The organism is Cupriavidus sp. 291-E7 (assembly GCF_057798835.1).
Window position 1 is genome coordinate 115,209 of sequence record NZ_JBYOJV010000009.1, and the last position, 57,091, is coordinate 172,299.

General features: G+C 63.9%; 51 protein-coding genes and 1 pseudogene (2 of these 52 only partly in view). 38 read left to right on the forward strand and 14 right to left on the reverse strand.

The genetic code is table 11. The features are described from left to right. The 6 genes from AC3FLX_RS17285 to AC3FLX_RS17310 form a co-directional block, all read left to right on the forward strand. A protein-coding gene (locus tag AC3FLX_RS17285; RefSeq protein WP_488698528.1) for a thiolase domain-containing protein crosses the window boundary here: on the forward strand, positions 1-83 show its 3' portion. The gene continues 1,084 nt to the left of window position 1, outside the view; only the last 83 of its 1,167 coding nucleotides appear in the window; its start codon lies beyond the left edge, outside the window; the stop codon is at positions 81-83. A 20-nt stretch (positions 84-103) separates the two neighbouring features. Further along, positions 104-511 (forward strand): Zn-ribbon domain-containing OB-fold protein, encoded by a 408-nt coding sequence (locus AC3FLX_RS17290; protein ID WP_488698529.1) that lies wholly within the window; start codon positions 104-106, stop codon positions 509-511. 12 nt (positions 512-523) lie between these two features. Continuing rightward, a complete protein-coding gene (locus AC3FLX_RS17295) occupies positions 524-1,417 on the forward strand; it encodes a MaoC/PaaZ C-terminal domain-containing protein (RefSeq protein WP_488698530.1) in 894 nt (297 codons plus the stop codon). 10 nt (positions 1,418-1,427) lie between these two features. Continuing rightward, positions 1,428-2,720 carry a CaiB/BaiF CoA transferase family protein gene (locus AC3FLX_RS17300; protein ID WP_488698531.1) on the forward strand — a complete coding sequence of 431 codons (1,293 nt, stop codon included), beginning with the start codon at positions 1,428-1,430 and terminating at the stop codon, positions 2,718-2,720. Between the two features lie 22 nt (positions 2,721-2,742). Next, entirely contained in the window at positions 2,743-3,384 is a 642-nt protein-coding gene (locus AC3FLX_RS17305; protein ID WP_488698532.1) for an AraC family transcriptional regulator, read from the forward strand. Between the two features lie 78 nt (positions 3,385-3,462). Further along, positions 3,463-3,705, forward strand: coding sequence for a hypothetical protein (locus AC3FLX_RS17310; RefSeq protein ID WP_488698533.1), 243 nt, complete (start codon positions 3,463-3,465; stop codon positions 3,703-3,705). A 47-nt stretch (positions 3,706-3,752) separates the two neighbouring features. On the opposite strand, the gene AC3FLX_RS17315 is transcribed toward AC3FLX_RS17310, so the two are convergent. From AC3FLX_RS17315 to AC3FLX_RS17325, 3 genes are all read right to left on the reverse strand, one after another. Then, positions 3,753-4,709: a Dyp-type peroxidase gene (locus AC3FLX_RS17315; protein WP_488698534.1), complete on the reverse strand. Its 957-nt coding sequence runs from the start codon at positions 4,707-4,709 to the stop codon at positions 3,753-3,755. A gap of 106 nt (positions 4,710-4,815) precedes the next feature. Then, positions 4,816-5,628 (reverse strand): hypothetical protein, encoded by an 813-nt coding sequence (locus AC3FLX_RS17320; RefSeq protein ID WP_488698535.1) that lies wholly within the window; start codon positions 5,626-5,628, stop codon positions 4,816-4,818. 141 nt (positions 5,629-5,769) lie between these two features. Continuing rightward, positions 5,770-6,672 (reverse strand): LysR family transcriptional regulator, encoded by a 903-nt coding sequence (locus AC3FLX_RS17325; RefSeq protein WP_488698536.1) that lies wholly within the window; start codon positions 6,670-6,672, stop codon positions 5,770-5,772. A 127-nt stretch (positions 6,673-6,799) separates the two neighbouring features. Between AC3FLX_RS17325 and AC3FLX_RS17330 the strand changes: the two genes are divergently transcribed. From AC3FLX_RS17330 to AC3FLX_RS17415, 18 genes and pseudogenes are all read left to right on the forward strand, one after another. Then, complete coding sequence (locus tag AC3FLX_RS17330; RefSeq protein WP_488698537.1) at positions 6,800-7,243, forward strand: nuclear transport factor 2 family protein; 444 nt, start codon at positions 6,800-6,802, stop codon at positions 7,241-7,243. Positions 7,244-7,247: 4 nt separating this feature from the next. Further along, the gene (locus tag AC3FLX_RS17335) at positions 7,248-8,393 is read left to right on the forward strand and encodes an iron-containing alcohol dehydrogenase family protein (protein ID WP_488698538.1); all 1,146 of its coding nucleotides are present in this window, start codon (positions 7,248-7,250) and stop codon (positions 8,391-8,393) included. Between the two features lie 37 nt (positions 8,394-8,430). Beyond that, positions 8,431-9,309 carry a TauD/TfdA dioxygenase family protein gene (locus AC3FLX_RS17340; protein WP_488698539.1) on the forward strand — a complete coding sequence of 293 codons (879 nt, stop codon included), beginning with the start codon at positions 8,431-8,433 and terminating at the stop codon, positions 9,307-9,309. Next, a complete protein-coding gene (locus tag AC3FLX_RS17345) occupies positions 9,306-9,911 on the forward strand; it encodes a fumarylacetoacetate hydrolase family protein (RefSeq protein WP_488698540.1) in 606 nt (201 codons plus the stop codon). Before AC3FLX_RS17340 ends, AC3FLX_RS17345 begins: the two co-directional genes overlap by 4 nt. A 68-nt stretch (positions 9,912-9,979) precedes the next feature. Further along, positions 9,980-10,501: pseudogene (locus tag AC3FLX_RS17350) on the forward strand (tripartite tricarboxylate transporter substrate-binding protein); the annotation flags it as partial. Positions 10,502-10,533: 32 nt separating this feature from the next. Continuing rightward, positions 10,534-11,529, forward strand: a complete 996-nt coding sequence (locus AC3FLX_RS17355; protein ID WP_488698541.1) for an alpha-hydroxy acid oxidase — start codon at positions 10,534-10,536, stop codon at positions 11,527-11,529. Positions 11,530-11,935: 406 nt separating this feature from the next. Further along, positions 11,936-12,850, forward strand: a complete 915-nt coding sequence (locus tag AC3FLX_RS17360; protein WP_488698542.1) for a dihydrodipicolinate synthase family protein — start codon at positions 11,936-11,938, stop codon at positions 12,848-12,850. Positions 12,851-12,978: 128 nt separating this feature from the next. Next, the gene (locus AC3FLX_RS17365) at positions 12,979-13,623 is read left to right on the forward strand and encodes a TRAP transporter small permease (RefSeq protein ID WP_488698543.1); all 645 of its coding nucleotides are present in this window, start codon (positions 12,979-12,981) and stop codon (positions 13,621-13,623) included. A gap of 12 nt (positions 13,624-13,635) precedes the next feature. Further along, positions 13,636-14,901 carry a TRAP transporter large permease gene (locus AC3FLX_RS17370; RefSeq protein ID WP_488698544.1) on the forward strand — a complete coding sequence of 422 codons (1,266 nt, stop codon included), beginning with the start codon at positions 13,636-13,638 and terminating at the stop codon, positions 14,899-14,901. A gap of 84 nt (positions 14,902-14,985) precedes the next feature. Continuing rightward, complete coding sequence (locus tag AC3FLX_RS17375; protein WP_488698545.1) at positions 14,986-15,987, forward strand: TRAP transporter substrate-binding protein; 1,002 nt, start codon at positions 14,986-14,988, stop codon at positions 15,985-15,987. Positions 15,988-16,065: 78 nt separating this feature from the next. After that, a complete protein-coding gene (locus tag AC3FLX_RS17380) occupies positions 16,066-16,749 on the forward strand; it encodes a GntR family transcriptional regulator (protein ID WP_488698546.1) in 684 nt (227 codons plus the stop codon). Between the two features lie 113 nt (positions 16,750-16,862). Then, on the forward strand, positions 16,863-18,005 hold the full coding sequence (locus AC3FLX_RS17385; RefSeq protein ID WP_488698547.1) for a 3-deoxy-7-phosphoheptulonate synthase: 1,143 nt from the start codon (positions 16,863-16,865) through the stop codon (positions 18,003-18,005). A gap of 495 nt (positions 18,006-18,500) precedes the next feature. Continuing rightward, complete coding sequence (locus AC3FLX_RS17390; protein ID WP_488698548.1) at positions 18,501-19,769, forward strand: SfnB family sulfur acquisition oxidoreductase; 1,269 nt, start codon at positions 18,501-18,503, stop codon at positions 19,767-19,769. Between the two features lies 1 nt (position 19,770). After that, positions 19,771-21,021: an SfnB family sulfur acquisition oxidoreductase gene (locus tag AC3FLX_RS17395; RefSeq protein ID WP_488698549.1), complete on the forward strand. Its 1,251-nt coding sequence runs from the start codon at positions 19,771-19,773 to the stop codon at positions 21,019-21,021. Continuing rightward, positions 21,021-22,394 (forward strand): LLM class flavin-dependent oxidoreductase, encoded by a 1,374-nt coding sequence (locus AC3FLX_RS17400; protein ID WP_488698550.1) that lies wholly within the window; start codon positions 21,021-21,023, stop codon positions 22,392-22,394. The genes AC3FLX_RS17395 and AC3FLX_RS17400 overlap by 1 nt, the downstream gene beginning before the upstream one ends. A 44-nt stretch (positions 22,395-22,438) precedes the next feature. Next, the gene (locus tag AC3FLX_RS17405; RefSeq protein WP_488698551.1) at positions 22,439-23,275 is read left to right on the forward strand and encodes a MetQ/NlpA family ABC transporter substrate-binding protein; all 837 of its coding nucleotides are present in this window, start codon (positions 22,439-22,441) and stop codon (positions 23,273-23,275) included. Beyond that, entirely contained in the window at positions 23,272-24,402 is a 1,131-nt protein-coding gene (locus AC3FLX_RS17410) for a methionine ABC transporter ATP-binding protein (RefSeq protein ID WP_488698552.1), read from the forward strand. Before AC3FLX_RS17405 ends, AC3FLX_RS17410 begins: the two co-directional genes overlap by 4 nt. Beyond that, positions 24,383-25,036: a methionine ABC transporter permease gene (locus AC3FLX_RS17415; protein ID WP_488698553.1), complete on the forward strand. Its 654-nt coding sequence runs from the start codon at positions 24,383-24,385 to the stop codon at positions 25,034-25,036. Before AC3FLX_RS17410 ends, AC3FLX_RS17415 begins: the two co-directional genes overlap by 20 nt. Before the next feature lie 37 nt (positions 25,037-25,073). Here the strand turns inward: AC3FLX_RS17415 and AC3FLX_RS17420 are convergent, their stop codons facing one another. Beyond that, positions 25,074-25,967 (reverse strand): LysR family transcriptional regulator, encoded by an 894-nt coding sequence (locus AC3FLX_RS17420; RefSeq protein ID WP_488698554.1) that lies wholly within the window; start codon positions 25,965-25,967, stop codon positions 25,074-25,076. Between the two features lie 305 nt (positions 25,968-26,272). On the opposite strand from AC3FLX_RS17420, the gene AC3FLX_RS17425 reads away from it, so the two are divergent. The 3 genes from AC3FLX_RS17425 to AC3FLX_RS17435 all read left to right on the forward strand — a co-directional run bounded on the left by AC3FLX_RS17425 (position 26,273) and on the right by AC3FLX_RS17435 (position 29,423). Beyond that, on the forward strand, positions 26,273-27,268 hold the full coding sequence (locus tag AC3FLX_RS17425) for a hypothetical protein (RefSeq protein WP_488698555.1): 996 nt from the start codon (positions 26,273-26,275) through the stop codon (positions 27,266-27,268). 5 nt (positions 27,269-27,273) lie between these two features. After that, on the forward strand, positions 27,274-28,437 hold the full coding sequence (locus AC3FLX_RS17430; protein WP_488698556.1) for a BamA/TamA family outer membrane protein: 1,164 nt from the start codon (positions 27,274-27,276) through the stop codon (positions 28,435-28,437). A gap of 317 nt (positions 28,438-28,754) precedes the next feature. Next, complete coding sequence (locus tag AC3FLX_RS17435) at positions 28,755-29,423, forward strand: methyltransferase family protein (protein WP_488698557.1); 669 nt, start codon at positions 28,755-28,757, stop codon at positions 29,421-29,423. Between the two features lie 78 nt (positions 29,424-29,501). On the opposite strand, the gene AC3FLX_RS17440 is transcribed toward AC3FLX_RS17435, so the two are convergent. Both AC3FLX_RS17440 and AC3FLX_RS17445 read right to left on the reverse strand, forming a co-directional pair. Beyond that, the gene (locus AC3FLX_RS17440; RefSeq protein ID WP_488698558.1) at positions 29,502-29,627 is read right to left on the reverse strand and encodes a hypothetical protein; all 126 of its coding nucleotides are present in this window, start codon (positions 29,625-29,627) and stop codon (positions 29,502-29,504) included. 313 nt (positions 29,628-29,940) lie between these two features. Continuing rightward, positions 29,941-30,915 carry an alpha/beta fold hydrolase gene (locus AC3FLX_RS17445; RefSeq protein WP_488698559.1) on the reverse strand — a complete coding sequence of 325 codons (975 nt, stop codon included), beginning with the start codon at positions 30,913-30,915 and terminating at the stop codon, positions 29,941-29,943. 75 nt (positions 30,916-30,990) lie between these two features. On the opposite strand from AC3FLX_RS17445, the gene AC3FLX_RS17450 reads away from it, so the two are divergent. Then, entirely contained in the window at positions 30,991-31,398 is a 408-nt protein-coding gene (locus AC3FLX_RS17450; protein ID WP_488698560.1) for an Rrf2 family transcriptional regulator, read from the forward strand. A 230-nt stretch (positions 31,399-31,628) separates the two neighbouring features. Here the strand turns inward: AC3FLX_RS17450 and AC3FLX_RS17455 are convergent, their stop codons facing one another. The 5 genes from AC3FLX_RS17455 to AC3FLX_RS17475 all read right to left on the reverse strand — a co-directional run bounded on the left by AC3FLX_RS17455 (position 31,629) and on the right by AC3FLX_RS17475 (position 42,837). Beyond that, complete coding sequence (locus AC3FLX_RS17455; RefSeq protein ID WP_488698561.1) at positions 31,629-31,832, reverse strand: hypothetical protein; 204 nt, start codon at positions 31,830-31,832, stop codon at positions 31,629-31,631. A 68-nt stretch (positions 31,833-31,900) separates the two neighbouring features. Next, a complete protein-coding gene (locus tag AC3FLX_RS17460; RefSeq protein ID WP_488698562.1) occupies positions 31,901-33,034 on the reverse strand; it encodes a hypothetical protein in 1,134 nt (377 codons plus the stop codon). A gap of 80 nt (positions 33,035-33,114) precedes the next feature. Next, a complete protein-coding gene (locus AC3FLX_RS17465; protein WP_488698563.1) occupies positions 33,115-36,360 on the reverse strand; it encodes a hypothetical protein in 3,246 nt (1,081 codons plus the stop codon). Continuing rightward, positions 36,360-41,750: a hypothetical protein gene (locus AC3FLX_RS17470; protein WP_488698564.1), complete on the reverse strand. Its 5,391-nt coding sequence runs from the start codon at positions 41,748-41,750 to the stop codon at positions 36,360-36,362. Before AC3FLX_RS17470 ends, AC3FLX_RS17465 begins: the two co-directional genes overlap by 1 nt. Positions 41,751-42,387: 637 nt before the next feature. Continuing rightward, positions 42,388-42,837: a MerR family DNA-binding transcriptional regulator gene (locus tag AC3FLX_RS17475; protein WP_488698565.1), complete on the reverse strand. Its 450-nt coding sequence runs from the start codon at positions 42,835-42,837 to the stop codon at positions 42,388-42,390. Between the two features lie 335 nt (positions 42,838-43,172). On the opposite strand from AC3FLX_RS17475, the gene AC3FLX_RS17480 reads away from it, so the two are divergent. The 8 genes from AC3FLX_RS17480 to AC3FLX_RS17515 all read left to right on the forward strand — a co-directional run bounded on the left by AC3FLX_RS17480 (position 43,173) and on the right by AC3FLX_RS17515 (position 52,403). Beyond that, entirely contained in the window at positions 43,173-44,408 is a 1,236-nt protein-coding gene (locus tag AC3FLX_RS17480) for an NADH:flavin oxidoreductase/NADH oxidase family protein (protein ID WP_488698566.1), read from the forward strand. A gap of 64 nt (positions 44,409-44,472) precedes the next feature. Continuing rightward, on the forward strand, positions 44,473-45,459 hold the full coding sequence (locus AC3FLX_RS17485) for an acetoacetate decarboxylase (ADC) (protein WP_488698567.1): 987 nt from the start codon (positions 44,473-44,475) through the stop codon (positions 45,457-45,459). A 442-nt stretch (positions 45,460-45,901) separates the two neighbouring features. Next, entirely contained in the window at positions 45,902-46,417 is a 516-nt protein-coding gene (locus AC3FLX_RS17490; protein WP_488698568.1) for a type IV pilin protein, read from the forward strand. Positions 46,418-46,421: 4 nt separating this feature from the next. Next, positions 46,422-46,913 (forward strand): GspH/FimT family pseudopilin, encoded by a 492-nt coding sequence (locus AC3FLX_RS17495; protein ID WP_488698569.1) that lies wholly within the window; start codon positions 46,422-46,424, stop codon positions 46,911-46,913. Then, positions 46,910-47,512, forward strand: coding sequence for a type IV pilus modification protein PilV (pilV, locus tag AC3FLX_RS17500; protein WP_488698570.1), 603 nt, complete (start codon positions 46,910-46,912; stop codon positions 47,510-47,512). Before AC3FLX_RS17495 ends, pilV begins: the two co-directional genes overlap by 4 nt. Then, positions 47,509-48,558, forward strand: coding sequence for a PilW family protein (locus AC3FLX_RS17505; protein ID WP_488698571.1), 1,050 nt, complete (start codon positions 47,509-47,511; stop codon positions 48,556-48,558). The genes pilV and AC3FLX_RS17505 overlap by 4 nt, the downstream gene beginning before the upstream one ends. After that, a complete protein-coding gene (locus AC3FLX_RS17510) occupies positions 48,555-49,097 on the forward strand; it encodes a pilus assembly PilX family protein (RefSeq protein ID WP_488698572.1) in 543 nt (180 codons plus the stop codon). Before AC3FLX_RS17505 ends, AC3FLX_RS17510 begins: the two co-directional genes overlap by 4 nt. Positions 49,098-49,214: 117 nt before the next feature. Continuing rightward, positions 49,215-52,403: a pilus assembly protein gene (locus tag AC3FLX_RS17515; protein ID WP_488698573.1), complete on the forward strand. Its 3,189-nt coding sequence runs from the start codon at positions 49,215-49,217 to the stop codon at positions 52,401-52,403. A 115-nt stretch (positions 52,404-52,518) separates the two neighbouring features. Here AC3FLX_RS17515 and AC3FLX_RS17520 read toward each other — a convergent pair whose 3' ends face one another. The 3 genes from AC3FLX_RS17520 to AC3FLX_RS17530 form a co-directional block, all read right to left on the reverse strand. Then, positions 52,519-53,304 (reverse strand): anti-sigma factor family protein, encoded by a 786-nt coding sequence (locus tag AC3FLX_RS17520; protein ID WP_488698574.1) that lies wholly within the window; start codon positions 53,302-53,304, stop codon positions 52,519-52,521. Beyond that, entirely contained in the window at positions 53,304-53,843 is a 540-nt protein-coding gene (locus tag AC3FLX_RS17525; protein WP_488698575.1) for a sigma-70 family RNA polymerase sigma factor, read from the reverse strand. Before AC3FLX_RS17525 ends, AC3FLX_RS17520 begins: the two co-directional genes overlap by 1 nt. A 758-nt stretch (positions 53,844-54,601) precedes the next feature. Beyond that, entirely contained in the window at positions 54,602-54,928 is a 327-nt protein-coding gene (locus AC3FLX_RS17530) for a DUF4148 domain-containing protein (protein WP_488698576.1), read from the reverse strand. A 370-nt stretch (positions 54,929-55,298) separates the two neighbouring features. Here AC3FLX_RS17530 and AC3FLX_RS17535 point away from each other — a divergent pair, with 370 nt between their 5' ends. Further along, positions 55,299-55,556, forward strand: coding sequence for a hypothetical protein (locus tag AC3FLX_RS17535; protein WP_488698577.1), 258 nt, complete (start codon positions 55,299-55,301; stop codon positions 55,554-55,556). Between the two features lie 193 nt (positions 55,557-55,749). Further along, positions 55,750-57,091, forward strand: partial view of an adenylate/guanylate cyclase domain-containing protein gene (locus AC3FLX_RS17540; protein WP_488698578.1) — the 5' portion only. It continues 356 nt past the right edge of the window; 1,342 of the gene's 1,698 nt are visible here — the first part of the coding sequence; its start codon is at positions 55,750-55,752; its stop codon lies off the right edge, out of view.

The following is a 57,091-nucleotide window of genomic DNA, read 5'->3' on the forward strand; positions in this document are numbered from 1 at the left end:
GCCAGCTGGCACTGGCCCAGGGCACCGGCGGCTACATGGGTTCTCGCCACGGCTCCGCCACCCTGATCCTCGAACGCGAATAGTACGCAAACGGATGCCCACCATGACTACTCCCTACGTTCCCACCGTCTACAAGGCACCGGACGAACTGCCCGACAACATCGCGTTCTGGCAGGCTGCACGCGACGGCAAGCTGCTGGTGCGCCACTGCAAATCGTGCGGCAAACCCCACTGGTATCCGCGCGTGCTGTGCCCGTTCTGCATGGGCGACACCGACTGGAAGGCCGCCAGCGGCCTGGGCGAGATCTATTCGTTCAGCATCACGCGCCGGGCGGGTCCGCATCCGTTCTGCATCGCCTATGTGAAGCTCGACGAAGGCATCACCATGCTGACCCATATCGTCGACACGGATCTGGACAGCGTGCGCATCGGCCAGCGCGTGAAAGTGCGTTTCGCAGAAACCGAAGGCGGCGCGCCCGTGCCCGTCTTTGCCCCGGTCGTACTGGCCTGAGCGAGACACCGCATGCCGATCAGCTATCAGCATCTGCGCAACCGGCCCTTTCCGCCGGTGCGCCAGCACTACACCGAGCGGGACACCATGCTGTACGCCCTGAGCCTGGGCCTCGGCAATGACCCGCTCAACGCATCGGCCCTGCCGTTCGTCTACGAAGGCACGCCGGGCGGACTGCGCGCGCTGCCATCGCAGGCCGTGGTGCTGGGCTACCCCGGCTTCTGGGCGCGCGAACCGGATACCGGCATCGACTGGGTCAAGCTGCTGCACGGCGAACAACGCCTGCGCCTGCATCGCCCGCTGCCCGCTGGCGCCGAAGTGGTTGGCCACAATCGCATCACGCATCTGACCGACAAAGGCGCGGGCAAGGGCGCGATCATGGTCACCGAGCGGCGGCTGGAAACGACGCGCGGAGAATTGCTCGCCACGATCCAGCAGGTGTCGTTCCTGCGTGGCGACGGCGGCTATAGCCAGCTCGATGGCGGCCAGCCCACCGACGAACCGCTTCCCGCGCTGCGTCCGACGCCCGAAGACCGGCCGCCCGACTTCGTCGACACACAGGCCACGCGGCCCGAAGCCGCGCTGCTGTACCGGCTGATGGGCGACTTCAATCCGTTGCACGCCGACCCCGCCGTCGCGGCGGCGGCCGGATTCGAACGGCCGATCCTGCATGGTCTGGCCAGTTACGGCCTGGTGGCCCACGCACTGCTGCGGCAATGCGCCGGCAGCGATCCGTCACGGCTGCGCGCGTTCGATATCCGCTTTACGGCGCCGGTCTATCCCGGCGAGACACTGGTGACCGAGATCTGGCGAGACCCGCTGCATTCCGGACATTTCCAGTTGCGCGCCAAAGTACAGGAGCGCGACAAGGTCGTACTCAGCCACGGCTGGGCAGAAATCGCCTGAATTTTTCGACATGACAGCTTCCTCCGCTTCGACCCACGGCCTGCCGCCGCCGTCCGCGCAAACCGGCGCGCTGAGCCACATTCGCGTGCTGGATCTCTCGCGCGTGCTGGCCGGGCCCTGGTGTACCCAGAACCTGGCCGACATGGGCGCCGATGTAATCAAGATCGAGAAGCCCGGTGCGGGCGACGATACCCGTCACTGGGGGCCGCCGTACCTGGATGGCGACGATGGTCCGACGCGCCAGGCCAGCTACTTCGCGGCCTGCAATCGCAACAAGCGCTCCGTGACGGTCGACATCGCCACACCCGAAGGCCAGAAGCTGGTGCGTGAGCTGGCAGCGCAAAGTGACGTGGTCATCGAGAACTACAAGACCGGCGGACTCAAGCGCTACGGCCTGGACTACGAAGCGCTGAGCGCGCTGAATCCGCGCCTGATCTACTGCTCGATCACCGGCTTTGGCCAGACCGGCCCCTATGCGGCACGCCCCGGCTACGACCTGCTGGTCCAGGCCATGAGCGGGCTGATGAGCATCACGGGCCAGCCCGACGGTGAACCCGGCGCGGGGCCGCTGCGCGTGGGCGTGGCGGTGATCGACGTATTCACGGGTATGTATGCCACCACGGCCATCATGGGAGCGATTGAAGCGCGGCACCATACCGGGCGTGGCCAGCGTATCGACATCGCGCTGCTCGACGTTGCAATGGCGGTGCTGGCCAATCAGGGCGCGGGATATTTGAACGCCGGGGTAGTGCCGACGCGGCAGGGCAATGCGCACCCGAGCGTGGTGCCGTATCAGGACTTTCCGACGCACGATGGCGACATGCTGCTGGCCATCGGCAATGACGGCCAGTTCGCACGCTTCTGCGAAGTGGCCGATGTCGACTGGGCACGCGACGATCGGTATGCCACCAACAGCGCCCGCGTCACGCATCGCGCAACGTTGATTCCGATGATGAGCGAGATCACGCGCAAGAAGCCCACGCGCGAATGGATCGCCCTGCTCGAAGCCGCCTCCGTACCGTGCGGTCCGATCAACGATATCGGGCAGGCGTTTGCGGACGAGCATGTCCAGCATCGCGGATTGCGCGTCGAGCAGTACCGCTACGCGGCATCGGAGCAGCCGGAGGCCGACTCGGTCAACCGGATCTGCACCACGGCCAGCCCGCTGCGCTTATCCGAGACGCCACCGACGCTGCGACACGCGCCGCCCGCGCTGGGCCAGCACACGGACGAGGTATTGCGCGATTGCCTCGGCCTTGACCGGCAAGCGGTTGCCGACCTGCGCGCCAAGGGCGTGCTGTAGCCGGATGAGGTCTGCCGGGGCCATGCGATTCTGCGTCCTGTCGTCGTCGCCTGTCCGCCTGGCGCGGCTGATGCCGGTCTTTCCGATGACCGTCACGGCGCAGCGCGGAACCACGGTGATTCGGCGCGACGGCTTCGAGCGCGTACTCGTGCCCGGCCAGCCCTGCATCATCGAGCCGTTCCAGGCGTTCGACCTGCACATTGCGGGCAGCGCCTGGCAACCGGCTGGATGCCGCGTCGAGATGGCATCGGCCTGCGGGGCCACCGATCCAATCGCGCTGCATCGGGACCTGTCGCAACGGATCTTCCTGCAACCGCAACTGCCCTGGAATGCAGCCTTCGTGGCCGATCTGCTCGGGGAATCGCCCGACCGGATTCGCCGCACATTGTTCGCGGGGGGCGCGGCCTTTGGCGAGCTTTGCCGGACGCAGCGGCTGATGCGCTTGCTGTTCGAACCGATGCATGCCCGTACCGCGATGCCAGCGCTGAAACGCAGCGTGGGATGGCCTGCCAGCCATGATCTTGAAGCCGCATTCCACGACCGGTTTGGCGCATCGCTTCATCGGTTTCAATGCGCGCTCGCTGGTGAAGACAACACCACCACGGACCGCAGGCCGGCGCCGGGCACTGGCCATCACTATTGGTCCAGCCTATTCCCCGCATAACAAACCGGTCTTAGACGCTATACCAAAAAAGTCGGATCATCCTGGACAACGGTCATTCCCCACCCACCGGAGTCTTCGATGAAGTCCGCCCTGCTCGCCCTGTGTGGCGCAGCCTCCCTCCTTGCCTCGCTGTCCGCCGTTGCCGGTCCTGATTTTGCTGTGATCGAGCGCGCGCGTGCCTACGCCCATCAGCGTCAGCAGGTCAGGCCCGTCACGTGTGATTGCGCAAATGGCGCCACTGGCACCACTTCGGGCGCTACGGCAGGTGCCTCGGCGGCCAGCTCGCCCAAGGCGTCGCTGGCGCCGATCCATACGAGCTGAAGCTCGCGCCCAAGGCCCGCGTGGCGGGTCAGGCGCTGTGGCTCAGGTCACTGGCCCGCACCGGGCTCACGTTCAGCCAAGTCTTCCAGCAATGACGCCGACGGCACGAAGAACAGCCCGCCCGTCACTGCATTGCTGAAGTCGAGCAACCGGTCGTAGTTGCCCGGCGGCTTGCCGACGAACATGTTTTCGAGCATCTGCTCGATGGGTTCGGGCGAGCGGGCGTAGCCGATGAAGAACGTCCCGAACTCGCCCTTGCCCGGCTGGCCAAAGGGCATGTTGTCGCGCAGGATCTTTACCTCCTCGCCGTCCTTCTCGATCGTGGTCAGCGCGCTGTGCGAGCACGACGGCTTGACCGAGTCATCGAGTTCGATGTCGTCCAGCTTGGTGCGGCCGATGACGCGCTCCTGCGCCTCGACGGTCAGGTCGTTCCACGCGGCCATGTTGTGCAGATACTTCTGCACGAGCACATAGCTGCCGCCCGCAAACTCCGGATCTTCATCGCCGATGATCGTGAAGCGGACCGCATCGCCCCCTTCAGGATTCTCGGTGCCGTCGACAAAACCAACCATGCTGCGCATGTCGAAGTAGCGAAAGCCCTGTACCTCGTCGACCACCGATACGGCGCCCCCGAGACGCTTCATGAGCTGCGTCGCCAGTTCGAAGCACAAATCCATGTGGTCGGCCCGGATATGCAGCAGCAGGTCACCGGGCGTGGCGATGGCGCGGCGCTCCTCCGGCCCGAACTCCCTGAACGGATGCAGCGACGACGGACGGGGTCCGCCGAACAGCCGGTCCCAGGCATCGGACCCGAACCCGGCCACGCACGACAGGTTGCCGGCCGGCACACGTTTTCCGACCGAGCGAACCAGCGCGGCGATATCGGCGCACAGCGCCCTGACCGTGGCGGCATGCTCGCTGCCGTCGGACAAGGTGGCCACGATGAAAATGGCGCTGCGGGTGATGGGGCTGTAGACGGGCTGCGGCAGTGGGGTGTTGTCCATATTCTTGTCCAGTCGCTTGACGATTGATGGCTGGTGCCAGCGCTGGCATGCAGGCTGGCGTAGCGGCAAATATACCGAATCCGGACGTCAGCGGCGTGAAACGGCGCTACCTGCTACCCGGTTCGCCGTTCTCGATGATCGGCCTGAGTAACGTGAAATCGTTCGGATAGAACGGCGGCACCGTCGATGGGCTTTTCTTGCGCGCCACTTCGACAAACCTGCGGTCTGCCTCGATGGTCAGCATCAGATCGAAGCGCTTGACCCCGGCGGCCCTGGCCCGCTCCACATCGCGCTCGCTCTTGGCCCGATAGGCGATCGTGCGTATCAGCAGATCGTAGAGCAGGCGGGGCCGGCGTTCGGTGGCGGCGTGGGATTCCTGCCGCCGGCTTTCCAGCACGGCGTGCCACAAGCCGGAGTCTTCCAGACCCGGCGTGACCTCCGCGAGGGCAACGAGCTGCGTCTTGCCGGCACGCGGGGCATACACCACGCCCTGCGCGTCCAGGAATGCACGGATGTCGGAGCCGCGCTGGGCAAGCAGTTCTTCCGTGCGGGTCTTGGTCTTGGCGGGCAGGTCGACATCGGTCCAGTGCGACGGATACGCCCCCATCTCGGAAAACAGGCGCGCCCACTGGTCGTACTCGGTCCAGGTCCACTCGCGTCCACGGAAATAGGCGGCGTAGACCTGCTCGAAGTAGCCCGCCATATTCAGGCCGTCGGAGCCGCTGCGATTGACGATGGCAAGGATCTCCGAAGCCTCTTCCTCGGAAATGCCCAGCACGGTGGCCATCACGCGATTGAAGACACGTTCGTACGAACTGGTCGTGTCCTGGACATAGAGCGCAGGCGCCGTAGCCGGCAGCGTCCGTGATTCGACGGCCGGTACGGGCTTGCGCTTGCGGATAAATCTGAAAACTCCCACTTCTCTTATTTGTGCGCGAGATGCAACACCTGATAGTGACTCGCGCCATTTTTGCACATTTGCGGCCGCGGGTTTCCCCTGACCCGTACTACGCTTTCATGGGATTGACATTCCCGATTGGCGGAAAAATCCCAGCCCCGCTCAGCTCCAGCCGGAGACGTCACTGAAGCGCGTCTTCAGGAAATCGATAAACACCCGCACCCTGGTCGGCATGTGCTGCCGGCTGGGGAACACCGCGAAGATATCCAGGACCGTGGGCTGGTAGTCGGGCATCACACGCCGCAGCCGTCCTTCCCGCAGGTCGTCGTTGACCATGTACGTCGGGTGCATCGCAATGCCGTGGCCGAGGATGGCCGCATGCCGCAGCGCTTCACCAAAATTCGCGCGGATCGTGCCGGTCACGCGCACCGACGTATTGCCGTCCGGCCCCTTGAATGCCCAGGTATTGGTCGGCGACTTGAGCGCGTGCACCAGGCAATCGTGCTGGAGTAGATCCTGCGGCGTCGCGGGGTGCCCGCGCGCCGCCAGATAACGATCCGACGCCACCAGGATCTGCGGCACCACGGCGAGTTTCTGCGCGACGTAGCTTGTATCCCGCAGCGATGGCGCGATGCGCACGGACAGGTCGAGGCCGTCCTTGACCAGATCGGCGCGGCCATCGTCCAGGTGCAGGATGACCTGCACGTCGGGGTGCAGCACGGAAAACTCCGTCAACAGCGGCACCAGGTGAAACGCACCGAACGAGGGTGGCGTCCCCACCCGCAATGCGCCACGCGGTGACGTGATGGAACCTTCGATCGCGGCCTGCGCCTGGTCGTAGCGTTCCAGCAGGTCCGCGCCAGCATCCAGCAGCGACAGTCCCGCATCGGTCAGCGCCACGCTCTTGGTGGTGCGCGTCAGCAGCCTGGCGCCGAGCGACGTCTCCAGCCAGGCCACATGCTTGGTCACATTGCCCTTGGACATGCCCAGCCGCTCGGCCGCGGCAGAAAAGCTGCGGCCCTTGGCCACCTCCAGGAAAACCTCGATACAGCGCAGCCGGTCCATAGTGCCCCTGTTGTTTCCAGTATGGAAACAACAAATTCTCGTCCATGTGCTTCCCGACCGCAAGAACGGCCGGTAGTCTTTGCGGCAATGCAGGTGCTTTCGCTTGCTTCCAACACGAAAACAATCGATGTCGCCCCCCATGTCGCCCCACTCGGCCCTCCTGCCCCTGTGCCAGCAACTGCTGCACCGTTTCTTTCACTGCCTGGACCAATCGGACTATGACGGCCTGCTCGCGCTGTTCGACCCCGAAGGCACCTGGCATCGCCAGGGCGTGGCGCTGCGCGGACACGCGGCGATGCGCGAAGCCATGCAGGCGCGCTCGGCAACGCAACGAATCCGCCATGTACTGACAAACGTCCTGGTGCACACGCATGACCGGAACGTCGTCGAAGCCGGGGGCTATATGGCCGTATATCGCTTTGATAACGGCACGCCGCCGCAGGGGCTGGTGACCATCGACGGCCCGTCGCAGCTCTATGCGGTGCGCGCCACGATCCGGCACGACGCGGGCGATGCATTGCTGCTGGCCCTGACCATCACTCCCGAATTCCGCTTTGCCGCGGTGGCCTGAGCCGATGAACGCCCACGACTTTGCCCATCAGTCCCTGCGCACGCGCCTGGTGCTGCGCGCCGGCGCCGTACAGGCCCTGCCCGAAGAGCTGGACCGCCTCGGGGTGCGCCGGCCCTTGCTGCTGAGCAGCCCGCGCACGGCGGCGTCGGCCCTTCATGCAACGGTGAGCGACCTGCTACGCGATAGCGTGTCGTTGTCCGTCAGCGACGTGCCCGCGCACTCTTCGGTACAGGCCGTCACCGATATCGCCGCTGCCGCACGCCGTGCACGCATCGACGGCATCGTGGCCGTGGGCGGCGGCAGTGTCAGCGATACCGCCAAAGCCGTGACGCTGCTGCTGGCCGAAGGCGGCGAACTGGCGCAGCACGCCAGCCGCTTCATTCCGCCGCGTCAGGTGATCCTGCCCCCGTTGCTGGCGCCAAAGCTGCCGATCCTTTCGATACCGGTCACGGCCTCCGGCGCCGAAGTCACGCCGTCATTCGGCATCCGCACCGATGCCGGGACCAAGCTGCTGTTCTGGGATGCACAGCTCGCCAGCCGTGTGGTACTGGCCGACCCGTCGGCCACGCGCGAGATCCCGGCGGCGCTGTTGCTGAGCACGGCCATGAATGGCCTGGCGCATTGCATCGAGGGCCTCTATTCGACGGCTGCCTCGCCCATCGCTTCCGTCCTGGCGATCGACGCCACGCACCGCTTTGGCAGCGCGATGCGCGAACTGGCGCGCGCACCACGGAGCGAATCCGCACGCGCGGAACTGATGCTGGCGGCACACCTGTCCGGCATGGTGCTGGCCAGCGCACGTAGTTGCCTTCATCACGCGATCTGCCATGTGCTTGGTGCCACGTTCGGTGTGGCGCATGGCGCCGCGAATGCCGTGATCCTGCCCCACGCGGTGCGTTTCAACGCGCCGGCGGCACAGGCCGAAACGGATGCTGCCGCGCGCGCGCTCGGCGGCCACGACTTGCCCGCATGCCTGCTGGCCCTGCAGACGGACACCGGTGTACCCACGCGTCTGCGCGACCTGGGCATCGCCGCGGAGACACTGCCCGCCGTGGCACACCACGTGATGGGCGAGCGCGGCCTGGCCTTCAACCCAAGGCCCGTGACTAGCGCCGAAGACGTTCTTTCGATCCTGACGGCCGCCTGGTAAGGCGCCCCACTCAACAAGCCAGAAACGGAGACCCCTCATGAACATCCTGCCCAATGCCGATGGCTTTGGCGCCCGCATCGAAGGCCTGAACCTGTCCCGGCCATTGACCGACGCCGAGCAGGCAGCGGTCGAACAGGCGCTCGGCCGCCACGGCGTGGTCAGCTTTCCCGGCCAGCGGCTCAACGCCGCGAGCCTGAAGTCCTTCAGCGAGCGCTTTGGCAAACTTGAGATCAACGTGGCCGGCAAGTATCAGGAACCGGGCATGCCCGAGGTCATGATCCTGTCGAACATCGTTGAGAACGGCACGCCGATCGGCCTGGCCGACGCGGGGCAGGACTGGCATACCGACATGTCGTATAGCAGCATGATCGCGTTCTGCAACATCCTCTATGGCATCGAGATCCCGCATCGCGATGGCGAGCCGCTGGGCTGCACCGAGTTCTGCAATATGCACGCCGCCTACGACGGCCTGCCGGACGACATCAAGGCACAGCTCGACGGCATGACGGTGCTGCACGACTTCAACAAGTTCTGGGAAATGATGCGACGCGAGAAAGGCAGCCAGCGCCCGCCGCTGACCGACGCACAGCGCGCCGCCAAGCCGCCGGTATCGCATCCGCTGTTCCTGACGCATCCGATCACGGGCCGCAAGGTGCTCTATGCCAACCCCGGCTACTCAGTGCGCATCAACGAGTTGCCGCAGCAGCAGAGCGACGACATGCTGAGCTACCTGTTCGCGCACCAGTTGCAGGACAAATACCGCTACCGCCACCGCTGGACCGTTGGCGACGTGCTGATGTGGGACAACATGGGCACCATACACAACGCCGTGGCCGACTACCGCGCCGACGAGCGCCGCCTGATCAAGCGTTGCCAGGTAATGGCGAACCGCTTCTTTCCCGAGGCCGTCGCATGAGGCTCGTCACATACCTGCACGACGGCAGGCCCGGCACGGGCGTCATGGTTGGCAACGACCACCTGCTGCCCGTCGGTGACTGGATCCGCGAGACACCGGTGACGCAAGCGGTGACGCAACGCTGCGCCACCGCCGGCATCGAACCGGCAAGCGGCGGCATGCTGCGGCTGCTACAGGCAGGCCCATCGGCACTTGCCGCGCTTGCGCTGCATGTCGACGCCGTCCGGCAGGCCGGCATCGAGCCGATGATCGCGCTGAGCGCCGTGACGCTGCTGGCACCGGTTCCGCGTCCCGGCAAGATTGTCGCCATCGGCCGCAACTATGCCGACCATGCCAAGGAAACGGGCGTGGCGCCATTTGAAAAGCCGCGCATCATCGCCAAGCTGCCGTCGAGCGTGACGGCGCCCGGCACGGCTGTTCCGTGCCCGCCCGGCGTCATCAAGCTCGATTTCGAAGCCGAGCTGGCCGTCGTCATTGGCACGCACGCCAGCCGCATCCACGCGGACGATGTCCCGTCCATCGTCGCCGGATATACGGTGCTGAACGACATGAGCGCGCGTGAGTTGCCTCGCTGTCGCACAACGTCAACGCGCTGCTGCTGAAGGAGCGTGCCGGCTACGATCCGCTCAAGGACTTCGTGCCGATCTCGAATGCGGCAACGCTGCCGCTGGTGGCCGTCACGGCAGCGAATTCGCCGTATCGCACGCTGCCCGATCTGATCAAGGCGGCCAAGGCCGGCGAAGGTGCCGTGAGTTTCGGCTCCGCCGGCAACGGTGGCTCGGGGCACCTGGCCGCGGAGCTGCTGGGCACGATGGCGAAAGTCCATATGACCCACGTACCGTTCCGCGGCAATGGTCCCGCGTTGACCGAGGTGATGGCCGGCCGTGTCTCGTTCACGTTCTATCCGATCATCGGCATTGCCGAATACGTGAACCAGAAGCGCCTGCGTGTGCTGGCCGTCGGCACCGCCAAGCGCCTGCCCGAGTTTCCCGATGCCCCGACGATGGCCGAGTCCGGCTTTCCGGGCTTTGAGGAAACGGCGCCCTGGGTGGGGCTGCTCGCGCCGGCCGGCACGCCCAAGGAGGCCGTGGACAAGCTGCACGATGCGATGACCAAGGCACTGGCCAAACCCGCGGTCAAGGAACGCTTGCGCAGCCTCGGCGCGGTGCCGGTTGGCGACACACCGGCCCAGTTCGCGGACTACCTGAAGCAGGACCAGCAGCGTTGGCAGCGCGTGATCCAGTCGGCCGGCACGGCGGCGACATCGCCATTGCGCGCGCGGCCGCGGCCGCAGGGGTGCCTTATACGCTGTCGAGCACCGCCACGGCCTCCATCGAGCAGATTGCCGACGCGGCGCCGGGCCGGCTCTGGTTCCAGGCGTACATCCTGCGCAACAAGCCCTTCCTGCATGCGTGGATCGACCGCGCCCATGCGGCCGGGTACGAGGCACTGGTCATTACCGTGGACCTGCCCGTGGGCGGCAAGCGCGAACGGGACTTTCGCAACGACTTCCGCGTGCCGTTCCGCTTCACGCCACGCAATGTGCTGGACTTCGCCACCCGCCCCCGCTGGGTCATGGGCCTGCTGGCGCACGGCATGCCGGTGATGGAGAACCTGCGCGGCCTGGAAGCCGAAGCCCGCAGCGCCAGCGCCGTGGCGTCGTCGGTGGGTCGCAACTACGATCCGGCATTCGATTGGGATGCGCTGGCGGCGCTGCGCGACCGCTGGCCCCGAAAGCTGATCGTCAAGGGCATCCTGCGGCCGGACGATGCCGTGCGCGCGGTGGCGCTGGGTGCCGATGCAATCGTCGTATCCAATCATGGCGGGCGGCAACTCGATGGCGTGCCGGCATCGATCGACGCCTTGCCCCATGTGGCCCTCGCGGTGAATGGCCGCGTGCCGGTGCTGCTCGATGGCGGCGTCAGGCGCGGCAGCGACATTCTCAAGGCGCGGGCGCTGGGCGCACAGGCCGTGCTGGTGGGCCGCGCCACGCTCTACGGCGTATCCGCCGCGGGAGAGGAAGGCGCGCGCCGTGCGCTGACGATCCTGCAGGATGAATATCTGCGGACGATGCAACTGTGCGGGGTGACGCGCACCGAGGCAATCTCGCGCGACCTGCTCTTCAATGCGCCCTCGCTGATGGGCGACCAGATGCGCGATCCGACGGACGCCCCCAGGAATTCCGACGCCATGCGCGTGGCACTGGAGCAGGCCCGCTAGCCGCCCGGTCGACGCCGGTCGTCCCCTCTCCACAACCCCACGCATCACTGCGAATGCCGGAGCCAGACTCCGGCATTTCTTTTCCTTTCCTCCCTTCCGGACAGGACGGACGGCCGCGTGTGCCGTCCCGGTGCATGGCCTCCGCTTGCGGTGCACGGCTGCCCCAATTTCAGCCCTGCCGTGCGGCGCCGCCTGTCCCAGCCAGCCCATTCCCGACCCATCCCCGACCGTTTGACGCCGGTTTCCGGCACGCCGCCTATCCGGGTTTCCACTGGCATCGATCTTGCTGGATTATTTCCCAAAGATATCCTTAATATATTTACAAGATATTTCAATGCCATGTGCCGAGGCCCCAAAAGGAGGGCCGGAGCGCGTGGCCGTCCACTTCCCAACCGAGGAGTTCTTCATGAGCAATCCGCGCTGGACCGGTATCTTCCCGGCCGTCACGACCAAATTCCACGCCGACGAAAGCATCGACGCCGCGGGCACCATCCGCCATATCGACTTCCAGATCCGCAACGGCATCCACGGCCTGGTCACCTGCGGATCGCTGGGCGAGGCCAGCACGCTTTCCCTGGAAGAAAAGCTGGACGTGGCACGCATTGCGCTGGAAGCGGCCGACGGCCGCGTGCCCGTGCTGGCCAACGTATCCGAAACCAGCACGCGCGACGCGCTGCGCTATATCGACGGCGCCAACAAACTGGGCGTGGCGGGCTTCATGGTCATGCCGTCCGTCATCTACGTGGCCGACGCACGCGAGGCGATGCAGAACGTCCGCGCGATGGCGGAAGCGGCCCAGAAACCGGTGATGGTCTACAACAACCCGGTGGCGTATCGCGTGGACCTCAAGCCCGAGCACATGGCCGAACTGGCCGACTGCAAGTGGATCGCGGCCGTCAAGGAAAGCACCGGCGATATCCGCCGCGTCACCGATCTGCGCAACACCGTGGGCGACCGCTATCAGATCTTCATGGGCGTGGACGACCTGGCGTACGAAGGACTGGCGCTCGGCTGCGACGGCCTGCTGGCCGGCGTGGGCTGCGCGTTCCCGCGCGAGACCGTTGCCCTGTTCGACCTCATGAAAGTGGGCAACTTCGCCGAGGCGCTGAAGCTGTATCGCTGGATGACGCCGATGCTCCATCTCGATGTTTCCAACAAGCTCGTGCAGAACCTGAAGCTGATCGATGCCATCGTCGGCGTGGGCACCGAGCATATGCGCCGTCCGCGCCTGCCGCTGATCGGCGAGGAACGTGCCTTCATCGAGAAGGTCGTGCGCCAGGCACTGGAAACACGGCCGGTGCAGTACCAGTCGGTGGCGTGATGCACTGAACCGCGCCGGATGCCCGCACGCGGCACGCGCATCACGCGCTGCCGCGTGCCTCGTGCAACTGGCATTCAACTTGCTCGATCCCGACCCGGCTGATTTTCACGAACAGGAGCGTTTCAGCAATGCCCGAACTATCTTCCATCACGGCGGACGAAGCGCCCGCCAGCACGCGCGTGGCGCGACCCGTACGCTGGGTGTTGTGCGTGTCCGAAGCCGTGCTGGCCGTCGAGCGTCTTGCACTGGGCGGCCTGATGACGCTGCTGGTGCTGCTGATTCTGCTGAATGTCGTGACGCGCTACGCCGGCCTGCCGCTCTACTGGGTGGACGAGGCTTCCGTCTATTCGGTGGTGTGGCTGACATTCGTCGGCGCCTCGATCATGACGCGGCTGCGGCTGGACTTCGCGGTCGGGCTGCTGACCGAACAACTGCCTCCCAGGGCTGCCAAGGCTTCCAAAGTCATCGCCACGGGCGGTGTGCTGGTATTCGGCCTGGCCCTGATCGCCATGTGCTGGCTGTGGATGGACCCCATCGGCATTGCCCAGTACCACTTCGATGCAAAGGAGTACGCGGCGCAGTCCTTCAACTTCCTTTACACCGAACACACGCAGACGCTGGAGTGGCCCATGTGGGTGCTGCAGCTGATCATGCCGCTGTTTGCGTGCACGCTCAGCCTGCACGCACTGGCCAACCTGCTCGAAGACCTGGACCTGGCACCGCGCCGGACCTACCCCGAGTTCCATGTCGGCGACGCCGAATCGGTCAACTGAGGGAGGACCGCGATGACCACCACCCTATTCTTCTGCGCGGTCATGCTGGCGGGCGTGCCCATCGGCATCTGCCTCTGCCTGTCTGGCCTGGCATTCATCTTCAGCACCGGCGACACCGTGCTGCTGCAGTCGTTTCCCACGCAGATGTTCTCCGGCGTGGACAGTTACGGCCTGATCGCGATCCCGCTGTTCATCCTGATCGGCGAGATCATGAACAGCGGCGGCATCACGCGCCGCCTGGTGGACCTGTCGATGGCATTCGTCGGCTCGGTCAAGGGCGGGCTGGCCTACGTCAACATCCTGGCCAACATGCTGGTGTCGTCGATCATCGGCTCCGCCACCGCGCAGGTGGCCATCATGGCGCAGGTCATGGTGCCCGAGATGGAGAAGCAGGGCTATGACAAGACGTTCGCGGCGGGGCTGACCGTCTATGGCGGCATGCTCGGCCCGATCATCCCGCCGTCCGTCATGTTCGTGGTCTACAGCGTGCTGGCCCAGGTGGCCGTGGGCGACATGCTCATCGCCGGCATCCTGCCCGGCATTCTGCTGACGGTGCTGTTCTTCGTGATCATCGCCATCATGGGCATGTTCTACAACTATCCACGCAGCGCACGCAAGACGCTGCGCGAGCGCGCGTTGACGGTGCTGCATGCCAGCCCGACGCTGCTGATCCCCATCGTGATCGTCGGCTCGATCCTGGCAGGGCTGGCCAATCCTACCGAAGCCGCCGCCGTCGGCGCGTTGGCCGCCGCGCTGGTGGGCCGCTATGTCACCAAGGAATTCGACATGCGCACGATGCCGGCCATCCTGCTGCGCTCGGCCATCTACTCGGCCATCGTGCTGTTCCTGGTAGCCGCAGCGGCCGTGTTCTCGTGGCTGCTGATCTACGGGAAGATTCCGCAGATGGTGGCGACATGGATTCAGACCGTGGCGCACAGCCCGATCGCATTCCTGCTGCTGGCAAACGTGATTCTGCTGATCATCGGCACCGTCATCGACGGCATCCCGGGACTGATCATGACCGTGCCGATCCTGCTGCCCGTTGCCACAGAGGTCTACCACATCGATCCGCGCCACTTCGGCGTGGTCATCGTGATCAACCTGGTGCTGGGGCTGATGTCGCCGCCCGTGGGGCTGAGCTTCTTCGTCGCGTCCGCCGTCACCGGCGCCAAGCCCGGCAAGATGTTCATGATCACGCTGCCCTTCTTCCTGATCAGTTGCGTTGGACTGGTCATGCTGTCGCTATTCCCAAGCCTGTCCATCGGATTGCTGAAGTAGCCGCCTTGCCTGTTGATCCATTGATCCGTTCCGCCCATTCGAGATTCCGCCGCATCGTCATCCCCAAACGTACAGGAGCCTGCCATGTCCCAATTCACCCGCCGTCGCTTCCTCAAGACCACCGCACTGGCCACCGCTGCCGCGCCGCTGGTGATTACCTCGACCACGCGCGCCGCCACCACCAAGGAGTTCCGGCTGGGGCTGATCACGCCCGCCGGCCACTCGTGGAACCGCGCCGCCGTGGCGTTCGGTGAATCGCTGAAGAAGGAAACCGACGGCCGGCTCAGCGTCACGGTGTTCCACTCGGGCCAGCTCGGCAACGAATCGGCGATGATGCAGCAGCTGCAATCGGGTGCGCTCGACATGGGCTGGATCCAGGCCGCCGAACTGGGGTCGCGCGTATCCAGCGTTGCCGCCATCAACGCGCCCTACCTGGTGCGCTCCACGGCCAGCGTCGCCAAGCTCGTACGCACGCCCGCCGCGCTGAAGCTGCTGGACGCGCTGCCGCGCGAAACCGGCACGATCGGACTGGGCTGGGGCATCACCGGCATGCGCGTGGTCTTTGCCACGAAGGACATCAACACGCCGGACGACCTCAAGGGCATGAAGCTGCGGATCAACCCCACGCCGGTCTACCGCGATTTCTACTCGATGCTGGGCGCCGCCCCCACTCCCATCCCCACGCCGGCCGTGTTCGATGCCATGACCAACGGCCAGGTGGATGGCCTGGAGGCCGATATCGAACTGTCGTGGAACCAGCGCTACGACAAGATCTCGAAGGCGCTACTGCCGATGAACGCGCTGTTCATGCCGTTCGCACCGCTGGTATCGGGCCGCATCTGGCAGGGGCTGGACCCCAAGGACCGCGATCTCGTTCGCGCGCTGGTCAACCAGGCGCTGGTCGCCCAGATCAACGATATCGTCACGACCGAAGCCGGCCTTGTGGACAAGCTCAAGCAATCGTCGGTGACCTTCAAGAGCGCATCGAGCTACGACCCGCAACCGGTGATCAAGAAGTTCGACGAGCTGTGGGTTGCCAAGGCACCTGCCATCCCGGAACTGCGCAAGATCGGCGCCACGCTCTGATCCCGCTGCCGGCTGCGGCATAATGTCCGCCACCGCCAGCCCCATCGGCTGGCGGGTTACGCCGCCTCTTCATTCGAGATGCCTAACATTTCCAGCTCCCTTGGTAATGCCGCGCCCGCCGACAACGGCAAGCGGCGGGCCGCCGATATCGCCTATGACCGCATCGAGACGATGATCTCGAAGCTGGAGATCGCGCCGGGCAGCCCCGTGGTCGAGGCAGAGCTTGCCGAAATGACCGAACTCGGCAGGACGCCGGTGCGCGAAGCACTGATGCGCATGGTCTCGATGGGCCTGATCGTGCAGCAGCCGCGACGCGGCCTGATGGTGTCGACCATCGACGTGATGGACCACCTCGACGTCATCGCCACCCGGCGTGTACTGGAACGGCTGATCGCCGCCAGCGCCGCGCGCCGCGCCACCGACGCCCAGCGCAAGGCCCTGCTGGCCAGCGCCCAGAAAATGGTCAAGGCTGCCCAGCGCGGCAATCTCGACGAATACATGGCCGCCGACCAGGCCCTTGACCACGTCAACCACGCGGCCTGCCGCAACCGCTCGGCGGTCAAGGCCGTCATTCCGCTGATCGTCCAGTGCCGCCGCTTCTGGTACGCCTATCAGCACGAGGGCGAGATTGCCGAGGGCGCGCAGGCTCACCACGCAATGGCCGACGCCATCGCCAGCGGCAATGAAGCCGAAGCCGCACGCGGCGCGGACTTGCTGATGGACTATCTGGAGCGGTTTGCACGTCGTGTGATCAATGCCTGATGGCTGGAGTCCATTAGAATCCTGCCCATCGACGTCGAAATCGGATGCGCCGCCGAGGCAAAATGGCCTCCGGGGCAGATTTCCGTCATCCAGATTCCCCCCAGGAGCCAGCCATGAATGATCCGCAGAAATCGCCGCCCACTATTGCCGAGGGATGGCAAGCGCCACCGGATCGCACCAGCGTGACCGATGACGCGCATGTGGAAGACATCATTCCGCTGCCGCCGCCCGAGCATCTGATCCGCTTCTTCCCCATCCGTGGCACGCCGGTCGAATCGCTGGTCACCCAGTCGCGCCAGCGCATCTCGCGCATTCTGCATGGCCAGGATGACCGGCTGCTCGTGATCATGGGTCCGTGCTCGATCCACGATCCGCAAGCGGCACTTGAATATGCGCGGCGGCTGATGGCACAGCGCGAGCGTTACGCGGACTCCCTGGAGATCGTGATGCGCGTGTACTTCGAAAAGCCCCGTACCACGGTAGGCTGGAAGGGACTGATCAACGACCCGTATCTGGACGAAAGCTATCGCATCGACGAAGGCCTGCGCATTGCGCGCAGCCTGCTGCTCGACATCAACCGGATTGGGCTGCCGGCCGCCGGCGAGTTCCTGGACGTGATTTCGCCGCAATACATCGGCGACCTGATTTGCTGGGGCGCCATTGGCGCCCGCACGACCGAAAGCCAGGTGCACCGTGAACTGGCTTCCGGCATTTCGGCGCCAATCGGTTTCAAGAACGGCACCGACGGCAATATCAAGATTGCCATCGACGCGATTCAGGCCGCTTCACGCCCTCATCACTTCCTGGGCGTCCACAAGAATGGCCAGGTGGCGACCGTGCATACCAAGGGCAATCCGGATTGCCACGTCATCCTGCGCGGCGGCAAAACACCGAACTACGATGCGGACTCCGTTGCCGCCGCCTGCAAGGAACTCGATGCCGCCAGGCTGCGTAATTCGCTGATGGTCGACTGCAGCCACGCCAACAGCAGCAAGCAACACCAGCGGCAAATCGACGTCGCGGCGGACGTGGCGCAACAGGTAGGCAGCGGCAGCGCGTCCATTTTCGGCATCATGGTGGAAAGCCATCTGCTCCCCGGCGCGCAGAAGTTCACGCCCGGCGAACACGATCCGACCGCATTGGCATACGGACAAAGCATCACGGACGCCTGCATCGGTTGGGACGACTCGGTGGCCGTGCTGGACAAGCTCAGCGAAGCCGTCAACAAGCGCCGCGCGCTGAACGCGAAGCGATAGTCCTTCGGGCCGGTAGCGGCGGTTGCAACGACCGCCGCCCTTCCGGCCAGGCTTGCAGTCGTATTGCGGCGGGACACCGCTATCCCGCCGCCACAATCACATGTGACCGGAGCTTTCCGGCCACCTGATTCTCGCCATGACCACGCCGCTGCCCGCGGCATAGCCCTCGGAAGTTCGGAGGGACCATCCGTCATAGCGCCCCCTCTTGCATGTGCCCACCCGCGCCATTGACCGTGCGCTGGCGGCCGCGTGCACCGGCCTCGTCAACGTCGTCCGGCCATCGCTTTCAGCACACGCTCCCCTGCATGCCGATCGAACGAATGCGCATGCGCTTATGCGATGCGGTCGCTTTTGCATAGAAAAAACGCGTCGTTCGTGTGGCAGGCGGGCAGCAGTATCGTGTCGAAACACCGCTGCGCCGCCGGCATTCCCGCCTGCCGCGCCGCATCAGGGCTTCCGGCAACCACGCCGGCCCGCCCCTTCCGACGACACTCCATGACCGACCTTTCAGACATCCACGCTGTGGAGCCGCCCCCTGCGGGTCACCGCGAACCGCGTCTTCCCGATCCGTCCCGAGTGCGGCGCCTGCGCTCCGACGCGGAGGCCATCGACGCCGCGCATGCCCTGGCGAGCGTATTCCGGCAGGGCGCATCCGCCCGCGACCGCGAGCGCCTGCTGCCGTGGGAAGAACTCGACCTCTGGTCAGCGAGCGGCCTCGGCGGCATCACGGTGCCGAAGGCCTATGACGGCGCCGAAGTCTCGTACGCCACGCTATCCGAGGTATTCGCCATCCTGAGTGCCGCCGACGCATCGCTGGGCCAGATTCCGCAAAATCACTTCGGGCTGCTGGGCGTGCTGCGCGAGGCCGGGACCGAATCGCAAAAGCGGCGGTTCTACGCCGAAGTGCTGGCCGGGCAGCGGCTTGGCAATGCAGGCCCCGAACGGCGCTCGGCAGGCAGCCGCACCGTTCTTGATGGCACCACTCGCCTGCGCCGGACGCCTCAAGGGCTGCGGCTCAGTGGCAAGCGCTACTACTCCACCGGTTCACTGTTCGCGCATCGCGTGCCGACGCGCGCGCTCGATGACGACGACCGCCCCGTTCAGGTCTGGGTCCCCCGCAACGCCGCCGGGTTGACCGTGATCGATGACTGGTCGTCGTTCGGCCAGCGCACGACGGCGAGCGGGACCGTGGTGTTCGACCAGGTGTCGATCTCGCCCGACGACGTGATCCCACTCTGGACGCTCGCGGACAAGCCGGGACTTTACGGCCCCAACTCACAACTGATCCAGGCAGCGATCGACCTTGGCATCGCGCAGGCGGCATTCGATGACGCGGTGAAGTTCGTGCGCGAGTCCGCCCGTCCGTGGATCGACTCGGGCGTCGAGCGCGCGAGCGACGATCCGCATCTGATCGCCGACGTTGGCCGGCTTGCCATCGATATCGAAGGGGCGCGCGCCGTATTGCACGAAGCCGCGCTGACGCTCGACGAAATCGCCGCGCGGCCCGTCACCGAAGCATCGAGCGCCCGCGCATCGGTTGCGGTGGCCGAAGCCAAGGTACTGACCACCGAGGCCGCGCTCCATGCGAGCGAAAAACTCTTCGAGCTGGCCGGATCTTCCGCCACGCGCGCCAAACACAACCTCGACCGCCACTGGCGCAATGCCCGCACCCACACGCTGCACGACCCGGTGCGCTGGAAGCTGCATCTGATTGGCAATTACCACCTGAACAACGCGTTGCCCAAGCGGCATTCCTGGAACTGACATGACGTTGCTATTCACCCCGCCGCCGGCCGACGGCCGTGCGCAGCCCGCCCCTGCGCCAGCGGTCACCCCCCACGTCATCAAGGACGATGCTGAAGCCATCGCCATCGCGCACCGCCTGGCCGCACGATTCGCACCTGGCGCCGCCAGACGCGACCGCGAGCGATTACTGCCGTGGGAAGAACTGGAGGGCTTCAGCGAAAGCGGCCTGTGGGCCATCACCGTACCGCGCGAATACGGCGGCGCCGGAGTTTCCAGCGCGACACTTGCCGAAGTCATCGCGATCATCTCGGCGGCGGATGGCTCGCTCGGGCAGATTCCGCAGAACCATTTCTATGCGCTCGAAGTGTTGCGCGTCGGCGGCACGTCCGCGCAACAGGCGTTCTTTTATCAACGCGCGCTCGCCGGTGAGCGCTTTGGCAACGCGCTGGCGGAGATCGGCCACAAGGATTTCAAACGCCGTACACGACTCACACCTGACGGCGATGGGTTCCGCGTCGACGGCCAGAAGTTTTACTGCACCGGCGCGCTGTACGCGCACTGGATTCCGACGCTCGTCGCCACACAGGAGACTGGCCGGGACGTTACGTGGCTCGCGTTCGTGCCCCGCACGGCCGAAGGCGTCAGCATCACCGACGATTGGGACGGCTTCGGCCAGCGTGTGACCGGCAGCGGATCGGTCACGTTCGAAAACGTGCGGATCGAAGCGGACTGGGTGGTTCCCTTCCTGGCGTCGTTCGAGCGGCCCACGACCATCGGCCCGTTCGCGCAACTGCTGCATGCTGCCATCGACCTCGGCATCGGCCGTGGCGCGTTTGCCGCCACGCTGCAGTTCGTGCGCAACCACGCGCGGCCGTGGATCGACGCCGCCGTTTCCAGCGCGACCGACGATCCGCTGACCCTCCATCATGTCGGCGACGTGCAGGTGAGACTGCGCGCCGCCGAGGCATTGGTGCGCCGCGCCGGCCACGTCACCGATGCCGCGCAGCATGCATCCGACGAGCAAAGCGTTGCCCAGGCATCGCTCGCCGTGGCCGCCGCCCGCGCGGCAACCACCACCGCATCGCTACTGGCGGGCACACGGCTATTCGAACTTGGCGGCACGTCCGCCACGCTCGACAGCCAGGGTCTCGACCGCTTCTGGCGCAACGCGCGCACGCACACGCTGCACGACCCCGTGCGGTGGAAGTACCACGCGATTGGCAACTACCATCTCAACGACAAGCTGCCGCCACGGCATGGAGCGATCTGATGACAAATCGCCATCGGCCGCCCCGGCAGCACATCCTCCTCAACGCGTTCAACATGAACTGCGTGGGGCATATCAATCACGGCCTGTGGACGCATCCGCGCGACCGCTCCGCCGAATACAACACACTCGACTACTGGATCGACCAGGCGCGCACGCTTGAACGCGGCCTGTTCGACGGCCTGTTCATTGCCGACATCGTCGGCGTGTACGACATCTATCGCAACAACGTCGACGTGACGTTGCAGCAGTCGGTCCAGCTCCCCGTGAATGACCCGCTGCTCATCGTGCCGGCAATGGCCGCCGCCACGCGCCACCTTGGCTTTGGCGTCACGGTCAACCTGACCTACGAGCAGCCCTATCTGCTGGCGCGCCGCTTCTCGACCCTGGATCACCTGACCCGTGGCCGCATCGGCTGGAATATCGTGACCGGCTATCTGGACAGCGCGGCGCGCGCGATGGGCCTTGACGCGCAACTTCCCCATGACGAGCGCTACGAGCGCGCCGACGAGTACCTGGAGGTGCTCTACAAACTGTGGGAAGGCAGTTGGCAGGACGGCGCCGTCCTGCGCGACAAATCCGCACGGGTGTTCGCCGATCCGGCCAGGGTGCGCAAGGTGAACCATCAGGGCCGCTATTACAAGGTCGATGGTTACCACCTGTCCGAGCCGTCGCCGCAGCGCACCCCGGTACTGTTCCAGGCGGGCAGCTCGGGACGGGGACAGCGCTTTGCCGCGCGCCACGCGGAATGCGTGTTCATCTCTCCACCCAGCAAGGAGGCGGCACGCAAGACGGTGGCCGCGCTGCGCGAGCAGCTGGCGGCTGCGGGCCGCCACCCCGATGACGTGAAAGTCTTCATGGGTGCCGCCGTGGTGACAGGCCGCACCGAAGCGGAAGCACGCGAGAAGCACGCCGAATACCGCGACTACGCGAGCCGTGAGGCGGGCCTCGCCCACTTTGCAGCCAGCACCGGCGTCGACTTCGGACGCTACGGCCTGGACGATCCTGTCGACTATGGCGGCGGCAACGCCATCGAGTCGGCCACGAAGACCGCCGCGCAACACGGCTGGACACGCCGCAAACTGCTTGACCTGTTCGAACTCGGCGGGCGCTATCCGGCAATCGTCGGCGACGCATCGCAGGTGGCCGACACGCTGGCCGAGTGGGTCGACGAAACCGGCATCGACGGCTTCAACCTGAGCCGTACCGTCGTGCCCGAAAGCTACGAGGACTTTGTCGATCTGGTCGTTCCCGCCCTGCAGGACCGTGGCCGCTACAAGACCGGATATGCCGATGGCACGCTGCGGCACAAACTTTTCTCGGAAGGCGACCGGCTGCCGCAGCGCCATGCCGCCGCCGCGTTCCGCGAGCTCTGATCACACCTGACCGATCCTCCCTGCCTGTTCTCAAGACAAAACCAATGAAACGCCTCCTCTCCTCCGCGCTTGTCGCACTGCTTGCCTCGCTGACCGTTATCTCCACCGCCCAGGCCGCCCCGCTGCGCATCGGCGTCACACCCGGTGCGCTCGCCGACTCCGTTGAAGTCGCCGCCGCCGAGGCCCGCAAACAGGGGCTGGACGTCAAAGTGGTGGAGTTCACCGACTGGACCACGCCAAACGTTGCACTGTCGGCGGGCGACCTCGACCTGAACTACTTCCAGCACCAGGCCTTTCTCGATAACGCCGTCAAGGAACGCGGCTACAAGTTTCGCAGCGTGGCCACCGGCGTGCTGCCCAATATCGGGCTGTACTCGACGCGCATCAAACGCTTTGACGAACTGAAGGAAGGCGCGCGCGTGGGCGTGGCCAGCGACCCGGTCAACCAGGGACGCGGTCTGTTGCTGCTGCAGAAGGCCGGCTTGATCAAGCTGCGCGACGGCGTGGGTGCAAAGGGTAGCGTCAATGACATCGTCGCCAACCCGAAGAAGCTGAAGCTGATCGAGGTGGAAGGCCCGCAGCTGGTGCGCGCGCTTGACGACGTGGATCTGGCTCAAGGCTATCCGGCCCACTTCGTCAACGCCGGCAAGCCACAGGTGGCTGGCGCCGGTCTGCTGTACTCGGGCATCGACGACACCTACTTTGCCATCCGCTTCGTCGCGCGCGAAGACAACGCAGCGGACCCGCGCGTGGCGCGCTTCGTGAAGATCTACCAGGACTCCGCGGCGGTTCGCAAGCAACTGGGCGCGTCATACGCCAACAACGACAAGCTCTACAGCCTGCCCTGGCTCAAGACGGCCAGCGCGACGGAGCGCCCATGACCACGCTCACTGCCCTGCTGCGCCGCAGCCCGCTATCCGCCACGGCAGCGGGCGCCGATACGCGCGCCGTGACGCATCCCGTCTCGGGCCATGCAAGGCCGGCGGGCGGCCATGTGCGGTTCCAGCGGGTATCGAAGCGATACACCAGCAGCGCCGGTGTGGTTCAGGCACTGGCCGGCATCGATCTGGAGATTCCCGCAGGCGGCATCTTTGGCATCATCGGGCGCAGCGGTGCCGGAAAGTCCTCGCTGCTGCGAACGATCAACGGGCTGGAATCACCGACCGAGGGCAAGGTGCTGGTTGACGGCCAGGACATCGCCACGCTGGACGATGACGGCCGCGTGGCACTGCGGCGCCGGATCGGCATGATCTTTCAGCACTTCAATCTGCTGTCCGCGAAGACCGTGCGCGAGAACGTCGCGCTCCCGCTGAAGGTTGCCGGCGTGCCGCGCGACGTCATTGCGCGGCGCGTGGACGAAGTGCTGGCGCTCGTCGGGCTGCAGGACAGGCAGGACACTTATCCGCGCCGCCTGTCCGGCGGCCAGAAGCAGCGCGTGGGTATTGCGCGGGCGCTGGTGCACCGCCCCGAGATCCTGCTCTGCGATGAAGCGACGTCGGCGCTGGACCCGGAAACCACGCAGTCGATCCTTCAGTTGCTACGCGACATCAATCAACGGCTTGGCATCACCATCGTGCTGATCACGCACGAAATGCGCGTGATCCGGGAAATCTGCGACCAGGTGCTGGTGCTGGACCAGGGCACGATCGCCGAAACCGGGCCGGTCTGGCAGGTCTTCGGCAGCCCGCGCCACGCCGCCACCCAGGCGCTGCTTGCGCCGCTGGCGCCGGGCATGCCCGACGATATCGCGGCGCGGCTGCTGACGGCGCCGCCATCGACGGGCGCGTACCGATGCATCGCCGAACTCCACTACGCCGGCGATGCTGGCCCACCCGGCCTGGCAGCGCTGACCTCCACGCTTGGCAGCGATGTTCATCTGCTGCATGCGAGCCTGGATCGCATTCAGGGCCACACGCAGGGGCGTCTGCTGGTATCGCTGCCCGGCGCGCATGCCGCCATCCCTCCCCAAACCTTCCGCACGCTTGGCTATGTCGCCGATTCTCATTGAACGCCTCTGGCAAGGATTTCTCGATACGTTGACGATGGTCGGTGCCTCGGCGACGATTGCCGCGCTGGCTGGCATACCGCTCGCACTCGTGCTCGTCGTCTCCGCGCCTGGCGGCGTGCGCCCGGCGCCCAGGCTGCACCGTGTGCTGGGCGGCGTGGTGAACGGCTTCCGCGCGACGCCGTTCATCGTGCTGCTCGTGGCATTGCTGCCGTTCACGCGCCTCGTCGTCGGCGCGACAATTGGCGTCTGGGCGGCCGTGGTACCGCTGGCCATCAGCGCCACGCCGTTCTTTGCGCGCATCGCTGAAGTCAGCCTGCGTGAAGTGGATGCGGGGCTGGTCGAGGCCGCGCAAGCGATGGGCTGCCGGCGCCGGCATATCCTGCTGCACGTGCTGCTGCCGGAAGCACTGCCCGGCATCGTCGGGGGCTTCACGATCACGGTGGTTTCGCTGATCGGCGCCTCGGCAATGGCTGGCGCGGTTGGCGCCGGCGGACTCGGCGACCTCGCCATCCGCTACGGTTACCAGCGTTTCGATACGACGGTCATGGCGGTCGTCATCGTGATCCTGATCGCGCTCGTCACCGTCGTGCAGGCCGTAGGAGACCGCGTGGTGCTGCGGCTGCGCGACAGGTAGCCGGCCGCGCCGGAAGCGGTGATCAAACGGGCGGGTCTTACGGTCGCCCTGCCGCTTCCATCACGAAATCGATGAACCTGCGCACGCGGACGGGAATATGCGTGCGGTGCGGGTAGTACATGTAGAAGCCGACGTTGTTGCTGTCGAATTGCCGCAGGATGGGCACCAGCCGTCCCGACTCGATATCGTCGTGCACCAGGAACGTCGACAACTGCCCGATGCCCATGCCCGCGCGCACGGCGGCAATTTCCGTCTGCACGTCGTTGAAAGTGGCCACGGCTGGCACATCCTGAAAGACCAGGTCGCCATCGACGTTCAGTTCCCAGGGAACCATGCGACCCGTGACGGGCCGCCGAAAGCCGGTGCAGACATGGCGCACCAGTTCGTCGATCGTCTTCGGTTCGCCATGACGCTGCAGATATGACGGCGCCGCGCAGATCGCCATCGGCAGGTCGTACAGACGGCGCGCCACAAGGTTCTGCCCAGGACTGGTTCCCGAGCGAAAGCCGATGTCGATGCGCGATTCGACCAGATCGGTGAAGAGATCGCTGAGCTGCAGGTCGAACGTGACGCCTGGATACTGCTCGCGGAACTGCTGCATCAGCGGCACCAGCACATGCGCGCCAACAGACGGCGGGGCAGTCAGACGGATCAGGCCGTCGTCCTCGCTCCGGGCGCTGCGCACCTGCGCCAGCGCCTCGTCCAACTGACGCAGGCCGGGGTCGGCCAGTTCGAAAAGGCGTGCGCCTTCGTCCGTCAGGCTTAGCTTGCGCGTGGTGCGGTGCAGCAGCCGCACCCCGAGGTCTTCTTCCAACGTTCGCACGGCCTTGCTGACGGCCTGTGGCGTGACCCCGGCTTCCACGGCGGCGCGGGCAAAGCTCTTTGCACGCACCACGCCCAGAAACAGTGTCAATACGCGCGCCCTGTCCATGATCGTTGCGGTTTATTCACAACCGTGAGTTGGCAATGGCGCAAGAATACTCCACGGGAAAGCCGCTGCCAGCACCTGTTTCACCTAACTCGGCGTACGAAAACATTCACTTCGGCCCTGGCGATCAATCGGGGAACATCGAACCCACTTCGACTGAACGCCGAGATCGCCGCGCCCCATGACCGCTGCTGGCAGCCAAAGCGACCCGCGAATCCGCCGCCCCCACCGCGACACGCCGGCTTTCCTGCGGGTAATGACGCCGTTCGCCTTATCCATCGTCCTGTGCCTGGGCCTTTCCCTGCCCCGTGGCGCGGACGCCTGGACGGCCGGCGGCAGTGGCGGCGCGGCGGCGCGGCGGCGCGGCGGCGGCCACCGTATCGCCGGATACACAGTCGGGACCGTATCGGGGCATCGTCGGCCCGGTTGGCTCCGCGGAGCCGGCACCAGCGGAACCGGCACAGTGGGACCGCGCGCTGCCGTTCTTCGCCCAGCGCGTGATCGACAAGGGTTACAACCTGCCCAATCCCTACGACATCGGCTACTCGTACTACAACGGATATCAGCGTTATCTGCTCAGTGACCTGCAGGTGTCGGTGGGCAGCAATGCGCTGCGGTCGGCGGATTTCGTCCAGTTCCAGCAATCGCGCATTCACAACGCATCGAATCAGGTTCAGTTCGGGGCCTGGCTATTTCCGTTCATGAACGTGTACGGCATCGTCGGCAACGTGCAAGGCAGCGGATCGATCGATATCAATTTCTCCTCGCTGACCGATCTGGAACGCTTTTTCGGCATCAACATCGGCTGCGGTGGCCGCCGGCCGCGCGCCGCGTGCGGGCAGCCGATCAAGCTGCCCACCCAGCACGCCAACTACAGCGGTCATACCTACGGCGGCGGCTTCACGCTGGTCGGCACCTATAAACAGCTGTTCTTCTCGTTGCCGGTCACGTACACCGTGGCGGACATCACGATGTCGGACACCCCGGTCAAGTCGATCAACATCGGACCGCGCGTGGGCTGGAACATCCGGCTCGGGCACGGGCTGGGGCTTCTGACGCCGTATGTGGGTGCCACCTATTTCCGCACGCGCGCCACCATTACCGGCCATTTCGATGTGCCGCTGCCCGATACCGACGGCCAGACGGCGCGCCTGAACTACCAGATCGGCGAACACGTGACGGGATACTGGAGCGGGTCTTTCGGCGCAAGCTGGACGATCAACCGCAGCATCGGCCTGCTGCTGGAGATCGGCTACGGATACAACCGCAACAACGTCATCGCCACCGGGTTCTTCCGGTTCTGACCACCATGCGCGCCGCACCGCTCCCGCTGTTGCTGATCGCCACGTACATGGCCAGCGCGGGCGCGCAGACACCGGCGGAGCCGGAACATGCGCCGGCGCCCGAGCATGTGAGCTGGATCGACAAGGTGCTCAACAAGCTCGGCGCGTCGAAGGAGGTAGACCTCAGCCACGGGATCGACTGGGGTGTACTGCCGGGGCCGTTCTACAACCCCGAAATGGGGCTGGGCGTGGGTGCCGCCGCCATCGGCCTGTACAAGCCAAAGAACGCAGAGAAGGACACGCAGCTATCCACGCTGAATCTGCACGGCTTTCTGACCACCTCGGGTGCGTTCGGCATCGGCGCGGACAACAACACGTTTTTTGCCGACGATAGCTATCGCTTTGTCTTCAGTGGCGCGCTGATCAGCATGCCAACCGCGTACTGGGGCATCGGCTATAACAATGCGATCGACAACGCCAACAAGGAAGACTACACGCGGCGTGGCGTGGTGTTTCAGCCCCGCGTCATGGTGCGGGTGCGCCCGAATATCTACGTGGGCGGCGGCTACGATTTCGAGTACGACGATGCCACGCAGCTACAGCGTGGCGCCAATAGCGCGCTGGCGACGGACCCGCACGGCACGCGCGTGCTCAGCAGCGCTCTCACCGCGCATTTCTCGTATGACACACGCGACTTCCTGCCAAACCCGTACCAGGGTCAGGCGTTGCTGCTCAATGGCACCGTGTACCGCCGCGCCATTGGCAGCGACTCGGATTTCGAATCGCTGGAAATTACTTACGACAAGTACTTCCGCATGCGCGAGCGCGATGTGCTGGCGTTCGATATCTATGGGAAGTTCAACTGGGGCGACGTGCCCTGGAGCATGATGTCCAAGCTCGGCGACAACCGGCGCATGCGCGGCTACTTCACGGGCCAGTACCGCGACAAGGCCATGCTGACCGCCCAGGTGGAATACCGCTGGCACATCGTCGGGCGCCAGGGCATGGTGTTCTGGGCGGGCACCGGGGCAATCGCGCCCAATCCCGGCGCGCTGACGTCCGCGCACTGGCCGCCCAATCTTGGCGTGGGCTACCGGTTCGAATTCAAGCCGCGCGTCAATGTGCGCTTCGACGTGGGCGTCGGCAGCAATACCAAGGGCGTCTACTTCCAGATCAACGAGGCCTTCTGAACGGGCCAAAAGGAAGTTCGTCGCCGATTTCCGGGGAAGGCTCTCTCGGATCTTGGGGGAAACGCGGATGCGTTCACCGTTGCGGGTTTCCTCCCAGCGATCATGCAAGGTATAGCCGCCAGGTGACTTAAAGACACACTCCCAACCCGATGCAGGGCGGCGGTAACTGCCCCGCAAACTGTGTGGTCTCGCACGGAAGACAAGATGATCGTCGTGAAGAATCGGTGCAAATCTGTGTGGCGCACCGGGCTCGCGACCGCACCGTAAAAATTAACAAGACTGGGTAACCGTGCGGCGACGTACGGAAGGGGGTTGTCATGAACGAATCGTTGCCTGCCGATATCAGCTCGCTTGTGGAGACACCCACCATCGGCTTGCGAGATCTCGCCGTGGAAGTCTGCCTGAGGATTGCCTGCGCGTCCCTGTTCACCGCCTTTGCCTATGCAGCGTTCAATCATTGGCTTGCGGACCCAACGCGCTTCACGCTACTTTTCATCGTCATAGGCGAAGCCGTTGTCGTTTGTCTGGCCTTGCTGGCCCGGATCCCTTACAAGCGAGACTGGCATCCCACCGCCATACTCTGCTCGCTCGGCGCAACCTATTACTTTCTTGGTATCAATCTTGCGCCAGGATCGCAGTTGATTCCCGAGATCATTGGGGTCGCGCTGCAGATCGTCAGCTTTATCTGGCAGATCTACGCAAAGCTGTCGCTACGATTCTCGTTCGGCATCCTGCCGGCCAATCGGGGAATCGTGACTAGCGGCGCGTATCGGTTCATGCGGCATCCCATATATGCGGCCTATTTTGTCGCGCATGTAGGCTTCGTGCTAACCAACTTCGGTCTGCAAAACCTGCTGGTCTTTGCCGGCCTGTATTGCCTGCAGATTGCGCGGATCATTCGGGAAGAGCGTCTTTTATCTCAGGATCCGACGTACCGCGCCTATTGCGCCCGGGTGCGCTACCGATTTATTCCCTACATCTTTTGAGTACGCAGGTAGCGGCGGCCGCTCAACGATCCGCGCCATCCCGCCGTGTTAAGGCGGCATGGCGCATGTCATGCGGAATCAGTTCGAGGCGACAATGCCGGTTGTCTCCGCCGTCACCATGTCCACGCCCACCAGCGGCGCACCGGAAAGCTTGACGAAGCCAGCGTTAGGCGCAAGCCACACCGTGCCTTCCAGTACAGGCATCGGCAAGTAGCTGATGCCCTTGCGCTCGTAGCGCAGCGCCAGCTTGGCACCATCGGATGAATCCGAATTGTTTGTCGCACTTCTCAGATTTTTTGTATCGTGAAAGCGAGCGTAACCACGACAGTGCGTCTTAGCACAATCGGGACGGTGAAGAGTGAAGCTTGCCGGGCCAATGCCTGGCACCTGCCTGCTTGCGCAGCTTTAAGTGTGTTGCATCGACCAGTTGAATCTGCAGTCGCAAGGCGCCGTTCACCAACTAAGATCCGCCGTGAGCCAAAAGGCAATGGGGACGGCTAGTGCGGCATCGAATCACTTAGAGGCGACGAAGGAAGTCAATCAGAAGAGTATTGACATGAGCCGGCGCCTCCTGTTGGAGCCAATGCCCCACGTGCGGCACAACGTGCGAGCCACGATGATGTGGCGCCAACTCGGGTATGGCATCAATGATGTCCATCATGCCCGGTATCGACAACCCCGTGTCACGCTCGCCGACCAGGAAAAGCGACGGGACTTCCAATGTCCGCCCCTCGAACGCCGCCTGCAGTTCCCAGTTTCGGTCGAGATTGCGGTAGTAATTCAATCCCCCTCGAAAACCCGAATGTAGGAATGCTCGTACGAGAGCATCCAGATCAGTGGGGGCAAGCCAGGCCGGTAGCGACGAGAAATCGTGCAATTCATCGAGATATCCGCGTTGTCGCTTCACAAGCCCAAAAGGATTTGGACTCCTCTCATCTCTAGGGCCGACGTCACCTGATGCCGAGAAGTAGATCTTGCGCAGGGAGCTTTCAACATCTCGCTCGAGTTCGGCTTCGGCAAGTCCGAGCTGCGAAAAATAGTGTGTGTAGAACCACATCCGATCGGTTTGCGGAAAAAGCTGGCTCGGTGCCATCGGCGCCCGGTTCATCAGCGGCACCCCCAGCGCGACGACCGCACGGAAGCGGTCTGGCCGCAGCGTTGCGGCTTGCCATGCGACGGTGGCTCCCCAGTCATTGCCCACAACCACTGCGCGCCGCTCTCCCACTGAGTCCAGAAGACCGATCAAGTCGCCGATCACGTCGATTGTGGTGTATTGCTCCATCTTCGCTGGGCAATCGCTTAAGCCAAAGCCGCGTAGGTCAGGCGCAATTGCGCGGAAGCCCGCATCGGAAAGCGCCGCCAGTTGATGTCTCCAGACATGCGAGGTTTCCGGAAAGCCGTGGAGAAGCAGTACAAGCGGTCCTTTGCCGCTTTCGACGGCATGAAGGCGGATTCCATTGGCGTCAATGAAGTGCTGGGCGGCGGTGATCATAGGCGTCCTGACAGATATACGAACGCCGGTATAATATCGTAACTTCAGACGTTACGGTTAAGGGAGATTTACGACGTGCAACGCGACATCAGGCTGGCCCGGCTACTTCACGTGTTGATTCACATGCACCTTCGAGGCGGCACTACGACATCGGAGACGATTGCGTTGATGTTGCATACCAATCCGGTCCTTGTTCGACGCACGATGGCAGCGCTTCGTCAGGCTGGCTATGTCCATTCGGTACCGGGGCCTGGAGGGGGGTGGGCCCTCTCGTGTGAGCTTGATCAGCTCACAGCTCGAGACATCTACATCGCCATCGAGCACAGGGGATTATTTGCGATCGGCCTTGCTGAAGACAACTTGTCTTGCCCTGTCGAATCGGCGGTCAATCGGGTTCTCTGCAACGCGATGGCGTCCGCGGAGGCGGCGTGGCTAAGTTCACTTGAAGAGGTTCGCCTTTCAGAAATCTCCAAGAGCATCTAGGTGCGGACCACCAGTCGGGTGGTCGATGTGTGAGGCTTCAGGAGTCGGCCGATGTCTGTCCCCGCTTGCCTTCGAGCGACGCTCGGCGGCCGTCGTCTCATGCCTGCGCTCTGGTAAGCATGCACTCCGGCGCGCCCGCGTGTGGCTACGGCCAATGGCCGCGCCCGGCCAGCAGCGGACAGTTGCGACTCGCCCTCGAATGGCCCCTTCGGGTAGCACACCGGACACCTCTACGAGGGTGGCAGAGACCGTCTGCATCGTGAATGCAATTCAAAAAAACGCCACGGCCGGATGGTCGTGGTGTCAAAGCTCGGAATAACTAAGGTGCCGGTTTCCCGGCATGATGCATTCACCGCATTGCCTTCGGTGAACGCCGTGCGCGCCGGAATGGCGCCCTGGGGCAGGAAGCAATGCTGTGGCTGCATGCTCTGCATGGATTCTCCTCCGATTCGTTTCGATTGCGACGGCGGCGCTTGGACTCGTCAGTTTCAAAACGGGCGCACTACGGCGTGAGAAGCACACCCACTTCAATTTGCTGGTTCTGGTCGAATGCGATGGCCGATATCTGGCCGTTGTTGTTGATGCCGGTTGCGCGCAGGATCGTGAAACCCGGCGTGCCGAGGCTCAGATCGGCATGAAAGCCACCATGCGCCGGGTCAATCAGAAAACCGCGCTCGTTCGAAGTCGAAACAATGGCAGTCGGAGAGCCAATACTCCCCACGATGGCGCCGGCGTCGTTGATCCCCAAGGCCCGGCAAATGACCGGAATCGGAACGGTGGCCGCCGGCGGCGGGATGCGGAAGAAGGTCGCGCGCGGATTCAGGGGCGGGACCACGGCGGGATGAGCGCCGTCAAACGAGGCACCCACGACGTCCTTGTTGATATTGAGGTCGGCCGTGACGGAATGGCGCAGCGTTGGTCCAAGACCACTTGGCAGGGCCTGAAGCAGCGTGATGAAGGGAATTGCCGGCCCCAGAATGTTATTCAGCAGAAAGGCCTGGGCGACGATGCCGGTGGCATCGTCAATGGCCGCATCCAGGGCGATGTCGCCGTTGTCGTTGAGTGCGCTTGCACTGCCGGGTCTTGGCAAGAAGACCGGCCTGAGGTTCAAGGGTATGAACACATCCAGATCGCGCATGGCCAACGGAATGCCTACCGCCGTGCCATCGAGGAAGAACGGGTGCTCGAGCCCCGGGGCCACTTCCGAGTCGCCGACAATATGGCCCGCATTGTTGATGTCATTGGCCCTGCTGCTGCCGAAGAACGTATTGGCGGGAAACCCGAGCGGAGGCGTCGGCAACAACGTTCCCAAGTCCTTTGGCGCTGTTGCCGCATTGGCCCAGAGCACGGCGCGCGTGCCCTGCGTGGTGCTAGCGGGATTGAAGGCATTGTCGAATACGATCGCGTCGCATTGCCCCACGATAGCGCCGGCGTTGTTGACGCGGAGCGCCACGCCCTTGCCGGCGCTGGTCGGCAAGGCTTGGAGCTGCCGTCCCACGCCCCCGGGTGAAAAGACCCAGGGAAAATCGCCATCCACGTCTCCCACGACGACCCCGCCGTCGTTGAGCCCGAACGCACGCGAGGTTCTGCCGTCCGGCGAGATCTTCGTCACCGTAAACAAAAAGTGTCCTGGCATATCAACTCCTTTGTCTTGCGTCGCGGGATCGCGACTGCAGGCCTACCGGCCGTGGCCTGGTACCCGGGCCCCCGACTCGGCTACGGGACGGGAATACTGGTCACGTCGCCGAGACGATCCAGCGGATCGACGAATGCCACCATCAGGGTCAGCTCTGCCGCGACGTCACCCGGCGCAGGAATTTGCGTGGTGAGACTTCCGCCTTCGATACTGGGCCAGGCACCCCCCAGGACGACGCCATCGGCGTTGCGTATCGGCTCGATCGGGCCATCGGCCCGCTTCGTCCACGCCGCCAGCCTGAAGCGGCCGACGGCTAGCTTGTGCGCCCGGGGCGGGTCATCCACCTGAATCTGCAATACAAGCGTGTCGGGCGATGGGCCGGGCTGCCGCGCGACATGCATCGCCGCAACGTCCGGCGCCGCCGGCGCGGCTTGTGGCACGTGCATGACCGTGCGTGGGGCCGATGGCGAACTCTTTGGCCTGGGTTGATCCTGGCTACCGGAGGGGGCCACCGGCACGATCTCGCTCGCCACTTCATCATAGGCAGCAGGCAGCCGTCGTTCAGGCGGCATGCGCCACTCTGCCCAGTACACGTAGCGCACATAAGGCTCCAGCCCACGCCCCGCGTTGTCGTCGGAAAACGAGGCAACGTAGTGGCCCGTGGCAGCCGCGCGGACCATCGCGACGGCAACGCCCACCTGTCGCGCGTATATGGGGTCGGGCACCCCGGCAACCGCGCGCCGGATCGTCGCGGCGGGTGGTTGCGTGCCCCGCTGGCCCGGGTGGAATAGTCCTGGTTCGTCGCGCTTCAATATCACTTCGTCCACCGCGTCGGTGGAAACCGTGAGCGATACCTTGCCCGTCTGCTGGTCGATGTCAGCATCCAGCCTGGGCGCGGCCGGCCGGCGGCTTTCGGGCACTGCAACCGCGACGATGCCGCACTTGCCAAAGTCCGCTTCCTCGCCATCCGTTCCGAGCGGCACCACACGCACGAACTGCACCGTCTCAAGGCTGCGTGGCAGATGGATGGACAGCCCGGCGCCCCCGCCTTGCGCAACCACTGGCGGGTCGGTGAGTAGCCGGAAACGCTTTTTGACGCCTTCGAGGTGGGCCCCCTTCACCGCCACCAGGCCACGGGACGTGGCCCCCGGCGGATCCTCCCCCAGCTCTGCCTCGGTAATTTGCATCGCCGCCTGGTCGGCAAGATAGACCCGGTACCGCGACCCATCCGTCGCGTTCCAACGCAGTTTCAGCTCCACCTCGGGTGCCGGGCCGGGTTCGCTCGACCAGAACAGCCCCACGCCGGTTTTCAGCAACGTGTGCGACCTGAAGTTCCGGACTTCGAATGCCGCGCGTGCCACCGCTGACTTGTTGCCTTGCGTATCGGTGTACTGCCCCAGCAGGGAGAAGGTGGTGATCGCGTCGGCGATTGGCGGAATCGCGAGCGTGTGCTCGATGGTGCCGGGGTTGGACACGTCGATCGGTGGATCGTCCAGGGTGCCGATGCCAAGCTGGATCGAGGCAATGTCGAAGGCGCCGGCAGGCAGGTCGTCAAGCCGTGGGACGACTGTCGCGCTCCCTGCGTGTTCCATCTGCGAAGGCGAGAAGCCATCGGGCTCGGGAAGCCGCGCGGGCACGGCAATCCTGACACTGACCACACCGGGCGACGTGCCCGGCAGGATGTCTCCGGCGAGTCTTTCAACGTGGAAGCGCAATACGGGTTCTGGCGGCTGCACACGCGGTGGGGGCGCTGTGGAAAAGGAGGCCGCCTTTTCCGGGAAGCGGCCAAAGAAATCCGAACCCCATACCGCGAACGACGTCTGGTTGGTGCCTGCGTCGATGTCATGATCCGTTTCCAATGCCTGCGGTTCCAGGCTGGAAGAGTTCCCGCCTATCTCGGTGATGCGCGGGCTCGCGTCGCGCTCCTTGCCGAAGAGGCGCGGCGCGGCGCGCGTCAACCCGTCCAGCCAATCGTTGCGCGACACCCATTGCTGGTCTTCAAGCCTTGCCAGCGCACACTGGGACACCAGCGGAAGGTTCTCGAACGCAAAGCTCGCCCGGTAAAGGCGACTGGGTTGGGTATCACTCAAGCCTTGCCAGCGCACCTGGAAGACCTGCGGGGAAGGGACGACCGGAGGCAGCCAGGGCGGCACCGGATCGATCATCAGCATCAGCGGCGCGATGACCAGGCCGTCCCCCATCACCCGAGTCGCCATCTTTTCCACGGCGAGGCCGTAGTCGGTACCGGTTGCAGTACTGAGCGTCTGGGCATAGACCTTGACGAAATTGCTGGTTGGCGTGTGGCCCCTGATGGCCGACAGGTCCAGCCCGTACTGCGAGAACTCATCGACCGACACGGCGAACAGCCCGAACAATGCCAGCGTCGACCAGCGATTGCCCGGGAGCGAGTCGATACGGTCGGCAAGGCCCAGGTACCGTGCAACGCCGGGGTCGGCTGCCGCAAGCTGCAGCGTGCCGAGCCGGTCCAGCTCGACGTGCTGCGGCCGGTCCCCGGCGGGAGTGGTGCCGATGGCTAGCATGCGCTCCCGTTGTTCCCACGGTGGTGGCTTTTTGGTGCTGACCAGCCGCTCGATCAGCGCGTCGAAGCCGCCCTCCACATGCAGCGAACGTAGCGAGGCGATGACGCGCTCGATTTCATCGCCGGCCGAAACGCTTTCGAGGTTGCCAAACGGGCGGTCCATCGGATTCATGCGCAGCGGCGCACCGCGCTCCACCCTGAGCATCCCCGCCTCACGATCCTGGATGCCCAGGTACCAGGGAAAATCGCCCTTGATCGGCAATGCCAGCGTCGCCAGGATCGATTCGCGGTCGAACTGCAGTTCCTCAACGATGGCCAGGGGAATCATCCGCTGGATGATGCGCAAGGTTCCAGACCCCCAAACCTTCAGCTTGTGGAATAGCGGTCCTGAAAATACGAACGGACCCTGATCGCGCACGCAGATGGTGCGGCCATGCTGATCGAGCATCGCCGCCGCTTTGATGGTGCCCGCGCCCTCGTCGATCTCGATGGAGGACGTCATGAGGTTTGGCGGGTCCGACAGCAGCAATGTGACCTCGAGCACGCCATCGTCACCAAATTGCGAAGGAGTTGGCAGGCCCTTCGAGTCCTGCGTGAAAAGCCTGCAAGCGCGTCGCTCGCCCTGGAGATCCAGCCCCCTGACGATCAGCGGGCCGACCGGAAAGCTCGCGCCCAGGCCGGAAAAAACCCGCACATGCGTGCCCGCCTGCAGGTCCTTGTCGCCGTCAGGCTCCACGGCGAAGGAGAACGCCGAAAGTATTTCGGACGGTGCTCGGATCGATGGCATCAGGGGTCCTCCGCAAAGCCGGGAGCCTCCGGCAACATCACCCTGGCCACGTGTTGCTGCCTGGACCGGAGGACGAGGAAAGCCTGCTGCGGCGGTGCCGGTACCGCAAACGGCGACGACGTCAGAAACAGCAGCCGGGAACCTGAACGATCGCGCCGGCGAATGTCGAACGTCACCGGCGGTCCGCCTTCGAGCGTCAGCGCCGCACCGTCGAACTCCAGCCGTCCCGTCCGGTGGATGGGCTCGGGCGACTCCAGCATCAAGCCGGCAAAGTGCCAGGCGCCCATCTGGTGCCGTATCCAGATGCGGCTTTGCCGTGGCGCTTCCGCGACCGGCCAGCCGTCCAGACCGAGGCTGGCGAGCGCACTCTGGAAGGCCTGGTCATCGTCATCGATCACCGCGCCGCCACCAATGGCCGCGCCGACAACCGCAAGGTCACCGGCCAGTACGTCCTTGGGTGGCATGGCCACCGGTGCGATCACCTGCCAACCCAGAGATGAAAGCATGTCTTCCGGCGTGCGCCACCGAGACGTCTTGAACGTGACGCCTGGCAGGCGCCCCGTCGGGTTGCCATCCACATTGGCCGTGACATAGGCCTCATACCAGGCCTCAGGATCGAGCGTGGTGGCGGCGGTTGCCGTGGCGCCCGGCAAGGGTTGCGCGCACGGCGCGGCAATAATTGCGTCGAACCTGACCTGGTCGACTGGCGACAGGAATTCCCGCAGCTTGCCGAAGCTCCAGACCGGCGCCAGCAGGATTGGCCGCGCATGCGGCTCGCCCGGTCTGTCAATGCGCCTCACCGCGGTCGACACGGCAAAACCGTAGCTATTGGCAAGGGCCGGTACGTGGCTTTGCGTGAAGTGGGCCGCGATGGGGTCGTCGCGGAATCGGCATTGGTCACTCTGGCCCGGTTCGTAGCCAGCGAGGTAGCGCTCCAGCATCTGCGGCACGAACACGTTCTGCCGCTTGAAGAGGAAGTCTGCAAAGCCCTTCTTGCCGCTGACGAGCTGCACGCTTTCCTGCTTCCTGGCCGTGCCGAAGAACAGTTGCCGCAGTGTCGGCGTGTTCGCCCCGGCTGTGCCCGGCGGCTGGTAGCTCGCCTGATCCAGGCGTGAGTCCGCGGGCGTATTCTGCCCCGCATCGTACCGTTCGCCAGACCACAGCATGTCGATGTCGAGCCGGTAGATGCGCCCGGGCTGGAGAATGGTTCGGCGGTGCAGTTCCAGCGGCAGCATCGTCAGCTTCGGGCCGTCTTGCCTGGCCCGGCTCAACTGTTCGGCAAGGTCGTCGATGGCGGCGCGCGCCTGGGCAGCGGCCTCGGCCGCGACGCTCGACACGCCGCGCAGGCCAAGCACCGCGATCGTGGCACTGATTGGCCAGTTGACGATCACTCGATTTGTCGCGGAGGCGCCGGGCTGTGCAAAGCTGAAAACGTCGCGATCATCCACCGTGCCAAGAAACTTGGGACCTTCCCAGGTGGCGCCCGTGGCGCTCCTTACCGAGACGCCTACGAACCGGTTCCCATGCTCGAATATGCGGCGGTCTCCAGACACCACAAGCAGACCTTGCGTGATGGTTTCGGGCAGGTCCAGGTGCAGGCGCTGCTCGACGAACGCGCCGGATTCCATCAGTTCCGCGAGTTTCAGGTCGGGGGGCACCCCAAGCGTCGGCGCGACAATGGCACCGTCGAAGCTCCGCTCGAGTCCCAGGTCTTGCGGCGCTTCGAATCTCACTAGCCGCGCGGCGCTCAATGAGAAACCGGGATGCGTGCCATAAGCGCGGTCGAGCGGTGTCTCGTTGCCGTTCTCGTTTATTCCGAAGTGATGCATCTCGGATTCGACCCGGCTCCATAGCGGGTCGTTGCCGGACGGTGACTGCGGCAAGTGGTAGCCGGCGGTCAATCGCCGCGCCAGGTAGCCGATGGCCCATGCCGGGCGTGCCTCCGGGCGGGCCGTGCAGAAGTCGGTTGTGGTGCCGATCGGGTTGCCAACGTCCTTGCCGGCATCTGCGCGACGGTTGACCCACAGGTCGCCCACCGTGCTGAACAGCAGCAGCTCCGTGGCGTCCGTCGCGCCGCGCGGCACCTGCCAGCGCGCCGGCAACCGTGTGCCGACCCGCGTGCCGCCCACCCGGGGATCGACCTCGTCGGTGACATCGAACAACGCCACGTCCTTGAGCTGCCACCAGTAGCGCAGCAGTTCCGACCCGATGCGTTTGCCGGCATATGGCTTGCCCGGGCCATTCACGCCGAAGAACTGGTCATCCGCACCGGGTAGCACGTCTGGGGCGAATGCGAATGGGATGGAGATCAGCACATCCGGCCAGACGCGAACCTCGTCTGTGACGTTCGCCGGATCCTCGACAAGGTGGCCAATGACACGATAGCTGTCGTCGGTCAGCACCGGAGTCGACCCGACCCGCCGCCGCTCGTTCTGGAATGACTCGTACCTGTCGAGCGGGTGTTGATCCGCGGGCGGCAGGAACGGCTTTGCTTCATCGCCGCCGAAGGTGATGGTCACCGAACCCTCGATATCGAAGAAGAAGAGCTCGATACGGCCGGTGACACGTACCCATAGATAGACGTCCTGCGCCACGGCAATGAACTTCGCGTCGGCGCTCACGCCAAGCGCGAACGGCCCCAGGTGCAATGCCCCGTTGGCCCCACCCAGACCGGCAAAGGTCAGCGGGCTGGGCACGAGCAGCAGATCCAAACCCAGATAGAGCTGCGCCCAGGCGATGGGCCGCAGCCCGAAATTCTGATGAACCGAAAATCCGACGGCGATGACAAAGCCGTGGTCGTAGTCGATGAACGGCGCCTGCACGGGCCAGCGCAGGATGCCCTTGCCGCGAACCATCAGGTATGCGTCGGCGCCGAATCCGAGGATGTCCGGCAATACCTTGAGCGACACCGGGCCGATCTTGCGACCCTGCCCGTCGTAGCCGTCGGCACCCAGATAGGTGTACCAGTCGCTCGTATCGCCCGCCACGGGATAGTGGCCAACCAGCGGCAGCCGGATCTCCAGCAACGGCTTGAAATCGATCGAGCCGATCACCGCGAAATCCACGGCGCGCGCATCGACCCCGATAAAGCCCAGGCAACTCACGCCACGAACCGGCGGAAAACTTGGATCGGTGATCTTCGGCCGTGGACGCATCACACTGCCATTGAGCGCGCCACGCACCGAGACGTCGGGGACGGTGATCAGGATCTCGGCCTTCGCCCCGAAGGTGAAGCCAAGATCGGGCAACGTGCCCACGGCGGCACCGATGCCGAACAACATGTTGCCGGCGGCCACGGTGAAGTCTTCCGCATGCTCATGGCGCCACTGCAGTTGCCGCAGCACCGGATCGCCTTCGCCGCTCAGCTTGGGCTGGGCGGCCACGCCGAACATCCCGGAGACGCCAAACAGCCCGAGTCCGGAATTGGCCAGTGGCAGCGGTGCCGGCAACTCCGCCGCGAGCGCCAGGAACACCATTGGATCGCTGTAGATCACCGTTGCGTCGGCATTGAACTGGATCGGCACGATTGCCGCGGCAATGTGCGCCTCGAAACCGCCCGGAATCAGATGCAACGCTCCCCGGCCCGCGATTACGCCCGGCAGGTCGATGCCCACGGCGATACCAGTGAGGGTGACGACAGGATGCCCATCCTTGAGCGTGCCCCGTATGGTGACGCCCGAAACCTTGACCGGCCCCAGGTTGAGCCGGAAGCGCAGGTCAACCTCGATCCAGGCCGAACCACGGCCCGACCGGCTGCCGACAACGTCGAACAATTGTTCGAAGCCATCGAGTTGCCAGGCGCCGGGATTCTCGATTTCCATCTCAGCCCGGTCGTAGTCGAGATCGAACATGCCAAGCCCTGACTTGCGCATGTCGATCGTCATCGCAACGCGACGCACCCGGATGCGCATGGGCTGGTCGGGCACCATGCTGACTGACAGCCCTCCGCCTGGCACGCCGAGCGCCGTGACGCGAACGGCCACCGAGTAATCGAGGTTCAGCGAGATCCGTTCGCCGACTGGCAGACCATGCCCCGTGGACTCGATTTCGGCACCGTGCAGCACGAAGCGGCTGGCGGGCTCGAACAACGACGACAGGGCCGCGCCGGCCGCGGCGATGGCCGCCAAGTGGTACTTGCCGCCATCGTTCTGAACGTCACCATTGGCAATCAGTGAGGTCGCCATCGCCGCTGCCGTGTTGAACACCTTGGCGGGCGCCAACGCCCCGGCATTGTCGTCGGTCTGTACCATGACCAGCCCCGCCGGACCCTGCGACGAAAGCCCCAGCGTCATCCGCATATTGCCCGGGTCGTTGGCCGGATCGCGCGCGAACGTGGCTGTCACGCGAACCGGTTCGCCGGCCAGGAAGGTGAGATCCCCCAACTGTTCGAGTGGCACGGACCGGCCGTTGAGAGGCAGGTCCATGCTGGCCGAAATCAACGTTGGGACCAGGCCCGAGAATCCCCTGGCGGTTGGATCAATGCATTCGATCCGGATGCTGAAACCTGGTCGCGCCGAAGCTTGCTCGATCGCCGCCTTTGGCGGCACCTTGGTTTCCATCACAAGCTGGATGCCACCGGGGCCGGTGGGAATGGCCAGGTATCCCTTGATCGGCTGCCCGCCAAAGAAGGGCATGTCGCGAGGCAGGTAGAAGTTCAGTTGGCGCGCCAGTATCCCGCGCCAGGTCTTGTTGTCCGCGTCGATGTGATCGAGTGGAGGAGACAGTGCGGGCGCACCGCTCCCAGGACCAGCATGTTCCTGGCTGTCGTCGATGACAAGGGCGGGACAGTGAAAGCCGATGCTGGAGTTGCCAAACACCACCGCCGGCGTGTCGAAGCCAACGGTCACGATCCCTTCGGTGGAGTCGGTGTCCGGCGTAAAGCGGAGGCTGGCTGGCTTCTCGGGGGTGCCCTGGATCAGCAGTGAAGGTGCCAACTGCGAGCCTGCTTCTTCCGCCCGGCTGACCAGCACGGCCGGTTGCCCCGTGGAGGCGAGGCTCGCTTCGCCGGTGGCGGCGTCGGTCACGATGTTGGCGCCCGTGAAGGCAAATCCGGGGAGCCGCTCGACGAACTTGAAGACGGCGTGCACGCGATCTTCTTCGGAGAGGATCAGCCAGAACCAGAACGATGTTGGATTCTGCTCGGGCTCAAGCTTCAGCTTGAACGGTATCTTGCCCAACTGCTCAGTCGGCAGCGCCAGATGAAAATCGAATCCGGGGATCGGGCTCTTGTTCTGGTCGAGGTCGATTTCGACTTCGCCCTTGAAAATGCCGCCGCCCAGTGGGGTTGGCGCGGGGTTGGGATTGAGGATCGACAGGAGCAGGTCGATTTCGCTGGGCAACACGACGTGATCCAGCACGCGCGCTTGCTGCAGGAACGCCCTTACCGACATGGCTGGCTCCGGGATACACGGTTACTGACACGGACGCCACCGGTCGACGGATACCGGCGGCCAACGGCCGGGCGTCCGGAACTGCGGAACGGGAAGGCATGGATCGCGCGGTCGGCAGGACACCGCGTCCCACGTGCGCCAGAGATGATGTCGCCTGATGTCGTGCCCTGTTTCATCGCAGGCGCCCCTCGGCAGCTTTGTTTTTTTCATCTTGCACGAGGCGCACGCGCGGGCGGGCCACAGGCAATGAGTGGAGCGTAGAGGAGCGCAACAAAAACGCAAATGCATGCCGCTTTCGACAGATCTGCACAAGTTTTTATGGCGTTCGTCAGTCCGGCATCGTTGTCATACCGTCATCACGAACTGCTCCGTAGGTGGATCTGACTCCACCGGAATGGGGTGATCGCCGAGAGATTTGTAGCGGTTATAACGTAGTTGAAGACTACGTTGCGTCGTCCTACAACGCTCCGCATGAACGCCGCGCCCTCCCCTGCCGCCCTTCGCATTACCGAAGATTCTGCTGACCTGTCGCGCATTGGGCTGGCGACCACATTGGCCGCGCCATTACAACGGCCATCAACTGTTCCAGGCGTTTGAAACGAAAAGGCCAGCAATTCCCGTGACTGGCCGGCCGAGCTCACCTCACGGCGGGGCGGCGGGCCTTTCCTTTGGCTGGCACGACCGCCTCGTCGCGGAGACGGTCTAGCACCCACTTCGTCCGGTCGGTGCAGTTCATCTCCGTGGGCCGGTTTTCGATGCTGCTGATGGCGGCAAGCAATTGTGCCCTGTTCTTTTTGAGGCGCATTTGCATGTCGTCGATCTCGGCGACCTTGCGCCTCAGGGCTTCCAGTAACTCGTCATGCTGCCAGTTCCCAGAGCCGACCGGGAGCAGATGGCGGATCTGTTCGAGTGAGAACCCTGCACTTTGCGCGCCGGTGATGATTTCCAGAATCCAGGCTGCCTCCGGCGGGTAATCACGGTAGCCATTCGCCTTGCGATCGACCGTCGAGATCAATCCGGCGCTCTCATAGAAGCGGATGCGCGAAGGCGCCAAACCGCTGAGCTTCGCCAGTTCTCCAATTCTCATACGTCACCAAAAGTACTGACCTTAAAGTTAGCTTGAATCCTACAGTAATTCGTGGCTGGCCGAGGCAGCTAACCGCCGCGGATGCCGAGGAGCATATTCTTCGGCACCCAGCCCTACGTGGAGAGGGATACAGCGATGCAGCCATCGCGCAAGTTGCTTCGGCAGCTTGCCCGCATTCCGCCGGCGCCACACAGGCAAGAGCGTTCCACTGCCAGACGACGTATGCCGCTCGGCATGGCAGCGATTGCCGGTGGCCCGTGGTCAGCCAACAATGGGGCTTGACATTAAAGCTGACTTTAATCTTAGAGTCGAAGCACGATCAATGAGGTGACCCCATGAACGTGTTCGACAAGTTCGCACTCCCCAATGGTTCGACGATTCCGAACCGCATCGCCAAGGCTGCTATGGAAGAGAACATGGCAGATGACGACCACGCGCCTTCCGAGGAACTGATACGTCTGTACAGAGCCTGGGCGGAGGGAGGCGCAGGCCTGCTGATCACAGGCAACGTGATGGTGGACAGCCGTGCGATGACGGGGCCAGGCGGCGTCGTGCTGGAAGACGCCCGTCACCTGGAGCGGTTCAGGCGCTGGGCGCAGGTCGGCCGAGCCAACCGGGCGCAGCTTTGGCTGCAGGTCAACCATCCCGGCCGCCAGATGCCAGCCAATCTGGGACAGCCCACGTGGGCCCCCTCCGCGGTGCCATTGAAGCTGGGCAGTATGTCCAAATACTTCAACGCGCCAAAGGCGATGACGCACGAAGCCATCGAGGACGTCATCCGTCGCTTTGCGCGTACCGCCCAACTGGGCGAGCAGGCCGGCTTCACGGGCGTCGAGATCCACGCGGCACACGGCTATCTGCTGAGTCAGTTCCTCTCGCCGTTGAGCAACCAGAGAACTGATGAGTGGGGTGGCTTGCTGGAGAACCGCGCGCGCCTGCTCATTGAAATCGTCAAGGCTGTACGCGCTGTGGTTTCGCCTGGATTCGCGGTTGCCGTCAAGTTGAACTCCGCCGACTTTCAGCGGGGCGGCTTCAGCGCGGACGACGCCCGCCAGGTTGTGAAGCTGCTCAACGAACTGGCCGTTGATCTCGTCGAGCTGTCGGGAGGCAGCTATGAAGCCCCGGCCATGCAGGGCGACGCCAGCGACGGCAGCACGCTCGCCCGAGAGGCCTACTTTATCGAATTCGCCCGGGACATCCGCGCGATCGCGAAGATGCCAGTGATGGTCACGGGCGGTATCCGCCGTTGGCCGGTGGTGGAGGAAGTGATCAAGAGCGGCGTTGACATGGTTGGCATGGGCACCGCCCTGGCGATCGATCCCAATCTGCCACGCGATTGGCGTGCAGGCAAGGACAGCGCACCTGCGTTACTGCCGATCAAATGGAAGAACAAGCCGCTGGCCTCGGCGGCCAACATGGCGGCAGTCAAGTTTCAGCTGCGCAAGCTAAGCCGCGGCAAGGCGACTAATCCGAAGGTGTCGGCACTGCGCGCGCTGATCCTGCAGCAGGTGTCCGACGCACGTCGCGCCCGTCAGTATCGGCGCTGGATAGCCCAGCGCAGCTACGGCTGACAGACCGGACAACCGAACCAGACCTCCCTTAACTTAAACACTTTAAGCACTTGAACTCATCAACATGAAAATCGGCAAACCCGCGGCTGCAGCCGGCATACTCCTGAGTACTCAACTGAGCCCGGTTTGGGCCGATGGCACATCGGACATTCAGCAGGGCGAAAGCACAACAATCAGTATCGCCGGTCATGAGGTTCCTGTTGTCAAAGGCGGGCTGTATGACCGATATCGCTCCAACCCTCCTCTTTCCGTCATCGAATCCGAAGCTCCAGACGTCGACCTGAATTGGTTCAAGACACTCAAGAAGGACAAGGTAGATATTGGCTTTGAATCCTATTCGCCAAACTTCTACTACAAGAACAGCATGGTGACAGCCATCTTCACTGCTGACTTGAACAAGCTGCGGGAATTGATGCCTGCCGAGGTACTGGCGAAGGTTCAACCGCTTCAGATCTGGCCAGGCAGGGGCCTGATCGCGCTCACCGCCTACTCATATCGCTATTGCGACAACGACAGCTACAACGAGATTGGTCTTTCCGTCGTCACGAATCGGCCGGGTAGTTCCAATCTCGGGCCGTTCAGCTTGATAGGTCAGGCGATATCGAACGACTTCTGGGGCTACGTACTGAAGCTTCCGGTCAATACGGAGCTCGCAAGGGTACGGGGTGTTGTTGGCTACAACCTGCCAAAATGGCTGACTGGCATTAACTACCGCGAAACCGAAAAGTCAGTCGTCGTCGAGATCCTCGATAGCGAGACGGGCAAGATCGATGTCACCATCGAAACCAGAAAGCTGGACGACCTTTCCGGAAAAATCTCGATGGTGACCAACAGCTTTACAACCTTCGACCAGCATGGGCAATTGACCACCGGATATGCAAATTCCCGTCAACTCAGTCATGCCTCCAGCACAAGTGCCGAGACAGTGAGCCTCGCCCTGACTGAAGGCGGTCTATCGACGTTCATCAAGTCCCTGAAGCTCGGCAAGATGCTCAAGTACGAGTACGTGCCCGAGTTTCAAAGCGCGCTGTACTCCCCAAGGCCACTTTGAGTAGTAGCCCCTGCTATCCCGGCTGCCGAAGGTGACGCTCCCACCAGGCGCTTGGATGCCGGCATTCCCGACGACGACATTGACATCAGCCGCACTCGCGGCCCAAACGCTGCATGCGAGCCATGCATCCGATGCAGACAAAGCCCGCGCCTATCTGACTCTCGCAAAAAAAAGCTGCTTCCTTATGGGCGAAGGAAGCAGCCTCACGTGCCGGAACGGAAAGCCATTGGCCGGATCACGCTACCGGCCAGACATTAATCGTGCATTAACTGTCGGGCTCGCCGGCTCGATTGATCAATCAATTTGCTTCCATTTGCAAATCGGCAACGCCGTACAAAGCCGATACTCAAAAAGCGTTGACTCTTTTAGAGCGCTACTTCTACACTCGCCGCCAAGAGTTCCTCGCGGCTAAGGGTCGGCCGGACAGAACGGGAGCAAAAAAATGGGCAAGCATAGCCCCACAAGGCAGCCGGGTTGCGGACGCATGTTCGTGCCTGCGCCAAACGGGATCATCGGGTTGGGCATTGGCGTCAGGTCGAGCGCGCGGGTGCTTTCTCCCGGCTTTACGCTGATCGAACTGATGGTGACCGTCGCCATCATCGGCATCATCGCCGCGTTTGCTTTCCCCTCATATACAAACTATATCGTCCGCGGTAACCGTGCCGCCGCCGAGTCCTACATGCTGGAACTTGCCAGCCTGCAGGAGCGATTCATGGTGGATAACCGCGCCTACGCCACCAGCCTCGTGGCGCTGAACGCTCCGGCCACGCCGGACAGCGTTTCGGCGAACTACCAGATCACCGTGACCGGCACCGCTACGCCGCCTGCCTACACCATCACGGCGACGCCGGTCGGAACCCAGGCATCGCGCGATACGAGTTGTGGCACGTTGGCCCTTACCCAGGCCGGCGACAAGAGCGCCACGGGTTCCGGCGGCCAGGCCGGCTGCTGGAAATAAGCGTATGCCGGCAAAAACACTGTCACAAAACCTGACGCAGCGTGCGATGCGGGCGAAGGGTTTCACCCTGCCCGAACTGCTCGTGACGATACTGGTGCTGGCCATCCTTGCCAGCATGGCAGCGCCTTCGTTCTCGCAATTCATCGCCGGCCAGCGCGTGCGCAATGCGGCCAGCGATCTGGCGGCGGCGTTCATGCTGATGCGCAGCGAGGCCGTCAAGCGCAACGGCATCACGACGCTGTCAGCCGCTGGGACGTGGTCGGCCGGCTGGGTAGTGACGGCGGGCACCGAGCGCGTGCGTGGCTACGGTCCCTATACGGATCTCACCATCAGCACCAGCGGTGGCAACTCACTGTGGGTCGGCAACGATGGACGGCCCGGAAACGGCAGCCAGACGTTCCAGGTCTCGATGGCGAACGCCGGCACGTCGAACGTCGTGTGCATCCAGATCAACGGCACTGGCCGTGTGGCCACCGTCAACGGAGCGTGCTCATGAACCCGCCTGTCAGTCCGCGCTGCCATCACCGTCGCGGCGGTAGGCTGCGTTCGTCCCAGGGCGGTGCGACGCTGATCGAAGTTCTGGTTTCGGTCGTCATTGTCCTGGTGGCGTTGCTCGGTACAGCCGGGATGGTCGCGCGTTCGGGCCAGTCCGAAATGGAGTCGTACCAGCGCGGCCAGGCGCTGACGCTGCTTCAGGACATGGTGGCGCGGCTCAATGCCAACCGGCAGGTCATCGGTTGCTACGCGAACGGACCGAATGCCACAGTGGCAGGCACCGTAACGGTGCCGCCGGCCGCGTGCACGGCGGGTACCGACGCGCAGCGCGCGGTGGCCGCCGCCGACCTGGCATCGTGGGGCGCGGCGCTGCAGGGCAGCGCGGAGAGCGACGGTGGTACCAAGGTGGGCGCGATGATCGGCGCGCTGGGTTGCATCGAGACCATCGATCCGGTCACGCAGACGTATCGGGTCACGGTGGCCTGGCAGGGGCTGGCCAAAACCGGGGCGCCTGCTTTGCCTTGCGGGCAGAACCGGTATGGCGATGACGCGAATCGCCGCGCCGTCAGCGTACAGGTGCGCATCGGGGTACTGTCATGAGGCCGAAGATCTTCGTTCGCCGCGCCATGCCAATGCGCCGCCAGCAGGGCCTGTCGCTGGTGGAACTGATGGTGTCGATGACACTGAGCCTGCTGCTGCTCACGGCGCTGGCGACGCTGTACTTCAATACCAGCCGCGCGCGTAATGCGTTTGCGAATAGCGGCGAGCAGATCGAAAACGGGCGGTACGGGCTCGACATCATGAGCCGCGAACTGGAGCTGGCTGGCTTCTTCGGTCCTTCCAACGTGGCAGGCGGCGCGGTGGTATCGGCGCCTGACCTTTGCGCGACAGATGCGGCGTCGCTGGGATTTTCGGGGTCTCCCGCCACAGTGCCGCTGGCAGTGCAAGGTTTCGCGCCGGGCGCGGTGGCGCCATGCCTGCCAAACCTGCTGCCCGGGTCCGAGATACTGACCGTGCGACGCGTCAGCACCACGCCGGTGTCGGCGGCGGCTATTGGCACGCCATACCTGCAGGCCTCTTACTGTGCCGACGACACAGTGCCGCTGGTCTTCGATGCCAGCGCGCCGGCATTCAAGCTGCGTACCAAAGCGTGTGATAGCGCCGTGCCGTCCGAGTTGCGAGCGGCGGTGGTCCGCATCTTCTACCTGGCCGGTTGCGATCAGTGCAGCGGCACCGGCGACGGCAAGCCAACGCTAAAAATGGCAGAACTGTTCGAAGGTGGCTTCCGCGTCCAGGCCGTGGCGAACGGGATCGAGGACATGCACCTGTCGTATGGCGTCGACCTGGATGGCAACGGTGCGCCGGATTGCTATGTCGCCGACCCCGGCGCCAACAATTCGGCGGATTGCACCGGCGTGCCGGGGTACGACTGGTCCGTGGCCCTGACGAACTGGCGCAATGTCACTGCGGTGCAGGTTCGCCTGCTGGCCCGTACCGCCACGGTGACCGCTGGCTGGACCGACCAGCGCACCTACGATCTGGGCCGGGCACAGGCAAGTGGCCCATTCGGTGATGGATACAAGCGCCATGTCTATGCGGAACTGGCCCGCATTGCCAACGTGGCCGGTTCCCGGGAGACCCAATGAGTCCGATCCGACACCGCCAGGAAGGCGTGACATTGCTGATCACGCTGGTTTTCCTGGTTGTATTCCTGATGATGACAATCTCGCTGGTGGGTTCCAGCGTAGTCACCACCAAGGTGGCGGCCAACCAGCAGTACACGGTGGAGGCGCGCCACGCCGCGCAGCAGGGTATCGAGCAAGTCATCAGCCAGGACTTCACGGCGGCGCCGGTGACCAAGAGCGTGTCCGTCGACGTGACCGGCGACGGCAAGCCCGACTACACGGCCCAGGTGGCGGCGCCGGTTTGCCAGACCAGCAAGCCCGTCAAGAACGTGGAACTCGACGAAACCAATGCCGACGATGTGTCCTGCTACGTGGGCAACGGCAACAACAACACAGGCATCGTCCCCGCTGGCAGCGGCGGTAGCGGCAATTCGCTCTGCAACGGTACGCAGTGGGACGTGGCCGCGACGGTCAGCGACACCGCCGTGACCGGCAGCCGCACCACGCTGCATCAGGGGGTTGCCGTCCGGGTGCCGTATGGCACCGCGTGCCCGTCCTGATCGACGACCCGAGCCAACGCCTGACCCAGAGCCTGACCAGGTCAGTCCAACGACTGACCTCAGCCGAGCAAGCGCCGCACCGCGATCCAGCACACTGTTCTTTCGACATCAGCCCCTATGCGCATATCTTCTCTTTGTGTCGCCCTTGCCCTGAGCCTGGCGACGGCGGCGTCTCCGAGCCTGGCGGAGGACATCGACCTCTACACGGGGCTGCAGCCACAAGCGGGCAAGCCAAACGTGCTGATCCTGCTCGACAACGCCTCGACGTGGGATGCATCGGCTGATTTCACGTGCTCCACTGGCGGGGTGGTCACCAGCAACAACGCCGGCAAGGACGTTGGAGCGCTCCAGTGCGCGCTCTACAACGCGATCGACTCGATCAGGAAGTCTCCAACGCTCTACGGCAACATCAACATCGGGTTGATGATGTTCGGCAGCGGCAGCAACGTGGGCGGCAAGATGCGCTATCCGGCGGCGGCGCCGTACAAGCTGCCACTCATGGACGAGAACGGCATCAGCGCATTCCTGACCTACCTGAAGTCGATCGATCGCCAGGCCGACAATTCGAACAATTCTCAGGTGGGCGGCGGCATGCAGGAGGCCTGGGCCTATTTTTCGGGCAACACCGGGTTGTCCGGCACCACGTACACGTCGCCGATCGACAACCCCTGCCAGCGCAACTTCATCATCTATATCGGCAACGCCGTCAACAACGGCAAACCACAGGACACCGGGCAGAACGCATTCAATTCGCTGGTCAGTGCGGGCGCCTCCAAGGCGCAGCAGCAGGAAATCGTGCTTGCGGCAAACACCAAGTACCAGAGCAACTGGGGCGACGAGTGGGCGCGATTCCTGAATCAGACCGACGTGCTGGGCAACATGGACAACCGGCAGAACGTGACGACGTACACGATCGCCGTGACCGATGACAAGAACCCCGATTACGTGCAACTCGCGCAAAGCATGGGCACGAACGGAGGCGGCAAGTCGTATACGGTCAAGCTCGGTGCGGCCAATGACCTGACGGCGGATCTGCTGTCCATCTTCAACGAAGTGCAGGCCGTGAACAGCGTGTTCGCGTCGGTGAGCCTGCCGGCGTCGGTCAATGCGCAGGGGCAGTTCCTGAACCAGGTGTACGTGGGCATGTTCCGGCCGGACGCTTCGGCAGCCCCTCGCTGGATGGGCAACCTCAAGCAATACAAGGTGGGCTACGACAACACCGGCAAGCTGGTGATGCAGGATGCGCAGGGCGCATCGGCCATCAGCAACGCGCAGACTGGGTTCATTTCGGCGAATGCCGTGAGTTTCTGGACTGCCGACGCGCCGTTGTCGTTTGCAAGCGGTGCCTACGGCAGCGCCGTCAAGAACTGGCCGTCCAAGGGATATTGGCAGAACAGTCCGTCGGGTACCGGCTGGGCGCTCGATACGCCCGATGGAGAAGTTGTCGAAAAGGGTGGCGTCGGCGAGATGATGCGTGTGCAGTGGCTGACCAGCCAGGATTCGCGCACGCTGCTGACCTGCAATGGCGTGGGCAATTGTCCGGTGTCGGCAGCTTTCCCGAGCTTCGATACGTCCAATTCGTGGCTGACAGGCTCCTCGGGGCTGGCGGCATTCAATGGCGGCACCAATGGCGGCGCCGTGATTTCCTCGTCCGAATTGCCCAAGCTTGTCGCCTGGATGCGCGGCCAGGACGAGGCGGCCGTCGACAACAAGAGCATTGCCGGTATCGAAAGCGAAACGGGGCCGGGTTCGCCCGTCACGGTACGCTCATCGATCCACGCGGATGTGCTTCATTCGCGGCCGGCAGTGGTCAACTACGGCGGTACCACCGGGGTGGTCGTGTTCTACGGCACCAACGACGGGGTGTTCCATGCGGTCAATGGCAATCAGGCGCAGGGCATCGGTGCGGTGCGGCCCGGCGGCGAAATATGGGGATTCGTCGCACCGGAATTCCTGGACAGGCTGAGCCGGCTCTACACGAACTCGCCCGAAGTCAAGCTGTCGACTACGCCGGCGGGCATCTCCCCGGAACCCAAGCCGCGCGATTACTTTTTCGACGGCAGTACCACCGTGATGCAGGACCAGCGCGATCCGGCCAACCCGCGCGTGTTGCTGTACCTCACCGCACGCCGCGGCGGGCGCCTGATCTATGCGCTCGACGTCACCAACCCCACGAGCCCGCGCTTCGTCTGGAAGCGGTCCAGCGCCGATATCCCGGAACTCGGGCAGACCTGGTCGCAACCGAAGGTGGCGCGCGTGCGCGGCAATGCGAATCCGGTCATCATCATGGGCGCCGGGTACGACCCAGCCGAGGACAGCGATCCGTCGCCAGGTGTCGATTCGATGGGCCGTGGCGTGCTGGTCCTGGACGCCTACACGGGCAACATGGTGTGGTCCGCGCAGCCATCGTGCATGGGAGCCACCGGCGCTTGCACGGCGGTACCGTCGCTGACGCGCGCCATCGCGTCGGACGTCACCACGGTTGACCGCAATAGCGATGGCTACGTGGAGCGGATCTATGTTGGGGACGTGGGCGGCAATATCTGGCGTGCCGACTTCGAAACCACTGGCGGCAACGCGCCGGCCAGCTGGACGCTAAACAAGCTCGCGGCTTTGGGCGGTGCGGCAAATACCAACGATGCACGCAAGTTCTTCTATGCGCCGGACGTGATTTCCACGCGCGGCTACGATGCTGTTTCGATCGGGTCCGGCGACCGCGAGCACCCGCTGTATTCGGCCTCCTCCACGCCGGGTACAGCCTATAACGTGGTGAACCGGCTCTATATGATCCGGGACACGAACATCTCGCGCATGCCGGCCATCTGGACGCCGTTGACGGAAGCGAGTCTTGTCGACGCCACCACGGCCGGGTACGACGGTTCGCGCTCGGGCTTCTACATCACCCTGGTCCATCCGGGCGAGAAAGCCGTGAACGCCCCGCTTACCGTCGCGGGCAATACCAGCGTCGGGACAAACACGCCTTCGGTGCCCAAGGCCGGCGTCTGCTATCCGAACCTTGGTACAGCGCGCAGCTATTTGTACAGCTTCCTGACCAGCGCGGGACAGAATGTCGACCGCTCGGTCATCCTGGACGGCGGCGGGTTTCCGCCATCGCCGGTATTCGGCGTGGTCAGTGTCGACAAGAACGGACAGCCAGTGGTGGAGCCGGTACTGTTCGGTGTGGGCAACCAGACCAGCAGCGCCGGCGGCGACGACAAATCGGCACTTGGCGTGCAGAAGGTGACGCTGACTGGCGTTGGCAAGCGCAAGCGCATCTACTGGTACTCGGAGACGGACCAGAAGTAGTGCGCGCCTCCGGCCGTCGCTCCAAATTACGGCCGGCATCGTTGACAATCGTGTGCGGTGAGGAAGACCGCCGGGCTGTCCGATTTATTCCGTCGTGAGCACCTCGCCGCGCAGACTAGGAAGCAGGATGCGCGCGCAGTTCCGTGATGAAGCCATTCAGTTCAGCTTCGCCGGCATCGGTGATCGCCCAGTAATTCATTCCCGCGGCACTCCAGTGGGCGAGGTGATAGCCCTGCTGCGCGTATATGCGAGGCGTGGCACCCGCGTCGCTGCCCGGCCACACATAGAGATTGATCGGATGCAGCTTGTAGTGATAGACTATCACGGCGACCGGCCGCCCGTTCAGATAATCCAGCCGCCCGCCGACCAGCGGATACCCCTGCTGCGCAAGATTGACCACAGGCGGCGCAAAGTCCAGCTTGCCGTCAAACCACGGCTTGACCGTATGCCGGTCAGATGAAATCACATCGGAGAGGTGATTGACCTGCAACGAGCGAATATGGTTATCCACGAGTTCCTGGGTCAGACGCGTCTCGCTTGATGGCACCGAGAGGTACAGCCCCACGCTCCAGGTCAGCGCGACCACACTCATCAACATCGCGCCAGCCGGCGCCCAGGGCATCGACCCGACGCCGCTCCACCGGCCGAATCGCTCACCCAGCCGCTGCCAGAACGTGCGGCGCGCCGGCAGCACAGCCTTGATGCGTTTCACCAGTTCTTGCGGCGTGTCTACACGCAAATCCGCTTGCCGCAGCTGCGCACTCACCTGGCGGTGTTGTGCATAGACCTGCTGGCACTGCTCGCAGTCAGCAAGATGGCGCTCGAACTCGAGCGCTTCGGACAGGCTCAACTCCTGGTCGAGGTAGCCCGGCAACAACTCGAACGCCTGATTGTGATCCATCACGCCTCCTGATCCGTCGGGGAGAGCAGCGCCGCGAGCTGCTGGCGGCCCCGGCCCAGGCGGGACATTACCGTGCCTATCGGGATGCCCACGATGGTGGCGATTTCCTTGTATGACAAGTCTTCCAGCTCCCGCAGTACGACAACCTCACGGTATTCCAGCCGCAAGCCCTGCAACGCCTTGTGCACCCGCTTCTGGCTTTGGCTGCGCATGAGCATCGCATCAGGACTGTCGTCATGGTCAGCGGTACTGGTCTCAAGGCTGTGCATGTCTTCCTCAAACATCGTGGTTTCCGCTGCATGCCCCCGGTTCTCTTGATACCAGGTGTAGAAGGTGTTGCGCACAATGCTCAATAGCCATGCACGGGCATCCTCTCCGCGGAATCCGCCAAAAAACCGGAACGCGCGCAGGTACGCCTCCTGCACCACGTCCTGGGCATCCTGGTCGTTATGCGTCAGCCATCTCGCAACGTTGAACGCCGAGTTCATATGTGGCAAGACAAGCCTCTCGAAGCGCTGCCCGGTGTCTGGATCCGCCATTGTGAAGTTTCCGCTGTAACCGCAATCCGTGACCGGCAGTGAGTTAACTGCAGGACCATCGGCATGCCATTTTTATTCCCGGAATCGTCGCCTGAATCGGATCCCATGTTGATTCGGCAGCGGAAGCGCCAGCCGTATGATGGGTGCGCCTCCTGTGTCCGTCCTCTTCCCGGACGGCATCACCTGATGCCATCGACAATCCGCCCGCGCGTCGCGAGCGGATGAATGCATGCGGGAGCGGGAATATCCGGCGCCGGAACAGCGTCTACTCATTGCAGTTTAGGGAAGATGGCCTACGTCCGGGTGCTGGCTAGCCGCCCGGCAGCCGCTGTGCAAGAAGTTCTCTCCACGTTGCGTATCAAGGGGAATGAAAGTGCAACCAACCATGCGCCGCTTGCAGCTCGGAACAGGTGTTGCCGAGCGGCACGCAAGGCTTGCAGGTTGCGCAATCGGCTTGCGCGGCGAAGATCGCAAAAGGCATCCGCTCAATGCCTTGATTCAAAGACTAAAGATAACGTGCATTCAACTGAAAGACAGGCGATCTGTTCATCCCGAAACGGGCTTCAACGGATATCCGTTAGCCACGAAGTAGCATAAGAGAAGGCCGGTGGTAACGATGCCAACGGCATTCCAAAAATTCGAACTGATCCCGCTTCATGATCCCATCCGATCTGAATCGGTACGAAACAAAAAAGTCGTTCAATTTCCCTGCCTACGGCATCCTCTTTCGACAATCCGTGTGCGACCTGCGCCAGCCATCAAGGCATGGGCATGGGCTTCGTCTGTGCGGCCTGGCTTCCACTCATCAGCGCACTCCTCTCCGCTTGATGCTTGGCTTCCAGCCTTTGTTCCGCAGCTTGAATGTCGGCGGGATAGTCACTGTTGTCGCCTTGCAAAGGCTTGTAACCGACCGACTCCAACTCCTCGAGTTCATGCCGCACTTCTGCACGAGTGAGTTGATGCGTACCGGATTCGGGCGATGTTTGCGCGTATACACAGGCTGAGGTTGCCATCAACGCAGCGCTCACGATGAGCGAAGCGCGCATGGGCAGGACGAGAAGCCGATTCAGCGAATTTGCTTTCATGTGAATACTCCTTGGTCTCGAGCGATCGATGCCGCAGTCGATCCGACTCAGCATGACGCTCTGCATGGATAGACCGCGGAGCCGGTCTTCTTATTCCCTCATTTCCTTTCACAAGAAAAGAGCATCCGTGGCATCACCAATAAGAGGGCACGGGAGCACGAGCCAAGGCATAGGTATTTCCCTTGGTCGGCTGCCGCGTCAACAACTGGAGCGGGAATAAAACGGGTGGCTGCGCGGTTCTACAAATGCACGGCGAACCAGTTCTCGGGATTGATCAATATCCTGGAAACCGGAAGCGAGTTGCGTGCCCAGGCGTAGCCTTCACGGAGATGCGCTTTGGAAGCTATCCCTACTGTATTTGGAGATCGTCATGAAAATCCTGATTTCGGCCGCTGTCGCGGCATTGGCTTCGTTCGGAGCGCTGGCCCAGTCATCCAGCATCCCCGCAACCTCTGACGGCAACACCCATATTGCCGGGCCGCGTGACCCCTACACGGATGGCGCGAAAGCAGGCAGGTTCGACGTCTATTCCGACAGCGCGAGAATCACGGATCGGCGCGATCCGTACACCGACGGCGCGAAAATCACCGATCGGCGCGACCCGTACACCGACGGCGCGCACAGCTAAGGCGCTACCTGAACCGCAGGCTGCATAGATGAAAAGAAGGGCTGGGCTGCGGCCCGCCCTTTTTGCGCCGGAGCCCGGAAATTGCCAAGGCCCTCAGGCGCCCGCACTACCCATTGGCAGTGATGCTAACCTTCGGCAGTGTCAGCGCTTGGTGGCAAGCGCCTGCGCATCGAGGATGCGTGGAGGGTAGAGTATGTCGCACTTTCCCAATATTCAAAGGTTGCGGCCTGCGGGTGTGCGATCGGTCCGGCTTACCACCGGACTGGTGCTGTTTACCTATGTCGGCACACATCTCCTGAATCACTCGCTGGGGAATATCTCGCTCGCCTGGCTGGAGCGCGGCTTGCTTGTGCAGAAATTCATTTGGCAGGGGTGGCTTGGAACGGCCGTGCTGTATGGCGCGTTGGTGACGCACTTCTTCCTGGGTCTGTGGGCACTGTACGAACGGCGCTCGTCGCAATGGACGCCGGGCGAGGTGGCACAGCTCGTCCTCGGCTTGTGCATACCGCCGCTGCTAGCCAACCATGTTGTGAATACCCGGGTCGCTTTTGCCGAGCTCGGTCTGAACAAGGGCTACGCGCAGTTGCTGTACTCGTTCTGGATCGCTTCACCGTTCTTCGGACGTGTGCAGCTATTGCTTTTGGTGGTTGCCTGGCTGCATGGCTGTTACGGCCTCTGGTTCTGGTTGCGGTTGAAGCCTTGGTTCGGGGCGTGGCGGAGCGTGCTGTTGAGCGTTGCCGTGCTGCTTCCGGTGCTTGCGCTGCTAGGCTTCTTGCAAGGCGGCCGGGAAGTGATCGCGCTCGCGCAGGACCCCGCCTGGCGCGCCGTAGCGACCCGCCCGGCGATCAACGGAACGGCTTTGCAAAATCTCTGGCTCGCTGAGCTGCGCAACGACTTTTTGCTCTTCGATGGGGGTGCGCTGCTGCTGGTGCTCGCGGCGCGGCTGGTGCGCACGGTGCGGGAGCGCCGGGGCGGGCGGCTCTGCATCATGTATCCGGACGGACGAGAGGTATTCGTGCCGCTCGGGTTTTCGGTGCTGGAGGCCAGCCGCATGGCCGGCATTCCCCACGCCAGCACCTGCGGCGGCCGCGCCCGATGTACGTTGTGCCGGGTGCGCGTGCTCAGCGCCGTGCCGCTGCCTGCGCCGGCCGAGGCGGAGCGGCGTGTTCTGGAGCGACTGGGAGCGGATTCGCAGACAGTGCGCCTCGCCTGTCAGTTGCGTCCGACCCATGCGCTCTCCGTATGGCCACTGGTGCCTCCGGCCGCGTCCGCTGCCTTTCTGCAGCGGCGCCAGCGGGACGTCATGCCGCAAGAGCGATTCGCGGCGTTTATGTTCGTGGATATGCGGGATTCCACGAAGCTTGCCGCGGCACAACTGCCGTTCGACAGCATCTTCATGGTCAGCCGCTTCCTGAGTGCGGTCAGCGCTGCGGTAGTCCAGGCGGGCGGTCTGCCAAACCAGTTTCTGGGGGACGCAGTGCTCGCGATCTTCGGCTTGCACAGCGAGCCGGCCGTGGCCTGTCGTCAGGCGCTCA

What these genes read in the sequence shown, in the direction of transcription:
- AC3FLX_RS17290 (WP_488698529.1), top strand. Translation starts at nt 104, where the DNA reads ATGACTACTCCCTACGTTCCCACCGTCTACAAGGCACCGGACGAACTG.
- AC3FLX_RS17295 (WP_488698530.1), top strand. Translation starts at nt 524, where the DNA reads ATGCCGATCAGCTATCAGCATCTGCGCAACCGGCCCTTTCCGCCGGTG.
- AC3FLX_RS17300 (WP_488698531.1), top strand. Translation starts at nt 1,428, where the DNA reads ATGACAGCTTCCTCCGCTTCGACCCACGGCCTGCCGCCGCCGTCCGCG.
- AC3FLX_RS17305 (WP_488698532.1), top strand. Translation starts at nt 2,743, where the DNA reads ATGCGATTCTGCGTCCTGTCGTCGTCGCCTGTCCGCCTGGCGCGGCTG.
- AC3FLX_RS17310 (WP_488698533.1), top strand. Translation starts at nt 3,463, where the DNA reads ATGAAGTCCGCCCTGCTCGCCCTGTGTGGCGCAGCCTCCCTCCTTGCC.
- AC3FLX_RS17315 (WP_488698534.1), bottom strand. Translation starts at nt 4,709, where the DNA reads ATGGACAACACCCCACTGCCGCAGCCCGTCTACAGCCCCATCACCCGC.
- AC3FLX_RS17325 (WP_488698536.1), bottom strand. Translation starts at nt 6,672, where the DNA reads ATGGACCGGCTGCGCTGTATCGAGGTTTTCCTGGAGGTGGCCAAGGGC.
- AC3FLX_RS17330 (WP_488698537.1), top strand. Translation starts at nt 6,800, where the DNA reads ATGTCGCCCCCCATGTCGCCCCACTCGGCCCTCCTGCCCCTGTGCCAG.
- AC3FLX_RS17335 (WP_488698538.1), top strand. Translation starts at nt 7,248, where the DNA reads ATGAACGCCCACGACTTTGCCCATCAGTCCCTGCGCACGCGCCTGGTG.
- AC3FLX_RS17340 (WP_488698539.1), top strand. Translation starts at nt 8,431, where the DNA reads ATGAACATCCTGCCCAATGCCGATGGCTTTGGCGCCCGCATCGAAGGC.
- AC3FLX_RS17345 (WP_488698540.1), top strand. Translation starts at nt 9,306, where the DNA reads ATGAGGCTCGTCACATACCTGCACGACGGCAGGCCCGGCACGGGCGTC.
- AC3FLX_RS17360 (WP_488698542.1), top strand. Translation starts at nt 11,936, where the DNA reads ATGAGCAATCCGCGCTGGACCGGTATCTTCCCGGCCGTCACGACCAAA.
- AC3FLX_RS17365 (WP_488698543.1), top strand. Translation starts at nt 12,979, where the DNA reads ATGCCCGAACTATCTTCCATCACGGCGGACGAAGCGCCCGCCAGCACG.
- AC3FLX_RS17370 (WP_488698544.1), top strand. Translation starts at nt 13,636, where the DNA reads ATGACCACCACCCTATTCTTCTGCGCGGTCATGCTGGCGGGCGTGCCC.
- AC3FLX_RS17375 (WP_488698545.1), top strand. Translation starts at nt 14,986, where the DNA reads ATGTCCCAATTCACCCGCCGTCGCTTCCTCAAGACCACCGCACTGGCC.
- AC3FLX_RS17380 (WP_488698546.1), top strand. Translation starts at nt 16,066, where the DNA reads ATGCCTAACATTTCCAGCTCCCTTGGTAATGCCGCGCCCGCCGACAAC.
- AC3FLX_RS17385 (WP_488698547.1), top strand. Translation starts at nt 16,863, where the DNA reads ATGAATGATCCGCAGAAATCGCCGCCCACTATTGCCGAGGGATGGCAA.
- AC3FLX_RS17390 (WP_488698548.1), top strand. Translation starts at nt 18,501, where the DNA reads ATGACCGACCTTTCAGACATCCACGCTGTGGAGCCGCCCCCTGCGGGT.
- AC3FLX_RS17395 (WP_488698549.1), top strand. Translation starts at nt 19,771, where the DNA reads ATGACGTTGCTATTCACCCCGCCGCCGGCCGACGGCCGTGCGCAGCCC.
- AC3FLX_RS17400 (WP_488698550.1), top strand. Translation starts at nt 21,021, where the DNA reads ATGACAAATCGCCATCGGCCGCCCCGGCAGCACATCCTCCTCAACGCG.
- AC3FLX_RS17405 (WP_488698551.1), top strand. Translation starts at nt 22,439, where the DNA reads ATGAAACGCCTCCTCTCCTCCGCGCTTGTCGCACTGCTTGCCTCGCTG.
- AC3FLX_RS17410 (WP_488698552.1), top strand. Translation starts at nt 23,272, where the DNA reads ATGACCACGCTCACTGCCCTGCTGCGCCGCAGCCCGCTATCCGCCACG.
- AC3FLX_RS17415 (WP_488698553.1), top strand. Translation starts at nt 24,383, where the DNA reads ATGTCGCCGATTCTCATTGAACGCCTCTGGCAAGGATTTCTCGATACG.
- AC3FLX_RS17420 (WP_488698554.1), bottom strand. Translation starts at nt 25,967, where the DNA reads ATGGACAGGGCGCGCGTATTGACACTGTTTCTGGGCGTGGTGCGTGCA.
- AC3FLX_RS17430 (WP_488698556.1), top strand. Translation starts at nt 27,274, where the DNA reads ATGCGCGCCGCACCGCTCCCGCTGTTGCTGATCGCCACGTACATGGCC.
- AC3FLX_RS17435 (WP_488698557.1), top strand. Translation starts at nt 28,755, where the DNA reads ATGAACGAATCGTTGCCTGCCGATATCAGCTCGCTTGTGGAGACACCC.
- AC3FLX_RS17440 (WP_488698558.1), bottom strand. Translation starts at nt 29,627, where the DNA reads ATGCCTGTACTGGAAGGCACGGTGTGGCTTGCGCCTAACGCTGGCTTC.
- AC3FLX_RS17445 (WP_488698559.1), bottom strand. Translation starts at nt 30,915, where the DNA reads ATGATCACCGCCGCCCAGCACTTCATTGACGCCAATGGAATCCGCCTT.
- AC3FLX_RS17455 (WP_488698561.1), bottom strand. Translation starts at nt 31,832, where the DNA reads ATGCAGAGCATGCAGCCACAGCATTGCTTCCTGCCCCAGGGCGCCATT.
- AC3FLX_RS17460 (WP_488698562.1), bottom strand. Translation starts at nt 33,034, where the DNA reads ATGCCAGGACACTTTTTGTTTACGGTGACGAAGATCTCGCCGGACGGC.
- AC3FLX_RS17465 (WP_488698563.1), bottom strand. Translation starts at nt 36,360, where the DNA reads ATGCCATCGATCCGAGCACCGTCCGAAATACTTTCGGCGTTCTCCTTC.
- AC3FLX_RS17470 (WP_488698564.1), bottom strand. Translation starts at nt 41,750, where the DNA reads ATGTCGGTAAGGGCGTTCCTGCAGCAAGCGCGCGTGCTGGATCACGTC.
- AC3FLX_RS17475 (WP_488698565.1), bottom strand. Translation starts at nt 42,837, where the DNA reads ATGAGAATTGGAGAACTGGCGAAGCTCAGCGGTTTGGCGCCTTCGCGC.
- AC3FLX_RS17480 (WP_488698566.1), top strand. Translation starts at nt 43,173, where the DNA reads ATGAACGTGTTCGACAAGTTCGCACTCCCCAATGGTTCGACGATTCCG.
- AC3FLX_RS17485 (WP_488698567.1), top strand. Translation starts at nt 44,473, where the DNA reads ATGAAAATCGGCAAACCCGCGGCTGCAGCCGGCATACTCCTGAGTACT.
- AC3FLX_RS17490 (WP_488698568.1), top strand. Translation starts at nt 45,902, where the DNA reads ATGGGCAAGCATAGCCCCACAAGGCAGCCGGGTTGCGGACGCATGTTC.
- AC3FLX_RS17495 (WP_488698569.1), top strand. Translation starts at nt 46,422, where the DNA reads ATGCCGGCAAAAACACTGTCACAAAACCTGACGCAGCGTGCGATGCGG.
- pilV (WP_488698570.1), top strand. Translation starts at nt 46,910, where the DNA reads ATGAACCCGCCTGTCAGTCCGCGCTGCCATCACCGTCGCGGCGGTAGG.
- AC3FLX_RS17505 (WP_488698571.1), top strand. Translation starts at nt 47,509, where the DNA reads ATGAGGCCGAAGATCTTCGTTCGCCGCGCCATGCCAATGCGCCGCCAG.
- AC3FLX_RS17510 (WP_488698572.1), top strand. Translation starts at nt 48,555, where the DNA reads ATGAGTCCGATCCGACACCGCCAGGAAGGCGTGACATTGCTGATCACG.
- AC3FLX_RS17515 (WP_488698573.1), top strand. Translation starts at nt 49,215, where the DNA reads ATGCGCATATCTTCTCTTTGTGTCGCCCTTGCCCTGAGCCTGGCGACG.
- AC3FLX_RS17520 (WP_488698574.1), bottom strand. Translation starts at nt 53,304, where the DNA reads ATGGATCACAATCAGGCGTTCGAGTTGTTGCCGGGCTACCTCGACCAG.
- AC3FLX_RS17525 (WP_488698575.1), bottom strand. Translation starts at nt 53,843, where the DNA reads ATGGCGGATCCAGACACCGGGCAGCGCTTCGAGAGGCTTGTCTTGCCA.
- AC3FLX_RS17530 (WP_488698576.1), bottom strand. Translation starts at nt 54,928, where the DNA reads ATGAAAGCAAATTCGCTGAATCGGCTTCTCGTCCTGCCCATGCGCGCT.
- AC3FLX_RS17535 (WP_488698577.1), top strand. Translation starts at nt 55,299, where the DNA reads ATGAAAATCCTGATTTCGGCCGCTGTCGCGGCATTGGCTTCGTTCGGA.